This window comes from Rhizomicrobium palustre (assembly GCF_011761565.1).
GTDB classification, from domain to species: domain Bacteria; phylum Pseudomonadota; class Alphaproteobacteria; order Micropepsales; family Micropepsaceae; genus Rhizomicrobium; species Rhizomicrobium palustre.
In genome coordinates, this window is the sequence record NZ_JAASRM010000001.1 from 3,951,186 (window position 1) to 4,006,453 (window position 55,268).

Sequence of the window (55,268 nt, forward strand, 5' to 3'; positions counted from 1 at the left end):
CGCGCCATTGGCGTCCTTGACTTTGCCGCCTGCCGCAACCGACCATCTGAGCAAGACCAAAAGCGGCTCAAAACCGCCCCACGCCTGCCCAGAAAGCAAAACACCCAATGCCCAGTTCCAGCACCGGCTCCAATCAGATCAACACCCCCGACCAGCACGGCTTCTTCGGCGCCTATGGCGGCCGCTTTGTGCCGCCGCAATTGGAGGCGGTGATCAAGGAGGTGGAAGAGGCCTATCTTTCGATCCGCCAGGACCAAAGCTTCTGGGACGAATATCAGCGCCTGCTCACCCATTATGTCGGCCGCCCCTCGCCGCTCTGGCATGCGCGCAACCTCTCCACCAAGCTCGGCGGGGCGCAGATCTATTTGAAGCGCGAAGACCTCAACCACACCGGCGCGCACAAGATCAATCACTGCATCGGCGAAGTTCTGCTCGCCAAGCGCATGGGCAAGAAGCGCGTCATTGCCGAGACCGGGGCGGGACAGCATGGCGTGGCGCTGGCGACCGCCGCGGCGCTGCTGGGCCTTGAATGCGAAATCCATATGGGCGCGATCGATGTCGCCAAGCAGCACCCCAATGTGATCCGCATGAAGCTGCTCGGTTGCAAGGTGATCGAGGTCACCCAGGGCGGCGCCTGTTTGAAGGACGCGGTGGATTCAGCCTTCACCGATTTCGTCACCAATCACCGCGACACCTTCTTTGCCATCGGCTCGGTGGTGGGCCCGCATCCCTATCCGATGATGGTGCAGGATTTTCAGTCGGTAGTGGGCCGCGAAGCCCGGGCGCAGATTCAAGAACAAGCCGGGCGCCTGCCCGATTATCTCGTGGCCTGTGTCGGCGGCGGCTCCAATGCGATGGGCCTGTTCACGGCCTTTCTTCCCGATACGGAGGTTTCCATCATCGGGGTGGAGCCCGCAGGCAAGAGCGATCAGCGCGGCGAGCATGCCGCCACCCTCAGCTTCGGCACGCCCGGCATGCTGCATGGCATGAAGACCTATCTCTTGCAGGACGATGGCGGCGAGCCCTGGCCGGTGCATTCCATCGCCTCGGGGCTGGATTATCCCGGCGTCGGGCCGATCCATGCCTTCCTGAAGGATTCCAAGCGAGCCGAATATGTGGCGGTCGGCGATGCGGAGACGCTCGCGGCCTTCCGCCAGCTTTCGGAAGTGGAAGGCATCATTCCGGCGCTGGAAAGCTCCCACGCCGTCGCTTACGCCGCCAAGCTGGCGCCGCGCCTCTCCGCCGACAAGATCATCCTGGTCAACCTCTCCGGCCGCGGCGACAAGGATATCGATTACGTGGCCGAGGTGATGGGGATTTAGGACCGCGTTCCCCGGCAGGGTTGTGTAATTTTATTGCGCAACCTTTGCCGGGGCACATTTCGGCCCAGGCAGAAGCGTCGCGGGGCATCAAAACCCACGCAAAGCGCGGGCGAATCCGCTATCAGAGGCCGATGCGGATCATCGAAACCACCGCCGATCTCGAAGTCCTGGTTCAAGAACTCGCCTCGGCCCCCTATCTCGCCCTCGACACCGAATTCATGCGGGATTCGACCTATTGGCCGAAACTCTGCCTGCTTCAGATTGCTAGCCCCGACGTGGCCGCGATTGTCGATCCCCTCGCCCCCGGCTTGGACCTGACGCCCTTCTTCAAGCTGATTTCCGACCCCGCCATTGTCAAAGTGCTGCATGCGGGCCGTCAGGACATCGAGATTTTCTGGCACAAGGGCCGGGTCATTCCCGATCCCCTGTTCGACACCCAGATCGTCGCCATGGTTTGCGGCTTCGGCGAAGCGGCCTCTTACGAAACACTGGCGCGCAAGATCGCGCATGTAGAGATCGACAAGTCGGCCCGCTTCACCGATTGGGCACGCCGCCCGCTCACCAAACGCCAGCTCGAATATGCGCTGGCCGACGTCACGCATCTGCGCGTCGTTTATGAAAAGCTCTCTGCGGAGCTGAAGCGCACGGGCCGCGAAAGCTGGGTGGCTGAAGAGATCGATGCACTGAAATCGACCGAGCTTTATGCCCTCGATCCCGTGCAGGCCTGGAAGCGGCTAAAGCCCCGCACCGCCAATAAGCGTTTTCTGACGGCTCTTGCCGCTGCTGCCGAATGGCGCGAGCGGGAGGCGCAGAGTCGCGATGTGCCGCGTAACCGCGTCTTGAAAGACGAAGTGCTTTTGGAGATCGCCGCCAATCCGCCGGAAGATGGCGAAGCGCTGGAGCGTATCCGCGCCGTGCCGAAGGGCTTTGCCGCCTCGCGCCAGGGTAAGGCGCTGATGGAGGCTATTCTTGCTGGCAAGGATCGCCCGGTGCCGGAGCTGCCGGACCAAGGCCGCCGCCGTCATCGCGAGCCCTCGCCCGCTGCGGTGGATTTGTTGCGCACACTCTTGCGCCTGCGCGCCGAGGAAGCCCGTGTCGCTCCCCGCCTGATTGCCAATGCGGAAGATATCGAACGCTTAGCGGCGGGCGATGATGAAGGCGTGATGGCCCTCACCGGCTGGCGCAATGAAGTGTTCGGTAAGGACGCGCAGGCCCTGCGCAGCGGCAAGCTCTCCATCGCACTCGAGAATGGCGAAGCGGTGGTTGTGGAGCTTGAAGACTGAAGAAGCGGCATGCGGGGCTTTGAGAGCCCCGCTAGGCCTTATTTCTTCTCGGGTGGCTGAAAGCCATCCATGCGGGGCTGATCGTTGGGCACGAAATTGCCCAGCATGCAGGGGGTGCCCCGGCGCAGGACGTAGAAGACCTGCATGTTGGAGCAGACTTCTCCGCCCCAGATGTTCCAGGCGATGCCTTGCTCGAATTTAAGGCCCGGGCATTCGCGCTGAAGCTCATTGCGCCAGACCTTCACCGGCCCGCCACGCATCCGAAAAAGAATGGTGCGGTTATCGGGATAGGACATGCCTTCCACATCCTGGGTGTGGATGCAGACCTGGCGCGGTTTGGGTTGATCCGCGCGCGGTGGATCAGCGAGGGCGCTTGTGGCCAACGCCGCGAAGGCGCCAGCCGCGCATGCGAGTTTAAGGATCGAGGGTTTCATCATAGTACACTCCGACGGGCGCGACGCTCCGCCCGCCAGGGTGTCACTCTGCGGATGAACCTGGAATGAACGGGTCGGCCCCGCCGGTGGCGAGTTCGCCCTCTTCCGGTCCTTCGTAAGGATCTTCGTCCGCTGCCAACTGATCGCTCGGGCTCGGGATGTCGAGACCCGACGGCGGAATGGCTTCCAGGAAGCCCGCCGCCTTGAGTTCGTCCATACCCGGCAGATGGCTGATATTCTCCAGCCCGAAGTGCACCAGGAAGGCCTCCGTGGTGCCATAGGTCACCGGCCGGCCCGGCGTACGCTTGCGCCCGCGGATCTTGATCCAGCCTACTTCCATCAGCGTGTCGAGTGTGCCCTTGGACAGCATCACGCCGCGGATGTCTTCGACCTCCGCCCTCGTCACCGGCTGATGGTAAGCAATGATCGCCAACGTCTCGATGGCCGCCCGAGACAGCTTCTTCTGCTCCGGCTTCTCCTTGCGCAGCAGGAAGGCGAGATCGGGCGCCGTGCGGAACTGCCATTTCTCTGCGACAAGCACGAGGTTCACGCCGCGCTTTTCATAAATCGTCTGCAGCTCAGCAATGATGCCTTTGATGTTGGCGCGTTCGGGCAGCGAAGCCTTCAAGGCCTCCTCGGATAACGGTTCTGAGGCAGCAAACAGAAGCGCCTCAGCCATACGCAGATGCTCCACGTTGACTTCGGTGTCGACCACTTCCTCTGTGGCCGTCGCCTCGACGGGGGCTGGCGCAAGCTCCACCTCAGCGCCATCATCAGTGGATTCCGCCGCCAAATCGTCCGCAGCCGTACCAACCGCGACAACGTCCTCGCAAATTGCTTCGCCGCTTTGTTCGATCTCAGCTTCGCAAGAATTCTCTGCGGCGTTCTGGGGTTCTTCTGTCACGGTTTCTTCAGACACACTGGACTCGCTAGGCAATGCTGCTTCCATCACTTCACCAAGGGCTTCCTCTTTCAGGAGTGCGCGATTCATGTTGAGGCCTCCTTGGCAAGGTCACGAATATACAACGGCTCGAAATGGGTGATCTGGCGAAGCTCCACTCGGCCATCGCGCGCCGCTTCCAGGCACGCCATAAACATCGATGCCATTGCAGAACGACGGCGTGGGCCACCAGTCCAGCCCTCTGGCAACAGCTTATCAAGGCTGCTCCAATCGGAAATCTTGCCGAACATACGCTCCAAGCGCTCACGGGCCTGATCAATCAGCATCACCGGCGAAACCTTGAGCTGATAATTCTTGCCCCGCATCTTTTTTGCCCTGTCGGCAGCGTAGGCCGACAACAGGTCATACATGCTATCCGTATAGGTCTTGACCTTAATGACCGCGACCGGTTCAGGCATGCCTCTCACAAATATCTCACGCCCTAACCGGTCACCCGCCATGAGACGAGCAGCAGCCTCGCGAATAGCGTTGAGGCGGAGTAGACGCCAGCGCAACCGAGCAGCCATTTCATCTGCCGAAGGCTCCCCCTCTTTGGTCTCCGGCTTGGGCAGGATTAGGCGGGATTTTAAATAGGCCAGCCAGGCAGCCATGACGAGATAGTCCGCCGCCAATTCCAAATTCATCCGTTTGGCCTGCTCGATGAACTCGAGATACTGCTCAGCAAGCTTCAGGATCGAGATCTTGGCTATATCCACCTTTTGGCTACGAGCAAGCGTGAGCAAAAGGTCGAGAGGACCTTCGAAGCCATCGACCTGCACCACGAGCGTCTCATCCGGCGCCGCAGCCGTTTCGAAATTCTCAAAGCTCTCCGACAGCTCTTCGCTCATGTCGCAGCCAACAACTCTTTCAGGCGGGATTCCGCCGCTTGGCAGTCAAAGCCGCCGGGTCCCTTCAAATGCCCCAACGCCGCCTCCGCACGCTTCAGGGCCATCCCGTCCAGCGGCTTCATCTCGGCCATTACAGCTTCCATTTCGGCCGAAACGCCATTGCAATGAAGCACGACATCACAACCAGCAAATAGTGCCGCTTTGGTACGGGCGGCAATTGAGCCAGATAACGCCTGCATAGACAGATCATCTGTCATCAGGAGCCCTTCGAATCCAATCTCTTCACGGATAACTTTCAGGATTACGCGCGGGCTGATCGTCGCCGGTCGGCTTGGATCAATGGCGTCATAAACTACATGCGCGGTCATGGCCATCGGGCAGGTGTTCAGACTGCGAAAAGGAACAAAATCACCTGTGCTTAACTCATCGGCGCTGGCGGCGACATGAGGCAACTCCAGGTGGGTGTCTGCCCCTGCCCGGCCGTGGCCGGGGATATGTTTCATAACGGGAAGCACCCCTCCATCCAGGAGACCTTCCATCACGGCCCGCCCTAACTCTATGACGACACTCGGTTGGTTGCTGAAGGCGCGATCACCGATGATATCGTGAGCCCCCGCCGCGGGTACATCTAGAAGAGGCAAGCAGTCGACATTAACGCCTAATTCCGTAAGGTCAAAGGCAATCAACCTTGAATTGAGGTAGGCAGCTTCCCTGGCCGCATCAGGCACGCGCCCGTGAAGTGCTCCGAATACGCCCTGCGGTGGGCGAGAACTCCAGCCGGGAGCCTTCAGCCGCGCTACCCGCCCCCCCTCCTGGTCGATCAAGACAGGAGCTGGGTCGCCGCCAACCGCCTCCCGTAAATCGGCAACAAGCCGTCTGACCTGTTCGCGATCGCCGATATTGCGGCCAAATAATATGAACCCCCAAGGCTGCGCCTCGCGAAAAAAATCCCTTTCGCTTGGCAGAAGCGACAGCCCTGAACAGCCGAAAATCACGCGGTTGCGCATTCGACGTCCTTCAATGCGCCAGGAAACAGTTGGCGTTCTGGGCCTTCAACCTGTCGCAGAGCGCAGCCGCGGCATCCTTGTCCGCAAAAGATGCGATGCGCAGGCGGTACCAAGTACCTTTCTCCCCGAGATCCGCCTTTTGGACATCCGGTCCGAATCCCGAAAGCAGCGTTGCATGTTTGGATTGATATGTTTTCCAAGCAGACATGGCCTCGCCCTCGGATTTGTAGGCGCCGATCTGCAACAGATAGCTTCCAGAAGATGCTTTCGAAGACTGGACAGCGGGAGCTGTTTTCACCGCAGATGCAGGCGACGATGCAACGGCAGTTGTGGCGGTCGACGGGTGTGAAAGTCCTAATTGCGCAGGCGGATGGGTGGCAACTGCGGGAGGCGTGACAGCAGGTTGCGCTTGGGTAAGCGAAGCCGCCGCCTTACTCTGCTGTGCAGGGGACTGTGCGACCTTTACAGGCGCAGATGTGGGCGCACTCGCCACCGTCTCCCGGCTGGGCAACTGTGCGGGCTTGCTCGTCTGAGGCTGAACTACCGGTGCGGGAGCAGCGGCCATTTTGGTGGCGGAGACATCCGGCGCGGGAGCTGGTGCCGATGCTTGCTGCTGTGCAGGCGCGGCATTCAAAGCGGGTGGTGGCGGCGAGGGCTGGGCAGCAGCTTTAGCGACGTTTTCGTCTTCCTCGCCCGCGGCGGGCTGTTGGTAAACTTTTATGCCGCTGCTATCCCCGTGAAGGTGCGTCGTATCAGCGACGGCAGCAATGCGAGGCTCTCCGCGCCCGCGTGCCACCCCCTGGTTATAGGCTAGCCAAACAACACCCCCAAAAGCCGCGAGGACCAAAATAGCGATAATGATCACAACCGGAAGATGCGAGCCTTCGCCATCATCTTCGTCGTCGCCGCCGTCGAATACGCGCTCATTCCGATCGCGTTCGTAATTGGCCATAGCCGAGCCCTCGTCCGAATCTAGAGGCGGCTAAGCTAGCACCCTGGCGCAGTCGAATCACGGCAGGATGCCCCCAGTGCTTCCCCCTACAAGCTTACGTCTCTGTGGAAAATTCGGCTATACTCCTGCAATGCATAAGCATCCGTCATGCCAGCAATGTAGTCACGAATTACACCCGCAGTGACGGGCTCACCCGGACCGGTGCACACCCCAGACCAATCCGGGGGCAGAAGTCCTGGATTACCTAAAAATGCTGCAAATAATTCCCGTAGCACCGCGACTGCCTTTGCGCGCGTTGCGAGCACCTGCTCGTGCCGATACATGTGAACAAAAAGGAAACATTTTAACCCCTCAGCTTCGGCAGCCATTTTCGGCGAAAACTTCGCGATTGGCCGCCCAGCCGCACGGATATCAGCAGCGCTCGCCGGACGAAGGTCATCAAGGCCCCGCTTGGTCTCATCAATCAGGTCATAAACCAGCGTTCCAATCAGGGCACTGACGAGTTCGCCGATAAAGCGGCTTGGTTCCAGATCTCCGTACCGATCTTGAATTGCCAAAGCACGAGGGCCAGCTAACGGAGCATCATAGAGTTGCTCAACGTTAAACAGCCCAGCCCTAAGCCCATCGTCGATATCGTGGGTGAGATAGGCGATATCATCTGCAAGCGCGGCAACTTGAGCCTCAAGCCCGGGCCACGTGTCGAGATCGAGCTTCCAGCGCGCATCGAAATTCGCAATAGGTTCGGGTATCTTCTTGGTGCGCCCCGGACCAGAAAGCGGCCCGTTATGCTTGACCAGCCCCTCCAGGGTCTCCCAGGCCAAATTTAGCCCGTCAAAGGCCGCATAACGGTGCTCTAGCTTGGACACGATCCGTAATGCATGAGCGTTATGATCAAACCCGCCGATCGCGGAGGTCTCTTCTGAAAGCGCGTCCTCCCCTGCGTGGCCAAATGGCGTGTGGCCAAGGTCGTGGGCAAGCGCAACAGCCTCTGCAAGATCTTCGTCTAGAGCGAAGACGCGTGCCACAGAACGTGCAATCTGCGCGACTTCGAGCGAGTGAGTCATGCGGGTGCGATAATAGTCGCCCTCATGCTCCACGAAGACCTGCGTCTTGTGCTTCAGTCGCCGGAAGGCGCTGGAATGCAAGATCCTATCCCGGTCACGTTGATAGGCGGTACGTGTCGGGCTTTCCTTTTCCGGGAATAGCCTGCCCCGACTATCTTCCTGTCGGGTAGCATAGGGAGCCTTTGTAGGTTGAGGGCTATAAAGCTCGCCCAAAAGATGTCCGACTGGGCCAGGCTGGGTTGTATTCGCCATTCGCATTCTTACATTTGAATCGCTATATTATCGCATGTTGCTGTTGAACCTTGAAAGCCAATGTCGACTGAATCTGCTATTTCTCGCCCCGTGACTGTGACCCCTCGCGCGGCAAAGCAATTTGCCAAGATCATCGCGGCGGAAGGCAAACCCATGATGCTGCGCCTGTCTATATCAGGCGGGGGATGTTCGGGATTTCAATACAATTTCTCGTTGGACGACAAACAGCTCAGCGATGATCTTGTCATTGAGGAAGGTGGCATCAAGGTTTTGGTTGATTCAACTTCCATCAATTACGTGGAAGGATCAGAAATCGACTACGTTGACGATCTGATTGGTGCCGCCTTTAAGGTCAATAACCCAAATGCAACCGCCTCCTGTGGCTGTGGATCAAGCTTCTCCATCTAGTCTTCATGAAATAGCGGTAAGTCACGACAACAACTCATCAGTGATAAATGTGGCGGGACCTGAGGGCCGCCATGCGCAACGCCGTCCCGCCGTATGAAAGATTCTACGCGTTAGGTATCGCGTTGGCTCTGCAGGTCGCGGCGGTGGTTCTCCTCATGCACTCACTGCCGCGACAGCAGATAGAAAGCACCGCCAAAAAGGATGGAACGCAAATCGTGTTCCTTCCTGTCCTTCCTCCGCCGGTCCTAAAGAAGCGCGATAGGCGCCCCCAAAAGGGAAGATATCAAGCCCCTCCATTTGTGAACCCTTACACCTTCGATCAACGAGCCTTCCGTGGACAGCTGGCAAACACGCTCACTTTAGCTCTCTCGGCGTGTGATATTGACCATCTTGAAATGGAAACAGATGAAATCAAATCTGCGTGTCAACGCATCGGCTCATTCATCCACCATGACCCAGAGCATTTCGGGATGACTTCCGATGTAGCTGATCCCCGGCACTGGGCGACAGAACTCTTAAGGCGAGAATCTCCTGTCCTTATGCCCTGCATGTCTCCCAGCGGGGTGAAGGTCGATCTTATATGTGTCGGCCGACTGCTCTTCGAAGGGTATGATCCTGAAAAGCGTGCACGCTATAATAACTAGCACCTCAGATGAGAGCCTAATCAGCGCTTCGAATTCCTGGCGGCGTGTCTTACTGTGCCGCCGAATATGGAGACTCGTCGATGAAATTTGCCACCTGGAACGTGAATTCGGTTAAGGCCCGGATTGAAACCGTCACCAAGTGGCTGGCGGACTGCATGCCGGACGTGGTGGCATTGCAGGAAATCAAATGCACAGACGATACCTTCCCGCGCGGGGTATTTGAGGATTTAGGCTACAACTGCGCCGTCCACGGGCAAAAGACCTATAACGGCGTAGCGTTGCTCTCCCGACGACCGCTGGAGGATGTCTCCCGAGGCCTAGCGGGTGGAGATGGGGACGAGCAGTCCCGATACATTGAAGCCGTTGTCCCCTGCGAGAGCGGCACAATGCGCGTCGCATCCATATACCTGCCAAACGGCAACCCGCTCGGCTCCGAGAAGTTTTCCTACAAACTGGCTTGGATGGAACGCCTGCATGCGCGTGCGGGTGAAATCCTCACTTACGAAGAACCCGCCATTCTGATGGGCGATTTCAACGTCATTCCCACCGATGAGGATTGTCACGATCCGGCGGTGTGGGCATCAGACGCACTGTTCCAGCCTCAATCCAAGCAGGCTTTTCGCAAGCTCGAGCATATGGGCTATCAAGATGCATTCAGGGCGTGTGATGCGCGGCCACACCGCTATACGTTTTGGGATTACCAAGCCGGGTCCTGGCAGAAAGATCACGGCATCCGGATCGACTTTCAGCTTTTGTCACCTCAGGCCGCTGACCGCCTCAAGAGCTGCACTATCGACAAGCGTGTTCGCGGCTGGGACAAGCCATCGGATCACGTGCCCGTCATCACAGAGATAGATATTTAGGCGGCGTCGGCCACGACACGATTACGGCCCGTCCGCTTTGCGGAGTAAAGAGCCTGATCTGCGCGATGGAGCAATGCCTCGGCGGTATCATTCTTGCCGGCTGACTGCGCGATCCCGATGGAAATCGTAATCCCAAGCTTATGCGGATCACGGCTCACCATGACGGGTGTAGATTCCACCGTCTTGCGAAGGCGCTCTGCGATCGCATAGGCAAACGGTACGTCGGTATCTGGCATAACGACGACGAACTCTTCGCCACCATACCGGCAAGCCAGATCGCAACCACGCACATTGGCCGATATACGCCGCGCGAACTCCTGCAGGACTTCGTCACCAATATCGTGACCGTAGCTATCGTTGACCTTCTTGAAGTAGTCGATATCCATGATCAAAAAGGCCAACGGCTTGGCCGTGCGATGCGACTGCTCGATGAGATTATCGAGGTGGCGTGCCATGTAACGCCGGTTATGCAATCCGGTTAGCTGGTCCGTGATGGCAGCTTCCAAGCTGAGTTGAACGTTATGGCGCAGGCGATCAGCATAGCGCTTCTTGCGCAATTGCGTGCGCACACGCGCCACCAGCTCATTCGTATCCACTGGGCGCGTGAGATAATCATTCACGCCCATTTCGAGAGCCTGGTTCAGCTTGCGCCGATCTCCATCGGATACAACAACGAGGATCGGGACATGCCGTCCCTCGGGCAGAGAGCGCAATTGTGAACAGAGGCGCAAACCATCAAAGCCGCGCATACCAAGGCTGACGATGACGAGGTCAAAATCCCCACCCCGGACCCGAACAAGCGCCTCCTCAAAAGTATCAACACAGGCGACGTCATTTTCCTTGCGCAAGGCGGAGGAGAACCATGCCGCGGAGTCGGGACGGTCCTCAATCATCAAAATCCGGCCAGCCGAAATGGATTCACTGAAGGTCGTAGCTGGATCGACCAGCCCCATCCCCTGCCCCGTAGCTTCGCGCATCCGGAGCTCATCCGTCATCATCTTGAGCCGTACCAGCGAGCGCACGCGCGCAAACAGGGCCGCGTCATCGACTGGCTTCGTGAGAAAATCGTCCGCTCCTGCATCGAGGCCTGCCACGCGATCGGACGGCTGATCCAGCGCAGTGACCATGACCACGGGAATGTGGGCGGTTTTAGGATTGGCTTTAATCCGGCGACAGACTTCGAATCCGTCCATCCCTGGCATCATAACGTCCAAAAGGACGATATCGGGATCCGCCCCTTCGATCTTGTCCAGGCATTCCATTCCCGAAAACGCGGTGACGACTTCGAAATATTCGCTCGTCAGCTTGGCTTCGAGAAGTTTGACGTTGGACAGAATATCATCGACGACAAGAACACGCGCCGTCATGGCCGCTCCTTATCCAATGAAACGGCGGACGGTGTCCAAGAAACTCGTTACGGAAATCGGCTTAGATATATAGGCTTCACAGCCACCCTGCCGGATAACTTCTTCGTCACCCTTCATCGCGAAAGCCGTCACGGCGACGACCGGAATGGTTTTGAGAGTATCATCTTCCTTGAGCCATTTGGTGACTTCAAGGCCGGAGACTTCAGGAAGCTGGATGTCCATCAGGATGAGATCCGGACGGTGCTCGCGGGCGATGTCGAGCGCTTCCATGCCATCCTTGGTCTGCAAGATATTGTAGCCGTGCGCGTCCAGCAGATCGTGGAATAGCTTCATGTTCAGCTCGTTGTCCTCTACGATGAGGACTGTCTTTGGATTTGCTTCCATGATCGCCACTCCGGTCCGCCCCAGGGGCCGCCGCGCACCACCTCGTTGCGCGTAACTGCCCGACTCGAACGCTTTCGCTTTGCGTAGTATTAGTTGTCAAATATTAACGCTCCCTTGACGTTGACCCTCCCGCCTCGGTTGTTCCCTCAAATGTCTCCATTTTCTTCGCGACGCACAGATTTTACTGAGAGGAGAGCGGGATATGCTTCGTGACAACCGGAACGTCGAGCAGGCCGAAACCATCGCCTTGCAGGGCTTGGCTTACTTGGCCTCCGACCCCGAAATACTCGAGGTGTTCCTGCACAACTCAGGGTTAGGACTGGATGAGCTCAAGGCCAAAGCCGGAGAGCGCGACCTCCTCCGGGCCGTCATGGAGTTCATCCTGGCCAGTGACGAACACGTCACCACGCTCTGCCGGGACCTGGACCTCTCTCCGCGAGACTTACACCTTGCGAATCATACATTGGAAAAGCCGTGAAGACTGATACGCCAAGATTTGACCTGACCTCGGCGCTTGCGACCGTGGTACCCGGCCGCCCCCTGGTCGTCACCGATGCGGACGGCGTGCTCCTGTGTTTCACCGGCGGGCTGGAACGTTTTCTCGATGAGCGCGGGCTTTACCTCGACCTGACCACCTACCGGATCGAAGGCGCCATCAAGCGGAAGGACGACAAATCCCAGATTCTGAATATCGAAACCATGGCGCTGATCGAAGAATATCGCGCCGATCTGGACTGTCTCGAAGCCGTTGAGGGCGCTGTGGAGGCTTTGCACGCACTCGCGCAGGTGGCCAACATCGTCGTCCTTTCCAATGTGAACCAGCGCCAAGCGGTGGCGCGCGTGCGCAATTTCAAGACGCTGGGTCTGGATTACCCGCTCATCGCCAATGATAGCGGCGCGGGATACCTGGCGGATAAAGGTTACGCGGTGAGAGCGTTAGCAGCCAAAGCCAAGGCGCCGACGTTTTTCATCGACGATATCCCCCACAACCTCGCCTCGGTCGCCGCCGCCGCACCGGACGTCAAACTCATCCACATCGTGGAGAGCCCGTTTCTGCGCGACCTCTTAGGTCAGGACTTCCACGCCCACATCCATGCCGAAACCTGGCAGGAGGCACAGAGCTATATTCTCGGCTGTCTCAGATAGCCGAGCGCGCCCGCCTACCGCGTGCAGGAGAGCGCGTGAGCGATTACCGCCGCCACAATGATTGTCAGCGTGGCAGCACCGAAGAAGTGGCCGGATACCAAAAGCGCGGAGAGCCCAGCCCCGACGGCAAAAGCCACCGCCGACTCGACTTTGACATGCCAATGGAAGTGCGGGAGCGCAGGCAGAGACCGTTTGGTCGTCGTATGCAATGCGAGAAGTGCCATGGATAGTTCCTCCTTGGACACACTCACATCCTACCACTTTCAACACCGGCTGTAAGCGCCGCTGACAGTTTTGACGCTCCTTTAAGGTGCGACTTGTTTGCGCAAAAGCTTAATTTTCCGCCCTAAAGTGCCAGCCCAAGCGCTTGTAACTGAACGCAGGTTCTTTTTGATGAGCGCAAAGCGGGCCTGGATCACAAGCCCGCTTCGGTGGGTGCCCCCTAAGAGCTACGGCGACCAGCGAGCGCCGCTATCACCCAGCGCTCAACAGACACCTTCGCCTTACCACAGACCGGTCCGCTTGGCTCGTTTGGCGTCTCATGCGCCCTCGCCTCGACTAAGGGCACGATCCTTGGTCCTTAGGACAAACAAAGACGACGGCTTTTGAGCAGAAGCGAAAACGTGCGCGAGCACGTATCCTGGTCCTGTATCTGTCGCGTGCTCGCGTGTCACGGACCTCGCGAAGATCCGCCTCCCGCTGATGGGCTACACCTCTCCATGGTTCAAACAACGTGTGCTTGATGTGGGAAGCGAAGATACGACCTGCAAGGGTTCGGAACCGATTTAAGCTTTGAGACAGAGGACGGAAAGTATTGAGGGTGAGACTTAGCGAGCGAGGTTGGGTGTCCCATGCGCCTGACGTCAGGTTTTGCGCGGCGCCCCTAGTGACTTGAGAAACGAGATCATGGCCCTGTATAGGGCAATGGCGTGAAAACCCTTTGAAAACAGCGCCCCAAAGGCGATAACCTCCCCCCAACAGAGGATGTACAATGACTGGTCGTATCGAAGCCCGCTTGAAAGATCTTGGTATCGAATTGCCGGTGCCGCCCGCGCCTGTGGCAAGCTATGTGGCAGCCGTAAAAAGCGGCAGCACGGTTTTCCTGTCGGGTCAGATCCCGGTGACGACCGAAGGCCTGAAGTATGTGGGCATCGTGGGCCAGGACCTGTCGGTCGAAGACGGCAGAGCCGCCGCCCGGCTGTGCGCCATCAACCTGATCGCCCAAATCAAAGCCGCCTGTGATGGTGATCTTGATCGGGTCAAGCGCTGCGTGAAGTTGGGGGTCTTCGTGAACGCCATTCCTGGTTTCGGGCAGCACCCTGAAGTTGCCAATGGCGCCTCAGACCTCATGGTCGAAGTCTTCGGTGATGCTGGCAAGCACACCCGTGCAGCAGTGGGCGCCGGTTCCCTGCCCCGCAATGTCGCGGTGGAAGTGGAAGCCGTATTTGAAGTCGCGTGACAGGCGACGCGCCGCTCCTTCGCCTGACCGGCCCGGCCAAGCTGATTGGCCGGCAGGCATGGAACGCTTGCGCGAACCCATTGGGCATTGCCGATCCGCATCCTTTCACGCGCTATGAATTTTTTGAGGCGTTGGAAGAATCGCGTTCGGCAGTGCCGCGTCAGGGCTGGCAGCCACTGCACCTGACGCTCGAGCACAATGGAAATATAGACGGAATATTACCTCTCTATTTGAAAGCTCATTCCCAGGGCGAATATGTGTTCGACCACGCCTGGGCGGATGCCTTGGAGCGTGCAGGCGGGCGCTATTACCCGAAGCTGCAATCCGCCGTTCCCTTCACGCCAGTGACTGGACACCGACTACTTGTGGCGCAGACGGCGGACACCCATGCCACGCGTGCGGCACTCCTCAATGGTGGAGCCGCCGCGGTCGCTGAATCTGGCTGCTCTTCCCTGCATATTACCTTCCCGAAAGAAGACGAATGGCGAGCAGCTGAAACGCATGGCTATCTTCTGCGAACGGACCGCCAATTCCATTGGGAGAACAAAGGCTACGGCACGTTCGATCACTTCCTGGCCGAGCTTTCCTCCTCAAAGCGCAAAAACCTGCGAAAAGAACGCGCGGCGGTGCGGGACGCGGGCATCACCTTCGACTGGCTGACCGGCAGTGATATCACCGAAGCCCATTGGGACAAGTTTTTCGGATTCTATATGGATACGGGCAACCGAAAATGGGGGAAACCCTATCTCACCCGAGATTTCTTCAGCCGCATCGGCCAGAGCATGGCTGAGCAAATTTTGCTGATATTTGCTCGCCGCGGCCCAGAGGTGATCGCGGGCGCCCTGAATCTCTTCGGCGAAGGGGTCCTTTTCGGTCGCCATTGGGGGGCGAGTGAATACGTACCCTTCCTGCATTTCGAGACCTGTTATTATCAGGCCATCGATTTTGCTATCGCACAGAAGCTTTCAAAAGTGGAGGCAGGCGCCCAAGGCGAACATAAGCTGCTGCGTGGCTATGCCCCTGTGGCGACCTACTCCGCACATTTCATCGCGCATGAGGGCCTGCGCCGCGCCGTGGCGAACTATCTTGAGGCGGAACGGGAAGCCGTCGCAGACAACATTACGGAACTATCCGCCGCGGCGCCCTTCAAGAAGACGGACTGAAGCAGCACTTGCCTTAAGAGCTGACAGGCGGCAGTTTTACCAGGATTGATCTCTTTTTTGCGGAAAAGCCATGCCCTACGATCGTACTAATATTTTCGCCAAGATTCTGCGCGGCGATATTCCCTGCGTGAAGGTCTATGAAGACGATCACACCCTCGCCTTTATGGATGTGATGCCGCAAGCCGAGGGCCATACCTTGGTCGTTCCCAAAGAAGACGCCGAGAATATTTTCGAGCTATCACCAGATAGCGCCGCGCATGTGATGCGTACGGCCCAGAAAGTCGCCAAAGCGGTAAAGACAGCGACGGGCGCTTCAGGCGTAATGCTGATGCAGCTCAACGGCAAAGCAGCTGGGCAAAGCGTTTTTCACATTCACATGCATGTGATCCCGCGCCAGCACGGGCTGGAATTGGGATTTCATGAACGCGATATGGTGAGCGCGGACGTCCTTGAGCCCATCGCCGCGAGAATTCGCGCGGCCCTCAGCAGCTAGCGAAATAAATCCGGTTCGCCTTTCTCTCCTTTCGAGAGCGCCAAAGCGCGGAGTGCGCGCTTACGCGCAAAACCGTGTTCCACAATAGGTTTTGGGTAGTTTTTTCCAAGCACGATGCCGGCTTTGGCCAGGTCCGAAGCCGGTGCCGTCCAGGGCTGATGAAGGAACTTATCATCCAGCCGGGATAATTCCGGCACATAGCGGCGGACATAGGCGCCATCCGGATCAAATTTCTGGCCCTGCAGGATAGGATTGAAAATCCGAAAATATGGCGCCGCATCGGCCCCGCATCCGGCCACCCACTGCCAACTTGCGGCGTTGGCCCCGAGATCGGCATCCACCAGCGTATCCCAGAACCATGCCTCGCCTTTCTGCCATGAGATGAGCAGATGCTTGATCAGGAATGACGCGACGATCATGCGCACACGATTATGCATCCAGCCCGTCTGCCAAAGCTGACGCATACCGGCATCGACGATGGGATAACCAGTTTGGCCCTTCTGCCAGGCGAGCAGTGCTGCCTCGTCGTCCTCAAGCCAAGGAAAATTCGTGAAACTGGGGTTGAGCGGTTTTTCCGGAAGAAGCGGAAACTGGTGCAAGAGATGCCAGGAGAATTCGCGCCAAAGAACTTCCAGCTGGAAGCGGTGCAGCGAGTTCTGCGCGCCGGCCCCTGCAGCCTTATGCGCAAGAACGGCATGCCAAACCTGCCGGGGACTTATCTCGCCATAATGCAAATAAGGCGACAGCCTAGAGGTTCCCGCAAGATCGGGACGATCGCGGGCTTCGGCATAATCATCGAGGCCCTGCTTCAGAAAGTGGTCCAGTGTCTTGCGCGCGGACACTTCTCCAACAGACCAAGCAGAGGCTAGTTTCTCAGGCCAGACCGCGCGGGATGGCACCAGCTTCAATGCTTCTAGAGGGTCACTTGCGGGGCCTGAAACGCTTTCGAGCTTCTTAGGCGCGGCGATTGGCGGGGTGGGTGTGGGCGCGCTCAAGCAGGCGCGCGAAAACGGTGTGAAGACGCGAAACGGCGTGCCAGCGCCGGTGCGGATCGTGTCTGGCTCAAAGAGCAGATAGCCATCGCTGATCTCGGCTGCGATCCCAGCTTCCTTTAATGCCTCGACGAGTTCGGCGTCTTCCTTGGCCAAATCAGGTTCATAGCGGCGGTGCCAGACGACGGTCTTAGCACCGGTCTCGCGTGCGAGCATCAGGATGGTGTCGATGCGATTGCCCCGGCGCAGCAGCAATGGCGCACCGAGTGCGGCCAAGCGTTGCTGAAGGTCAAGCAGAGCCTCTCTCAGCCACCAACGCGATGCAGCCCCATGCGCCCAGGCACGTGCAGGGTCCTCGGCGACATAGAGAGGCACAACGCGCCCACGCGCAGCCGCATTCGCCAAGGGGCGATGATCAGCAATGCGAAGATCCCGGTAGAAAACGACGATGGTGGTGGGCATGGCGAATCCGTTTGCAAACAGCATACGTCCAGTGGGAGCGATTGGATCACCATTGGGGCCAAAAGATAAGGGCGGAGAGTATCCCCGCCCTTGGCTTAACGACCCGTCTTTGAACTTTTAGCTATACACTTGCGTGCTTCTCGGGCGGCGGGAGCTGCTTTGGCTTATCCGCGTCAGTGATGAACTCAAACACCAGCTTGTCCGCCTCGCGGTCCAGAAGCACACGCACCGTGCCGCCATTTTGCAGCTTGCCGAAGAGAATTTCATCCGCCAGCGGTTTCTTGATGTTCTCCTGGATGACGCGCGCGAGAGGCCTGGCCCCGAAGGAGTCGTCATAGCCCTTCTCGCCCAACCAGCGTGTGGCTTCCGGCGTCAGATCGAAGGTCACATCGCGATCGATCAACTGCGCTTCGAGTTCGAGCACGAACTTCTCGACCACGCGGTCGATGGTTTCGCGGCCCAGCGGCGCAAACGGGATCACGGCGTCCAGGCGGTTGCGGAATTCCGGCGTGAAGAGCCGCTTGATGGCTTCTTCGTCCTCGCCCGCCCGCTTACCGCGGCCAAAGCCAATCGATTCTTTCGCAGCATCAGACGCCCCCGCATTGGTGGTCATGATCAGCACCACATTGCGGAAATCGATCTTCTTGCCGTTGTGATCGGTGAGCTTACCGTGGTCCATCACCTGCAACAGGATATTGTAGAGATCCTGGTGCGCCTTTTCGATTTCGTCCAGCAACAGGACGCAATGAGGATGCTGGTCAACACCATCCGTCAAAAGCCCGCCCTGATCGAAACCGACATAGCCCGGCGGCGCGCCAATGAGGCGGCTGACGGTGTGACGCTCCATGTATTCCGACATATCGAAACGCAACAGCTCCATGCCCAGAACGGACGAAAGCTGCTTGGCGACTTCGGTCTTGCCGACACCCGTCGGGCCAGAGAAGAGATAGCAGCCGATGGGCTTTTCCGGGCTGCGCAGACCTGCGCGGGCCAGCTTGATCGCCGAGGACAGCGCTGCGATGGCACCATCCTGACCAAAAACCACGCGCCGAAGATCAGCTTCGAGGCTGCGGAGCTGCTCCGCATCCGTCTTGGATACCGATTTGGGAGGAATGCGCGCCATCTTGGCGATCACATCTTCCACTTCCTTCACACCAATCGTTTTCTTGCGTTTGGATTCGGGCAGCAGCATCTGCGAGGCGCCGACCTCGTCAATCACGTCGATGGCCTTGTCGGGCAGCTTGCGGTCATTGATATACTTGGCCGCGAGTTCTACCGCGGCCTTGATCGCATCGGAGGTATAGCGGACCTTGTGGAATTCCTCGAAATACGGCTTCAGCCCCTTCAGTATCTTGATAGTGTCGGGCACGGAGGGCTCGGCCACATCGATCTTCTGGAAGCGGCGCACCAGCGCGCGATCCTTCTCGAAATACTGGCGGTATTCCTTATAGGTCGTCGAGCCAATGCAGCGCAGAGACCCAGCCTGCAACGCGGGCTTCAGGAGATTGGAGGCATCCATTGCGCCGCCGGAGGTCGCACCAGCGCCAATCACGGTGTGGATTTCATCGATGAACAAAATTGCGTGAGGGAGGTTTTCAAGCTCCTTCACTACGGATTTCAGGCGTTCTTCGAAGTCGCCACGATAGCGTGTGCCGGCGATCAAAGCCCCCATGTCCAGCGAAAAGATGGTACACGGCTTCAAAACCTCAGGGACTTCGCCTTTGACGATGCGCCGCGCGAGACCTTCCGCGATTGCGGTTTTGCCCACGCCGGGATCACCCACATAAAGCGGATTGTTCTTAGACCGGCGGCACAAGATCTGGATGGTGCGGTCGACTTCCGAGTCGCGGCCGATCAGAGGATCGATGCGGCCCTGCTTGGCTTTTTCATTGAGATTGACGCAGTAATTCTCCAGCGCACCACCGCCATTCTTCTGCGACGGACGATCGGAATCTTCCTCCTCTTCAGCACCGCGCACATTTTTTTGCTGGCTCATGCCAGGACGCTTGGCGATGCCGTGGCTGATATAGCTCACCGCATCGAGCCTCGTCATATTCTGCTCTTGTAGGAAGTAGACAGCATGGCTCTCGCGCTCCGTAAACAGAGCAACCAGCACATTGGCACCCGTTACTTCTTCGCGACCCGAATTCTGGACATGCAACACGGCCCGCTGCACCACCCGCTGGAATCCGGTCGTCGGCTTGGCGTCTTCGCCGTCTTCGATCACCAGGGTGAGGAGTTCATCGTCTATATATTTGACGAGCTGGAGACGGAGCGCATCGATATCGACATTGCAGGCCTTCATGACCTGCGCGGCATCCGTGTCGTCCGTTAGGGCTAGGAGTAGATGCTCTAGAGTTGCGTATTCGTGATGCCGGTCACTGGCAAGTTTGATGGCGCGGTGCAAAGCTTGTTCGAGACTGCGCGAGAGTGACGGCATTCGCTACTCTTTCTCCATGGTACATTGCAAAGGATGCTCGTGACGTCTTGCGAATTCAATAACCTGGGCAACTTTTGTTTCAGCTACCTCGAAGGTAAAGACACCGCAAACACCAACCCCATGACGATGGACATGCAGCATGATCTGCACGGCTTCGTCGCGGTTCTTATTAAAAATCCGTTCCAGAATGTGCACGACGAACTCCATCGGAGTGTAATCGTCGTTCAACAGCAAGACTTTGTACAAGGACGGCTTCTTCGTCTTGGGGCGCGTTTTTGTGACAGCCCCGGTTCCAGGCCCAGAGCCGTTATCGCCGTTCTGCTGATCGTCGTCCCGTCCGTCCTTCATGTGCCCGGCTCATTCTTCGTTGCAATTATAAAGGGGCTAATCCGTCGTTTCGCAACAGGTGTAACCCCATAGAGTTTACCGCTAGACAAAAAAATGTCGCCTGCGCATTGGAGCCGCAGTGATGTTGCCGCTAGCAAAGGCAGTTCTTGCCCCTTCTGGCGGGAAAAACGTCGAAATCACCCCGGAAAACCCCATAAGGACAACACCGCCTATGGCAGAGGCTGCCTAAATGCGTATGCTGCGACGCAGAATCGGTCGGCCGCGAGGTCCAAAGCCCTTGCCGCCCGCATTAACGGTTGCTCGTAGACGTCCGTTAAGGCCCGGGAAGCAAACACCAAACGCCCGACCTGACTTGCGAAAGTTGCAACTATTTGTTCCTATTGTTGCAACGCGGGCGTTTAGACCCGAAGTTTTGGGGCTGCGTATGTTTATTCGAAACCGTCGCCAATCCGGCCGGAGCTTCAGAGCTTGGGCAGTCTTGGCACTTCTGGCTGTAACTGTGGTGGCGATGACGGCGCCCGCCGAGGCACGGCGCCATAAAGCCCGTCCGCAGAGCGCTGCCCGCGTCGCCTATCCGACCAACCCCACAGACCCTTCCAAGGACGCCGCCCTGATCATCGATGGGACCAACGGCAAAGTCCTTTATGCGCGCAATGAAAGCGAACTGCGTCACCCGGCGTCACTGACCAAGATGATGACGCTCTATCTGCTTTTCGATGCCCTGAAGAAGGGTCAGATCTCGCTTAACAGCTCGATTCCGATTTCGGCCCACGCCGCAGCCCAAAACCCCACCAAGCTCCGGGTCCGCCCGGGCGACTCAATCAATGTGGATTTGGCGATCAAGGCGACCGTCGTATGGTCGGCCAATGACGTGGCCGTCGCAATTGCAGAAGCCCTGGGCGGCACAGAAGGCCACTTTGCCGAGATGATGACCGCAAAAGCGCGGGCGCTCGGCATGCGCAATACCTTCTATCACAACGCCTCGGGCCTTCCCGATAACCTGCAGATTACCACCGCGAATGATCTTGCGATCCTCGCGCGCCACCTCTGCTACGACTTCCCGCAATATTATCACTATTTCTCGACCCCGGGCTTTAGTTATCGGGGCGGGGAATACGTCACGCATAATAATCTTCTAGGACATTACCGAGGGGCCGACGGCATCAAAACGGGGTACACGGGCGCTTCCGGGTTCAATCTCGTTACCTCCGTGGCGCGCGATAACGTCCATGTCATCGGCGTGGTGATGGGCGGAAGAACCGCATCCAAGCGCGATCGCGAGATGATGCGGCTTTTGGATGTGGCGTTTAACCAGATCGGGCAAAATCCCACTCTGGTTGCGCGTACGCAGACGCCCTGGCAAGTGGCGGCCAATTCCACACCTAATCCGGGTGGCGCGAATTCGGGGACTATTATCGCCCTGCCCGCATCCCCAGGGGGCGACGACGAAGATACCGCTGAACGCCGCGCGGATGCAGAAGATGTGGAGAACGGCGGTGCGCGTCAGGCGCCGACGGTGGCCTATAACAAGACACCCGCGCCTCAGCTCGCGCTGAACCAACCCAAGCCAGCGCAACGCCCGCTCGTTGCAACCGTCTTGCCACAGCCTAAGCCCGCGCTGGATCAGAAAAAGCCGGATGTCGTTGTGGCCACCCAAACGCAACATCCCATTCCTACCGCCCGACCGTCCGCCCCTCCGCCCGTGGCAGTCGCCGCAGCTCAGCTTGGTAAGACGGCCCCAGCAACCGCGGTTCTGAAGCCGGTGGCGCGCCCCGTGATCATTGGAGAAGGCGATGCCGGGGATGTTGGCGGCGCACGTACCGCCTCCATCAGCCACAACGATTGGACCATCCAAATCGGTGCCTATGCCGATCTAGCACTCGCCAGATCGCAGCTCGCGGCTTACGCCGAAAAGGCCATGGACGTGCTTGGACAAGCGCAGCGCATCGTGGTGCCCTTCCAAGCTGTGGACGGCCACACCCTCTATCGCGCCCGCTTTGGCCCCTTTGCCGAGCGGGAAGCCCGGCAGATTTGTGCCCGCCTCACCGAGCGCGGCCAGACTTGCTTTGCCGCCATCGCCACGCGGTAATGGCGGCCTAGCGCTCTTCTCAGCTTGAACTCAGCAGTGCCACGTTGCCGCCAGAGGCCGTGGTGTTGACGGTATAGGTCCGCTCCAACGCCAAGCGATGAAGATATTGCGGCCCACCCGCTTTGGGGCCTGTCCCTGAAAGTCCCTCGCCGCCAAACGGCTGTACACCGACCACGGCACCAATTTGATTGCGGTTGACGTAGATGTTGCCCGCGCGAACCCGTTCACGAACGAAAGCAGCCGTAGCTTCAATCCGGCTATGAACACCTAAGGTAAGGCCAAAGCCAGTGCTGTTCACAGCCTCACAGACTTTGTCCAACTGCCCGGCCCCATAGCGCACCACATGCATCACAGGACCGAAAACTTCGCCCTCGAGATCTGAAATCGCACCGATTTCGAAGATGTGAGGCGCAAAGAAGAAGCCATTCTCGTGCTGCGGTCCCAATGGCAGAGCCTTCAAGAGTTTGGCCCGACGCGTCATCTTCTCGGCGTGATTTGAGAGGTTTTGGCGCGCCGTCTCATTGATCACCGGACCGATGTCCGTCGCCGGATCGAAGGGATCGCCAATGGCGAGTTCCTCTGAAAAGCCGATGATCATATCGAGCATTTTGTCGGCGACATCCTCTTGCACAAAAAGGACACGCAACGCCGAGCAGCGCTGCCCGGCGCTGTCGAAGGCCGACATCACCGCATCGCGCGCGACCTGCTCAGGCAAAGCCGTCGAGTCCACGATCATGGCGTTCTGGCCGCCCGTCTCGGCGATCACGGTGGCGATAGGCCCGTCGCGCATGGCAAGAGCCCGGTTGATGGCGGTCGCGGTTCTTGTTGAACCGGTAAATATCGCACCAGCTAAACGGGGATCGGCGAACATTACCTTCCCAATCACAGGGCCACTGCCGGGAAGTAGATGCAGCACGTCGCCCGGCACCCCAGCTTCGAGAAGAAGCTTGGTTCCCGCCATCGCCACCAACGGAGTCGTTTCCGCAGGCTTGGCGAGCACGGCATTACCAGCGGCCAGCGCGCCCGCGATCTGACCCGTGAAAATAGCCAAAGGGAAATTCCACGGGCTGATGCAGGCGAACACGCCTTTGCCATGCAGCGTCAGCTCATTGGATTCACCTGTGGGCCCAGGAAGGCGAACCGGGCCGGAGAAATGAGCCCGCGCCTCCGCCGCGTAATAGCGCAGGAAGTCCACCGCCTCGCGCACTTCGCCCACGGCGGTCGGCAAGGTTTTACCCGCCTCGCGCACGATCAAGGCCATCAATTCCGACCGGTTCTTCTCGAACAGGTCTGCAGCTTTCTCAAGAATCTCCGCGCGGCCCTCTCCGCCAAGACGGTCCCATTTGGCTTGGGCCTTCACCGCAATCTCAAGCGCCTCTTCAGTCTCCGCCTCGCCTGCCACACTGACACGACCAATGGCGCGGCTGCGGTCAGACGGATCAAACGCGACCTCCACCGCCCCTTCGCGCGGCGCGCCGCCAATCAACGGCATGGCCTCCGCCGGAGACTGCAACGCACGCTCCATGGTGGCGCGAACCGGATCGGCGCTCACCGGATCACTCCAAAGGAAGCCCGACGAGTTCCTACGGGCGCCCAGAATATCCGCCGGCAGAGGAATGCGCACATTTCTGAGCGGGGTTTCCTGGGCAAGCTGGGTGACGGGATCTGCGATCAGAGCATCAACCGAGGCCTCGTCATCCGCCAAGCGGTTCACGAAAGAAGTGTTCGCGCCATTCTCCAGAAGGCGGCGGACGAGATAGGCGAGCAAATCCTCATGGCTACCGACAGGTGCGTAGATGCGGGTCGCCACGCCTTTGCGCTCCTGATGATAGAAGGCGTGTAAATCGTCGCCCATTCCATGCAACCGCTGAAATTCGAAATCCCGACTCCCGCCTGACAAAATCTCAATCGCAGAAATGGTGTGCGCATTATGGGTGGCGAACATCGGATAGATGGCATCCGGCACCGCAAAGAGCGCCCGCGCGCAGGCGATGTAGGAGGTATCGGTCGCCGTTTTGCGCGTGAAGACGGGATATTCGCGAAGTCCGGCCTCCTGCGCGCGTTTGATCTCCGTATCCCAATAAGCGCCTTTCACGAGCCGCACCGAAAGCCGTGTGCCGTGCGTGCGTGCGAGCTCCGTCAGCCAATGGATGGTTGGTAAGGCCCGCTTTTGATAGGCCTGAACAGCGAGGCCAAGCCCATTCCAGCCCTTCATCTCGACATTTTTGACCAAGGCTTCGAAGAGATCGAGGAACAGCTCGTGGCGATCCGCCTCCTCCGCATCAATGGTCAAGCCAACATTGGCGAGACGGGCACGTTTCGCTAGACCGACAAGGCGGGGCATCAGCTCGGCGAAGACGCGTTCTCGCTTGACCCATTCGTAGCGCGGATGCAGCGCAGATAGTTTCACCGACACCGAGGGGCGGTGGAAAATGGAAGCGGTATCGTCCTTATAGCCGCGAGCCACCTCGTCAATGGCTTCCTCATACTTCGCCAGATAGCGCGCAGCGTCGGCTTTAGTGTAGGCGGCCTCTCCGAGCATATCGAAGGAATAGCGGTATCCATCATTGCGCCACTTCTGCCCATTACGCAGCGCCTCCTTGATGGAGCGGCCCAGCACGAACTGGCCACCGAGCATTCGCATCGCAGTCCCAATGGCTTGACGAATGACTGGCTCGCCGGAGCGCGCGACGATCTTCTTGAACTTATCCTGCAGGTTCCAGTCGCTTGTCTTCCAGCCCGCTTCCTGGCCCATACGCACGATACGGCCGGTCAGCATCAGCCCCCAAGTGGACGCGTTAACAAACAAGGAGTCGGACTTCCCGATGTGGCTCTCCCAATCTCCCGGCGCGATTTTGTCCCGGATCAGCATGTCGGCCGTCTCCGCATCGGGCACGCGCAGGAGCGCTTCGGCCAGGCACATCAGCGCAATACCCTCTTCGGTCGAGAGCGCATATTCCTGGGTGAAAGCGTCGACGCCCCCCTTGCGGCCCCCCTCCTTGCGGATGCGATCCACCAAGCCGCGCGCCAGGAGCTGAATGGAGGTGAGCTCTGCCGGCGAGAACCTAGCCTGGGCGATACGCTCCGCCGAAATCAAATCCTCATCGGCGTGGTAGGCTGCGGCAATGGCTGCTCGGGATGTATCGCGCATAGGAAACTTCGCTGTAGTGACAATTCGATTGTAGCGCAGAGTCGGCGCCTCGCGCTAATGTCACGGCATGAGCAATGCCCCCCAAATCGTGACGACCGTCGCCGAATTACGCCATCGTATCAAAGCATTGCGCCAAGACGGCGCAAAAATCGGGCTGGTGCCTACAATGGGGGCACTGCATGCGGGTCATCTTTCGCTCACGCGGCAGATCACCAATCACGCCGATGTGGTGGTGGTGAGTATTTTCGTAAACCCAACACAATTCGCGCCGCACGAAGATTTCGACCGTTATCCCCGGACTTTGATGGCAGATGCCGAAAAGCTGGGAGCGAGCGGAGAAACCGATCTGATCTTCGCACCCCAGGTCACCGAATTGTATCCTAACGGCTTTGCAACCCGGGTTGAGGTGAAGGGGCCAGCGCTGGGTCTTGAGGCCGATGTCAGGCCGCATTTTTTCAGCGGCGTGACCACGGTGGTTTCAAAACTTCTGATCGCCGCCATGCCGGATGTCGCCATGTTTGGTGAGAAAGACTACCAGCAACTCCTGGTGGTCCGGCGCATGGTAGAAGATCTCGGACTCAACATCCGCATCCTCGGCGCACCGATCGTGCGCGAGCGCGATGGTTTGGCGATGTCCTCCCGCAACGCGTATCTCTCCGAGAACGAGCGCAAGATCGCGGGCCAGCTCAATGTGATCCTGCAAAACCTGATCGCCAAGGTGCGCGATGGGATGCCGATCGCGGATGCGGAAGAAAGCGGCAAAGCGGCAGTGCTGGAAGCCGGGTTCAACTCCGTCGACTATCTCACCCTGCGCGATGCCGAGACCCTCGCCCCGCTCTCAAGCCTGGAGCGCCCTGCCCGCGTGCTGGTCGCGGCCACCGTCGGCTCAACAAGACTGCTCGACAATATGGCGGTGTGATCAAAGCAGGCCGAGTTCGGCCAACTCGATCTTCAAGGCTTCCGGCAAATCGTCTCCGCCTTTTATCTGCCGGGCGTCCGGCGGAACATCCTTGGCTTCAAGATACCGCCAGCCCTGAAAGGGACTGCGGAAGCGGCGCTCGGTAGTGGTCAATTCAGGATCATAGACGATCGCGCAATGCGGCGTGCCGTTCTTGGTGACTTGGCGGATATCAATCAGGCGATGCCGCGCCGCGATATAGCCCTTGATCACCCAATAGAGCGAACCACCGTCCAGAAGCTCGTCGATGCGCTTGGGCATCATGCGGGTCACGTGGACGAGCTCGAGCGGCTGCTTCTTCTTTTTGCGCTCCGCGAGGCATTCCTGCTGCCAATCCAAGAGGTCCTGGATCGATTCCACACCAACACATAGTTTTACGAGGTGAACGGTCACGCGATGCTCCTTGGTGCTTGCGGTTTTCCGCGAGCCCGCCATGCCAGGTCAAGCGACATCTGGAACGCTTCTGTGGAAAATACCTAAGCCGATCGCCTATGGGGCAGAAAATCCTTGTGAATCGAAGGGTTCTCTCGCGAGCCCACATCCGAGGAAGGCGTTTACGCTGAAAACCACGGCACTATTTTAGAAGCTCTTAAGGGCACCTCGCCAAGGCTTCCATATCTTTGGAGGCGCCATGTTCCAGCTCGTCTACGTCTCTACCGCTGCCTGGCCGATGAGCAACAGCGATATCGACAGGATCTTGAACCTCTCGCGATGCAATAACGGGCGTTTGGAGATAACCGGCGTCCTCGTACGCATGGACCAGGGTTTCCTGCAAATTCTCGAGGGCCCGAAAGATTCTGTCCTGTCGGTGTTTGCAAAAGTCCAACGGGACCTGCGCCACATTGGCTTGCGCGTACTCGTGCAGCAGGAAACAGCCGACCGCCTATTCGCCGACTGGGCGATGGGCTTTGAAAAGCTCGATCCCAGCGCGCCACAATCGGCTGCCCTCTATGAGGTTACGCAAGAGGCCATTACGACATCGCTGCCCACCCACAAGGCGCGAGGCCTTGCGGTACTGCTGCACGACTATTTCCGTCTCAACAAGCGCGTGGCCGCCTAGTCAATCAAGCGCAGGATCGCCTTTTTGACGGCGAACACGACACTATCCGCGATCAGAAAAACGACATAAGCCGCCACCAAACCGCGCAGCAGCATGACGTCGAAAGCCGGAATGCTGAGTGGCGCATGCCCGATCAGGTTGGGCACGAAAACGCTGAGCGTGGTGAAAACAATCGCGGCCACAGCCGGCACCAAAACCAGCCCGGCCCGAGAGACGGTGACCAATCCGAAAAACACTGCCACCACGGCCCCGCAAAATACGAGCGGCATCGACAGAAGCGCAGCAACAAAGCCGACAAAATAAGCCGGAAAGCCTGAAATCAAGGCCATCTTATACCCCCCAACTACCCCGAATAGCATACTCCATGACGCGAAAAAGACTATCGCGCAATGCTGGCATCGTTTTGTCAGTTCGCCTAATGGTGCGCTACAACGGGCTTCAACAGGCGCGTGCGGAGGAAAAAGAAAACCGCGATCAGAATGATATAACCCACGTAAATCGCCAACCAATTGCGCAACACCCCCGGATCGAGGATCGCAGGCATCCGCAACGGGGCCCCGTGATCAACCACGGGCGCCAGCGCCAAAGCGAGAATGTGAAAAATCAGTGCCGCCAGCGCCGCCTCCCATAGCTTTCTCCAATTGGAAAGCTGAAAGGACGCGATCAGTGCGATGATCAGGCCAAGATATGCATTTACTTGATTAAAGCCGGTGCGAAAAAACAGCATCAAGCCGTCGAGAAACTGAGATAGCTCGTTCATTGCGTTGCCCCATGGATTAACCAACCATGACCGAAGGAGACAACAGCTTGCGACGGTAATCAATTCTCCCAAGACGGGTTACCCATGGGGAAAGCGCTCAATACCCCAGAAGGGTGCGCCAGCCGAACAACAATACCCCGAAAAGACCGCCGAGCACGAAAGCCCCAATCAACACAGCTCCGCAACCCAAGCCGCAGCCGCCACAGCCGATGGCCCGAAAAAAGGGAGGCGCATTCAAATAGATGCGGGTTTGGGCCGGGGGGAAGGGATCGGACATTCGGGAAAACTCGCGGACTGCCCTTCGCTATGGCGCAACTGCGCTGCGATGGCAATGCGCCGGGGCTTAGCCCTGGCCTCTGAAATCATCACTCATCCTTCAAAAATAAAAGATGGTGCGGTCAAAATTGTGTCAGTATTCTTGAATGTCAAAGGCTTAGGTATACTTACCCTGGCTCGGATAGCTCTCCTCGGGCTTGGTTTTTCATAACTGAATCCCGCTCCTGGCTCCCGATGGCAATCACGCCGCCATCGTTGGCCCTTGCTTATCCCGCGAGAACAAGACCTCCTCGCAGCGAAGAGCCAAGCCTTCGCTGACCTGCAAAAATCAGGTTCCGCAAAAAGTCTGCTCGACAATTTGATCAGGCCGCGGCGGATCGGCATAGTTTTCGAACCCAGGCTGATCGCTATAGGGATTAGAGAGCACCATCAGCAGTGTCCGAAACGGCGCAAAATCGCCCCGGCCAACAGCGGCCGTAATAGCCTCCTCAATGCGATGATTGCGCGGGATAAACGCGGGATTGGCAGCGCGCATCATACCGGACCGGGTTGCCTGGTCGATCGCTTCCTCTGCCAACCGCTGCCGCCATCGTACGGCCCATTCGTCAAAAGACTCTGGATTGCCAAACAAGGCGCGCACGGCGGTCCCCGAACCGTCCACCGCATCGCATAATCGGCGGAAGGTCAGCGTGAAATCAGCATGGTTCTCTGACATGCGCGCCAGCAGATCCTTTGCCAGATCGACATCTCCTGCACGCGTCTGTTGCAGGCCGATTTTACGGCAGAGACCGGCGGTGTAGACCGAGTTGAATTTCGGCGCAAAACCGTCGAGGGCCTCTTGGGCTGCAGCAACAGCGTCTTCTTCGCTCTCGGCAAAGAAAGGCAGCAAAGTCTCGGCCAATCGTGACAAGTTCCAATGCGCGATCCTCGGCTGATTGCCATAAGCGTAACGACCACGAACGTCGATAGAGCTGAACGTCTTTGCCGGATCATAGGCGTCCAGGAACGCACAGGGGCCGTAGTCTATGGTCTCGCCCGAAATCGCCATATTGTCCGTGTTCATCACGCCGTGGATGAAGCCGACCAGCAGCCAGCGCGCCACAAGCTCGGCTTGGCGTTCGATGACGGCCTCAAAAAACGCCCGATAGGGATTGGGCGCCTTCGCACAAGCCGGATAATGCCGCGCGATGACATAGTCTGCGAGCAGACGAATGCCGTCCCGATCACCCCACGCCGCAAAATATTGGAAGGTACCGATGCGAATATGGCTTGCGGCAACGCGGGTCAAAATCGCGCCCGGCAGCGCCGTGTCGCGGACAACAACATCTCCCGTCGTAACCGCAGCCAGGCTGCGTGTCGTCGGAATGCCCAGCGACGCCATGGCTTCGCTGACAATATATTCGCGCAGCACCGGCCCAAGCGCAGCACGCCCATCGCCATTGCGCGAAAAGGGCGTTCTTCCAGCCCCCTTGAGCTGAATGTCGTAACGAAGGCCATCGCAGCCAACGATCTCACCCAGCATAATCGCCCGGCCGTCGCCCAGTTGCGGAACGAACTGCCCGAACTGATGACCGGCATATGCCATCGCGATCGGCACGCTACCGCTGGGCAGCTCATTGCCTGAAAGCCACGCCACGCCTTGCGGGCTCGAGAGAAGTTCAGCATTCAGCCCCAAATCGGCAGTCAAGACCTCGTTCAGCTGGATGAGCTTAGGCGCGACCACCGGCGTGGGGGAGACGCGCGCGAAAAACCGATCCGGCAACCGCGCATAACTGTTGTCAAAAGCAAAAATGCTAGGCTCCCCGTTTTGGTCGATCCTAAATTCGCTGGCACATACTACCGTGGTCAAGCATTAGCCACTCGTATCATACCGCGAAAGCCAAGGTTCGCCACTCCTCCTGGAATTTCAACACCAAACAGAAGTTAGCGAACACCCGTGAATTAAGCTGCGGCCCAGGAAACACCCGGAATATCGACGAATTCGGACGAACTCCAGCGAACCGATCGTTTCTTGCCTTGAAGAGACCCGCCCACCGGGAAAATCGCGCTAATCTCACGCGACCTTCCCTCCCGTTTCAGCTTTCCGGCCCTTGTCAGCGAACTGTCGCGAGACCACGACGAAGAACATCGGCACGTAGAAGATCGCGAGGATGGTGGCCGTCAACATGCCGCCGACCACCGCGGTGCCGAGCGCGATACGGCTCTGATCGCCCCCTTTCGGCCACTTGATACCAGACACCATGGCGGTCACTAGCGCTCTCCAAAAATCCTCGCACTGGGCCGTTGCTAAGATCAAGGTTCTATTTTCGCGATACCCATCTGACTGAGCAGTGTCAGGTTATCCTCGATATGCCAGTTATCGGTGATGCGGCCATCGGTGACCTTCACTAAATCGGTAGCGATGAAATCAATCGCCTGCCCTTTGCCTTTATGGCTACCAAAGCTGCCGGTGAAGTGGCCGTGAAACTGCATATGCACCGTGACATACTCGCCCGCGATGATCATCTTCTCGATGGTCAAAGATAAATCCGGAACCGCCGCGCGGAATTTGTGTGAGGCAAAAGCAGGGCCCTCCGGCCCCTGCGGCCTGCCAGCAGGCAGCGTATGATCGGTGAAGCTGGGCGCAATCGCTCTAGGCAGCAAGCTTTCGTCTCCACTTGCCCAGAATTGATAGAATGCCTGCACGGCGGGTGGCGGCTCTTGGCTTTGCGCGAAGGTGGGCGAAAGCAGCATGACGGCCGAAAGAGCAAGACTCGGTTTGAAGGCCATGGCGGATACTCCTAAATGGTTTCGGGATCACGCAAGGTAATGGCACTTGTCGCGGCAAAGCGTGCGATCTCGTCTTTGCGCATAAAGGCGACCCCTCGGTGTTTCTTGGCGTAGGTAAGAAAGCGATCCCACGCCTCCACCATTTGCGGCGTTCCACTGATGCGGTCATGCGCGCTGATTGACATCAGCCGCCGCCGCGTTGCGCCTTCGCGATAGAGAACGTCAAAATCCATCTTGATCTGTTCGAGGAATTTCTCAGGCGAGTAATTCCGCCCTTCGATCAGAAGAATGTCGTTGTTGCGCAAGGTATATGGCACCACCGCGAAATCCTTGCCGTTGACCTTTTCCAGGAATGGCTCGTCCCGGCTGAGATCATCGATGTGATAAAGAAAACCAAGCTCTTGCAGCAGCGAGAGCGTATTGGGGCCCCGCCGCAGCCAATTGGCATTATATCCGACCGGTGTCTGGCCCGTGACCTCGGCCACCATTTCACGCGCCTCGATCAGGAAGCGGCGTTCTTCCTCGCGTCTCATTTGATATTGCGAGCTCCAGCGCGGGCCGTGTGCGGCGGCTTCATGGCCGCGTTTGACAATCTCGCGCGCCAGATCGGGATTGTGACGCACCGCTTCGCCGATCATATGGGAGGTGACTTTCACGCCGTGGCGGTCCCACAGATCAAGCATGCGCGGAATGCCTTCGCGATAGCCATAGGCGAACCAGGTGTTGGTCGCCGGGTCCGAGGGCATGCTTTCGGGGAACTCCACTTTCGGGAATGGGCTGTCGGTTCCTTTAGGCGGCTGACCGCCAGCCTCAAATTGCATGGAAATGGAGATCACCAGCCTTTCACCGTGGGGCCAGAACGGGCCTTTGGTAGCTGCCGCTCTGGCGGTAGCGCTGGTCAAGGCTGCTGCGGCCGCAAGACTGGTTCCAGCAAGAAAATGACGTCGGGATGCTTGAGAGAAAGCCATAGTGATGTCCTCGATCGGCTGCGACGATGGAAATTGAGGCCGATGCGGAGAAAATAGGAGCTTTCGTATTTGGCGATAATTGGCGTAGCATTCGAGAGTCTCTACACTTTTTGGAAATAATTGATATGCTCGACGACATTCCCGAACTGCGCACCTTTGTTCGCATTGTTGCGACGGGCAGCTTGTCCGCTGCGGGGCGGGAGATGGGGCTCGCCTTAAGCGTGGTCAGCAAGCGCTTGGCAAATCTGGAACACCGGTTAGATACAAGGCTGCTCGCTCGCAGCACGCGCCGCAGTGCCCTGACTGCGGAGGGGCGTGAGCTATATGAGCGGGCGTTGCGCATCCTTGCAGAAATCGATGAGGCCGAAGCCTCCCTCAGCCATGGGCGCATCGAGGCGCGCGGTCTCCTCCGGGTCGGGACAACGGTTTCCTTCGGCCGCAGTCATGTCAGCCCAGTTTGCGCTGAGATGGTGGAGGCTAATCCCTTGCTATCAGTAGATCTCGTTTTTAGCGATCAGATCTCCAATCTGATCAATGAATCCCTAGATATCGTGGTGCGCATTGGCGAGCCAAAAGTGCCCGGCCTTATCATGCGCAAGCTTGCCGATAATCATCGTGTTCTGGTCGCCGCCCCAAGCTACCTAGCACGCCGTGGCAAGCCCACTCGCCCGCAAGGCCTCGCCGGTCATGACTGCCTTTTGTTCGGCACCGGCTCCACCATGTGGCGGCTTATTGGGCCTAAGGGAGAAATCGTCGAGGTCCCGGTAAGCACGAGGCTTTTGAGCAATAGCGGGGACGTCGCGTATGATTGGGCCTTGAGCGGTCATGGGCTGATCCTCAAATCCATCATCGATGTCGAAAGAGATTTGCGCGATGGGCGGCTGGTGCGCGTGCTGCCCAAATGGCAAAGCGAACCGGCTCCGATCTGTGCGCTCTTCCCCACCAGCCGGCATATGCCGACGCGGGTGCGCCTTTTCCTCGACGCTATGGCCGAACGGCTAAAGCGGGCAAGTGCAAAGGGCTGAATTGCATCAAGCTGGGCAGAGCGCCGGTGCAATGATGAGTTAATGGCGCTCTTCGGTTAGCTCGCTCGGCGTGGCAGAGCTCTACACCCGCAAAGCCAACCTCAGGCGCTTAGCGCGCGCTGCCGATGATCGCATTTTTTAGAACGTCCCCTGAACACACTATCCCCGCACCTGGTCAAAAGGTGCGGGGCTGAGTTGGTAAAACTCAGCAAATCCAATCTCTTAAAAAGAGAATGGTGCGGTCGAGAAGATTCGAACTTCCACGGGTTGCCCCGCTAGCACCTCAAGCTAGTGCGTCTACCATTCCGCCACGACCGCAGCTCAGGGGCGCGGTGTGTAGCAAACCGCCAAGCGCTTGTGAAGAGAAATAAACCGTTGAAATGCCGTCTGAATGCGGAATCTGCCCACTTCTTCTGCCGATAATGCGCGGCAGTTTCGCGCGGGAGGGGTTTTCGGCGGGCCGAGGCCACTTTTTGCTCTTTAGCGGAGGAGACTTGCTAGCCGGAACCGAAACACCGATTCCCCGGACCGGGCCTAGGCCTCATTTTCCGCAATAAAGCTCGTAGAGCAGACGGACCAGCTTCAGCACTTTGGGGTCGGCCACAGAATAGTAAATGGTCTGCGCCTCCCGGCGAGTGGCCACCAGATTCTCTTCCCTGAGACGAGCCAAATGCTGAGACAACGCCGACTGGCTGAGCCCGGACAGTTCCACGAGCTCGCCGACGCTCTTTTCGCCTGCTGAAAGCTCGCAGAGAACCTTTAGACGTGCGCCGTGAGACAGGGATCGCATCAAGGCGGCTGCTTCGTCCGCCTTTTTCGCCATGACTTTCAGGTTTCGTGAATCCGACGCGGCCAATGCAATATCCTTCACCCCAATATTAGCACTGACTAATGTGAAAAGCATCGCCCATGACGACGGAGCAGCGGAAATCAACGCCCCCGGCCCCATCAAGATGGATATTTCCGCTAGATGCCTTCGCCGTCCACGCCGTGGATGCCACATTCATCCTTATCGAGCCCGGCCCAGCGACCAGCACGATAGTCTTCGCCGGATTTGACGCGCCGCGTGCAGGGCATGCAGCCGATGGACGGGTAGCCATCTTCCACTAAGGGATGTCGCGGTAGGTTGTGCTTGGATATATAGGCTTCGAGTTCAGTCTGGGACCAGTTGGCGAGCGGATTGAAGCGGAACCTGCCCTCGAAAAATTCCACGGCCTGCATGGCTGCGCGTTCGCGGGTTTGAAAGCGCTTGCGGCCCGTCAGCTGGGCCTCAAATCCTTCAAGGGCGCGGCGCAGCGGGATGACTTTGCGAAAATCGCAGCAGGCATCGACATCCTTGGACCAGAGCGTGCCTTCCGGATCCTTCTGCGCCCGATCACGCGGGTCTGGACCCAGGGCGCGCAAATCGCCGAGACCTAAAAGGTCCTGCAGACGGTCGCGATAGCGCAAGGTTTCGCCAAAGAGCTTGCCGGTATTGAGGAACAGCACCGGCGTGTTGGGATCGACCGCGGCCATCATGTGCAAAAGCACGGCCGATTCCGCGCCGAAAGACGACACCACCGTGGCTTTACCGGGAAATTCCTTGAGCGCGAGCGCGACAATCTCCTGCGGCTCAAGACCTTCCGCAGCCGTTTGCAGCTTCGCAAGACGCGTCGCGATAGCCGCCGGCAAAGTCTCCTGACGCGCACGCGGAGCCCCACTGATCACCGTGACCGCACTCACTTCAGCCAACCTTTCTCTTCAATAACGCCGCGAACGCTGCCTGCGAGCGCCTCGCCGTGAACGCCATCCGCGCGCAGCGTTTCGCGCAACACGGCTAATTCTTCCAAGCGGGTTTCCCATTCGGGGCCGAACTGGCTTTCCAGCCATTCGCGCAGACGCCGCGCTAAGGCGGGCGAACGGCCTTTGGTCGAGACGCTGAAAACAAGATCGCCCCGGCGCACAATCGCGGGGACATGAAAATCGCAGAGATGCGGAACGTCTTCGACATTCACGAGAATGCCAAGCGCCCGGGCACGGCGCGCCAAATCTTCCGAAAGGTCCGCACCGAGACCAGCGACAAAAAGAACGGATAACCCTTCCAGCGCCGCGTCGGAACCAAGCACGACCGCTTTCACCCCAGCGCCTTCCAAGAGCGCAGCACGGCGTGCAAAGGCGTCACCGGTCCCGATAAGGCCGATTCGAGCAAGTTCAGGGTTGAGAACAATTGGAAGCACGGGTTCCGCCTCTTGATGTACAAAGAGGTAGGAGGCTTCGCATAAAAATGCAATACGTAACTGTGTTATACGTTATATAACACAGTTTACAGTGTGATTAGTTATAGCCGCGGAGCAATTCCAGCACGGAAACACCGATTTTGTCGCCTTGGATGACGATTTCACCCCTAGCAATCGGCTTGTCATTAGCCAGGATCAGGACGGGGTCATCCTGGTTGGTATCCAATTCGATCACCGCACCGCGGCCCATGCGCAGGAGCTGGTGCATCGGAATGACCGACCGGCCCAGAACCACCGAAATTTCTACTTTGACATTAGAGATGTTGCCGAGCATGGACCATATCCGAAAGCGTACAGAGCATCCTTAGGGCGACATGGTTTCGGACTCGTTAATTTCAAAGCCAGAGTGGGTCATCCGCGAAGGATACCTACCCTATCCCGAGGCAGTAGACTTCATGGAGGCGCGCGCGGCCGCCATCGCTGAAGGCTCTGCGCCCGAACGGGTTTGGCTGGTCGAGCACCCCTCGATCTACACCGCGGGCACCAGCGCCAAGGAAGCCGACCTGATCGACGCGCGCTTTCCGGTCTATCACACTGGCCGCGGCGGACAGTTCACCTACCACGGCCCAGGCCAGCGCGTCGGCTATGTCATGCTGAACCTGAAACCCCGCGGCAGCGATGTACGCAAATTCGTGCGCGATCTTGAAGAATGGCTGATCCGCACCCTCGACCACTTCAGTGTCAAAGGCGAACGGCGCGAAGGCCGCGTCGGCATTTGGGTGGCGCGCGGATCGCGCGAGGACAAGATCGCGGCCCTTGGCGTGCGCGTGCGCCGTTGGGTGACGTTTCACGGTGTGGCGCTCAATGTCGAGCCCGACCTGACCCATTTCGAGGGCATTGTGCCTTGCGGAATACGCGCCCATGGCGTGACGAGCTTGGCCGATCTCGGCATCGTCTGCACCATGGCTGACGTGGACGTCGCGATGCGTGCGGCCTTTGAAGAGGTTTTCGGCCCCACCCAAGAAACGTGACGCTTGCCCGCGCAAGATAAAGTTGCGATACGCCGTATTACTTACCATTCCACTTCGGCCATTCCACTTTGGCCATTCCGCATTGGAGGGGTGACATGCCACGCGTATCCGCAGCTTTCTTTGTCACGGGTGCTTTGTTTGTCATGGCCGGCATGGGGCTGGGGGCGTTCATGGGGGCGCAGCAGGACTTTCGCCTGACGCCCGTGCACGCCCATATAAATCTGGTGGGCTGGGTGACGATGGCCCTTTACGGGACCTTCTACGCCCTCACCGCCAAGACCATGCTGAAATGGCTGGCCTGGACAAACTATGCGCTCGCCACCTTAGCGGTGGTGATCATGATCCCGTCCCTCGGGGCTTATCTCATCACGCAAAAGGGCACCTATCTCGCCCCGCTGATCACCGGCGAATTGCTGGCGATGGCGGGCATGATCACCTTTCTGATCTCCGCCATACGGGAGCTGGTGCGCAAACGCGATCAAGACGACGGTCAAAACCGCCTTACTGATCATATGCGAATGGCGGCGGAGTAATTCAAGGCCAGAGCTTCATCACCAGCGGCGCGAGAATGGAGGTCAGCACCCCATTCAGCGCCAAGGCGAGGCCTGAAAACGTGCCCGCGATGTGGCCATCCTGGAAGGCGCGCGCGGTGCCGATGCCGTGACCGGTGAGCCCCGTTGCAAAACCGCTGGCGGCGTGATCCTTCATGCGGATGAGCTTGAATACTGGCCCCGCGATGATCGCGGTGAGAATGCCGGTGATCACCACAAAAGTTGCGGTCAGCGACGGCAAGCCGCCGATGATGGACGAGATGCCCATCGCGATAGGCGTGGTCACGGATTTCGGCGCCAGCGAAGCGAGAACCGTGTGCGGGGCGCCGAGCAACGCAGCAATACCGATTGCACTGAGAATGGCCGTCAACGAACCAGCCAAAAGCGCAACGGTAATCGGAATAGCCAGCCGCTTCACGCGGCGCCATTCCTTTGCCAGCGGAACCGCCAGCGCCACGGTGGCCGGTCCAAGCATGAAGTGCACAAACTGCGCGCCCGCAAAATAGGTCGTGTAAGGCGTGCGAGTGACTTCGAGCAGCAAGGCCAGAATGATCGTCGCCACCAGCACGGGATTGGCGGCGGGATGGCGCTTGAAAGACGCAGAGAGACGATCGGCGAGCGCGAAAGCGGCAAGAGTCGCAAACAGCCATAACAGCGGCGTGGCCGAGAGATAGACCCAGAGCTGGGTCACGTCAGGCATCTTCACGTCAGGCATTATTCGCGGTCCTCCAATTTGAGATGGTGGACCACGAAGCGAAAGACCAGCGCGGTGACGGCGAGCGCCAAGACAGTCGAAAGCAGGATCGACAGACCAATCGCCCAACCCTGCTTTTGAAGCACCGGCAGAAACTGCACCACGCCCACAGCCGCGGGCAGGAAAAGCAGCGACAGCGTTCCGATCAGCGGGCGAGCGGCGCGCTCGGTGAAGGCGCGCAGTGGCTCGTTGATCATGCAGGCGATGGCGAGAAGGCAAAGCCCGATCACGGGCCCCGGGATGCCAAGGTGAAATGCCCGGGCGATAACCTCGCCAATGAGCTGAAAGCCGAGCAGAACGGCAAAGGCGGAAAGCATCAGAGTGACGGCCGGCGGCGGAAGCCTTTATCGGCCGGAGGCTCGGCCTGGTGAAGCTCGACATTGGTGACGCGCGCACTCGAAGGCCCGCGCATGGCAAGGCCCACAAACGTCTCCACGGCCGCATTGGGCCCAGAAATCAGGATCTCCACAGTTCCATCGGAGCGATTGCGCACCCAGCCGTCGAGCTCGAGGCGGCGCGCTTCCATCATGGCAAAATTGCGATAACCGACCGATTGGACATAGCCCTCGATCTTCACCCGCAATGTAGTCAGATCGCCTTCTTCGGCCATCTAAAGCATCCTTCTTAGGGCACCATTACACAGCGCCACGGGCCGCGGCAACGAGCCCAAACGTCACGCAAATTCAAGAATTGTATCGTTCAATGCCAGATTGTCGCCTGCTCGCACTTTTACCGCCGCGATTTTGCCGTCATGTTCGGCAATCAGCACGTTTTCCATCTTCATCGCTTCGACAACCGCAAGTGTGTCACCAGCTTTCACCTCTTGGCCGGTTTCGACCTTGATCGCAACCACCAATCCGGGCATCGGGCATAAGAGTTTTTTCGCGGAGCCATTTTGCGCGCGCTTCGGCATGAAGCTCGCAAGTTCCGCCGCACGCGGCGAACGCACCGAGACCCGCACGCCAAACCCGCCTTGATCCAAATGATAGCCACCGGGCAAACGCGTGAGGCGGATGGCATAGGTGATGCCTTCGTGTGTCATGCGCAGGGACGGCCTGCCGGGACGCCAGTCAATGGCAGCACTGAACGGCGCGCCATCGATCAGCGCCGCGAACATGTTTTCCAGCATGAAGGCGTGGCTGACGGAGAAGGTTTGCTCTCCTATCGCCACACCGAAATCACTGCCCGCCAAATGCGGCCCGTTGAGGGTTCCAGAGATCCCCGCGGCACGTTCGGTACGCATCAGCTTGGCCGCCACCGCAGCGGCCACAAAGCGACGGGCAGAAACGGCATCAAGCGGGCGACTCTTGAAGCCTTGCGGATATTCCTCCGCAATGAAACCCGTGGACAGACGCCCCTCGCGGAAACGCGGATGATGGGTGAGCCCCGTGAGGAAACCGAGATTGTGGGTGATGCCTTCAATGACGAATTCATCCAGTGCGCAGCCCATTGCATCAATCGCTTCCAGCCGCGTCGGCGCATGCACCGAGACTTTGGCGATCATGGGATCGTAATGGATGGAGACCTCATCGCCTTCGCGCACGCCACTATCGAGGCGCAGCACGGCGTTGCCGATCTCCCCCTCCTCCGGCATGCGATAGCGCACCAGCCGCCCTGAGGATGGGAAGAAACCGCGTGCGGGGTCCTCGGCGTAGACGCGGGCTTCCAGCGCCGCGCCTTCATGCTTCACATCGGCTTGGGTGAGCGGAAGTTCTTCGCCTGAAGCGACCCGGATCATGAGCTCGACAAGATCCAGGCCCGTCACCATCTCGGTGATGCTGTGCTCCACCTGCAGGCGGGCGTTCATCTCCAGAAAATAGAAATTCTTATTGCTATCGACCGCGAACTCAACCGTGCCCGCGCTGTCATAGCCAGCGGCCATGGCGAGCGCGACGGCTTGCCCCCCCATGCGCGCGCGCATCTCGGGATCGACGAAGGGGGATGGGGTCTCTTCCATCACCTTTTGGTAACGGCGCTGGAGTGAACATTCGCGCTCACCCAGGTGAATCACATTGCCATGCTTATCGCCCAAGACCTGCACTTCGATATGGCGCAAGGGTGCGATGTATTTCTCGATGAAGAGCCGGTCGTCACCGAAGCTGGAGCGGGCCTCGTTATGGGAGGAGAGCAGCGCTTGTTTCAAATCCGTCTCGGAACGAACGATGCGCAGCCCCTTGCCGCCCCCACCAGCGGAGGATTTCACCATCACCGGATAGCCGATCTCGGCGGCGATGCGGGCGGCGTGGTCCAGATCGATCACCTCCCCGACATAGCCGGGGATGGTGGAGACCTTGGCCTCTTTGGCGAGCTTCTTGGAATAGATCTTGTCGCCCAGCTGGGCGATGGCCTCCGGCGAGGGGCCGATGAAGGCGAGCCCGGCAACCTTGGTGACGGCCTCGGCGAAGGCCTGACGCTCCGAGAGGAAGCCATAGCCGGGGTGGATGGCCTCTGCTCCGGTCGCCGCGGCCGCGTCGAGGATGGCGGCGGTACTGAGATAGGACTGGGCGGCGGGGGCCGGGCCGATGCGGACGGCCTCGTCGGCGAGTTCCGTATGCAACGCCCCCTGATCGGCGTCGGAATAGACCGCCACCGTTCTTATGCCCATCCGGCGGGCGGTGCGAATAATGCGGCAGGCGATTTCGCCTCGGTTGGCGATCAGGATTTTCTTAAACACAGACTGCTCCGGCCTCAGGCGTGGCGGGCAATTCCCCAGTTGCTTTTAGGAGTTCAACAGGCTCAGGTAAACCCATGTCCGGCCTACGATTGATTCCCCCGCACCTTCTGGCGGTTCCCCGCCGCCTGGGCCTTGCCTTGTTTCGCCTGCATATCGAAAACGGCGCCTTCGTCTCCCTCGGCATGGGCATTGTGGGTGGGCTCTTCGCCCTCGCTTACGGCCAGACGGTGGCGATCCTGGCTGCATCGGGCGCCCTCTGTGCCTCTGTTGTAGATAAGCCGGGTCCAGCGCCCGTCAAGCTGCGCATGTATGCTTTGGCGGTTTCAGGGGCCACATTCGTCGCCCTCTTCGCGATGCTGTTCGAGCACCATCATATCTGGATGGGAATCCTGGTCGCCGCGATGAGCTTTGTCTCGAGCCTCGCCTCGGCTTATGGACGCCGCGCCATCGGACTTTCGGTCGCCGCCGTGCTGGCGCTGCTCTTTGGTATGGCAGCCAACCGCGCCAGCTTGATGCCGATCTCGGATTACATCGGTATCTTCTTCGCGGGCGGAGTTTCTTACGCCTTGATCTCGATCGGCCTCTCAGCTCTGTTCGATATCCGCAACCGGCGCATGTTCCTGGGCGAAGCCGTGCATGCCTTCAGTTCTTATCTGGAGGCCAAGGCTACGCTTTATGATCCCGCTTGCGATGCGCGCCTAGCCCTGGAAAAGCTGGTGGAGGCGCATGCAGCTTTTACCGAGAAGCTGCAGGCGGCGCGGGACTTCGTTTTCCTGGGCCGCCGGACGGCTTCGCGCCAGCGCTGGATGGCCGCGCTTTTGGCCCTGCTCGACTGTTTCGACAGCGTAGTCTCCAGCGATGCCGATATCGAGACCATGCGCCAATCGGGGCATAACGATCTTTTGCTGCGGCTGAAGGCGCTGACGGCCCGTTTCGCCGCCGATACCGAAGAGCTTGCTTTGGCACTGACGACCCCGGGCGCCCATTTCAGCTTCAATCCGCATACGGCGGAAATCCTGGAGCTGCAGGCCGAGGTGGAACAGCTTGCGGCGACCGCTTGGGGCCGGGAGTCGCTTGCCATCTCCGCCTTCCGCTCCGCGGGCCATAAGCTTGCCCTGGGCATTGCCCGTATGGAACGCCTGGCCCAGGCGACCGATACCAGCGCCGATGCCAACACCATCCTGCCCAAGGTGGAACTGGAAGCCTTTGTCCACCGCGACCGCATGGACCCGCGCGTCTTGCAGAGCCTCTTCAGCCTCTCCTCGCCGGTGATGCGCTATGCCATCCGCGTGACCGGTGCGATGACCGCAGGCTATATGCTCACCCTGCTCCTGCCCAACATGATGCATGGTGGCTGGGTGCTGCTCACCACCTCGCTGATCATGCGCGCATCATACTCCATCACACGCCAGCGCCGCAACGATCGCATCATCGGAACCGCTGCAGGTTCGATCATTGCAGCCGTTCTGGTGCACTACATTTCGCGCGACTTCCTGTTTCTGCCGGTGATTTTCTCGGTTGGCGCAGCGCACGCCTTTGCCGATGTCGCCTTCAAGGTCACCGCGACCTGCGCCTCCATCACCGCGCTGTTGCAGCTGCACTTCTTAGGCCCCGATGTCGAGCCAAGCTCGGTCTTGGTGCTGGAACGGCTTGGCGACACCATGATCGGCGCTGCGCTTTCCTGGGTGTTCAGCTTCGTCTTACCAAGCTGGGAATGGAAGAACGTGCCCAATCTGGTGCGCGCCGTGGTCGATGCCGATAAATCCTATGCGGCGCTTGCTTTATCGCGGCGGCGCAACGACCAAGATTTCCGCCTTGCCCGCAAGCGCGCCCATGACGCGGCCGCGAACCTGACCATGACGGTGCGCCGCCTTGCCGATGAGCCAAGGATCGACAAGACCAAGCTGGCGGCGCTGCACGATCTTGTGGCGGCCAATTACCTGATGGCCTCCGACCTTGCCTCGATGCGGGTATTGTTCCGTACGCGGAAACAGGAACTCAATCCCGACGATGCCGAACGCGTTCTGGATCTGGCGCGGCAGAATGTGGAACAGGCGCTCAATCCTGCCGAAGCCAAAGACAAAGGCCCCACGCGCTTGTCGCGGCGGAGCCTGGGGGAGAGTATCGGCGGGCATAATGCGATGGTCTCGCTGACCCGCCGCCTCATTCACATCGAGCGGATGGCGGGGCGGGTATCCGCCCTCGCTGCCAAGGTGCTGAAAGCCTAGAACATCGGCTCCTCAGATGGAAGCTATTGAACCCTCCCTTTGAGGGAGGGTCGAAAAGCGCGGTAGCGCTTTTCGGGGAGGGGTAAGTCGCAGCCAATTCAGCATATGAGGATAATTGATCCGGTTCGTTGTCTCTGCTTCTGCTCTCATTCAAGCACCACGACTGACCCCTCCCCGAAATTTCCGCTCGCTACCGCTCGCAATAAATTTCGACCCTCCCTCAAGGGGAGGGTTATTGATACCCCTTACTTTCGTTATTTCTTGCCCGCCATCACCTTGTCGCGCGGGGCGCGGAACTCGCTATCGGCATGCCAATTCGGCCAGGCCGCGGAGTTCGCCAAATCGGTGCCAAGGGCGTGCAGCACTTCGGTATCCTCGACCAGCCCGGTCATATCCCAATTCGGATTAAACTCATCCGAGGGCTGATGATAGCGGTGCGCCACATAATCATCGCGCAGCTTCTTGGAAGCTTCCTTGCCGCCCACCACGAGATCGGAGCCGGTACCCGGGGTGATCGCCGGAACGCCTGCTTTGGCCAGCGGGAAATGATCCGAGCGATAGGCATGGCCCTTCTCCGGCTCCGGATCGGGCAAGATGTAGCGGTTCTCGGCCTTCATCACCTTGGCAAGCTCGTCTTCCAGCTCGCTCTGGCCTCCGCCGGAGACATCCATATCGCGCGTCCGGCCTTGCGGTGAGCCAGCGTCCTGGTTGATGACCCCAACGATGTGATTGAGCGGCCATACGGGATGCTCGGCGAAATAGGCCGAGCCCAACAACCCCTGCTCTTCCAGCGTCCAGAAGGCAAAGCCGATGGAGCGCTGGGGTTTCGGATCGTGGACAAACTTCTCGGCCAATTCCAACACCATCGAGACGCCCATGCCGTTATCGATAGCGCCGTTATAAATCTTATCCGGCCCCGGCAGGTTCGGCTTGATGCCGAGATGATCCCAATGGGCGCTGAACATCACCACATCCTTGGCCGCCTTGCCGCCGGGGATGACGCCCACGACATTGCGAGTCTTCAGGAGGCTGATGTTGGAGACGGCGTGCACGGAGAGGGTTTCGCCTTCCATCGGCACCGCCTTGAAGCCCTTCTTGTTGGCGGCTTCCTTCAGCTTGGCGAAATCGAGACCAGCGCGGGTGAAGAGTTCCTTGGCGGTGTCGAGCGACATCCAGCCTTCGATCTTGGCGCGGTCGGCATTCTTGTTCTTGGTGGCGAGCCAGGATTTGTTGCCGGTGTTGGAGGTCTTCACCACGTTCCAGCCATAAGCGGCTGGGCCGGTCTCATGAATGATGATCGCCGCCGCAGCGCCTTGGCGCGCCGCTTCCTCGAACTTATAGGTCCAGCGGCCGTAATAGGTCATCGCCTTGCCCTTGAAGAATTTCGGATCGGGGTTGGCGTCTTCATTGCCCGGATCGTTGATGAGAATGACAACCGTCTTGCCCTTCACATCCACGCCCGCGTAATCGTTCCAGCCATATTCCGGCGCCACGACGCCATAACCGACGAAGACCAGCGGGGCATCCTTCACATCCACCGTGTTCGAGGCGAAGTGCGCCGTCCAATAGGCCACTGCATCGGCATAGGCGGGGGTGACGGCCCCCTGTTTGGTGGCGAAGGAGAAGCTGGACTTGGCGCCGTCCAGCGCGATCACCGCGGTCGGCACGGTCTGGAAATAGCTGCCCTTATTGGCGGGCTTGACCCCGATCCGCTTCAGCTCGTCTGCGATCCACTGCGCCGAAGCCTCGCCCGCTGCCGTGCCGGGGCCCCGCCCCTCGAACGCATCATCGGAAATCGCCTTGTCGCGGGCCAGAATATCGGCACCGTTGATATCCGGCGTGGTGGCGGGATGCCCCGGATAAGGGGCTGCGCCCATCAGCAAGGCGGCAGCAAAAAGCGCAGAAGCCGAACGCACAATTCTCATGCGGAAAATCTCCAATTCAATGCGAATATGTTAGGGTTGGAGCCGCAAAGCGCAATGGCGTTATTGCCGCTCGCACAACCGGCTTTGAGGAGGGCCTTATGGAATATCATCGTTCACGGCATTTCTTCGAGGCCGGGCTGCCTTTCTCGGAATCGGTGCGGGTGGGCGATGTGCTCTATCTCTCCGGGCAACTTGGCAACGTGCCGGGCAAGAAGGAACTGGTGCCCGGCGGCATGCAGGCCGAAGCGCATCAAACCATGCTCAACATTGCCCATGTCTTGAGCAAACACGGCCTCACCCTTGATCATGTTTTCCGCGTGCAGGTGATGCTGGCCGATATGAGCGAATGGGACGAGTTCAACAAAATTTATGTGCCCTATTTCAGGCCTGAGCGGCTTCCCGCACGGTCGGCATGGGGCTGCGATGGCCTTGCCCTTGGCGCGCGCTGCGAGGTCGAAGCCTGGGCCCTCTTCACGCAACTGTGACAGGCTTTCCGTGCGGTGCGCGGCGCATCACCTTGGTGGGATGGCCGCCATGCTCGCATATGTACCAGGGCGCAAAACCACATTTCTCGGCGACGCGAATGGAACCCTGATTTTCCGGGTTCATGATGCAGAAGATTTCCGGGCCGTTGAGGGCTTCATCGGCCCAAGCGAAGACCGCCTGCATACATTCGGTGCCATAGCCCTTGCCGTGAAAGGCTCTGGCGAGCACCCAGCCCGCTTCCGGCATACCTTCGGGAACCGGCGGATCAAGTTCGCGCTTGGTATCGAAGACGCCCGCGACGCCCGCGAAAGCGCCAGAGGCTTTGTCCTCCACCACAAAGAAGCCGAAACCCATTACAGCCCACATCCCAAAGATACGCAGATAGCGGCCCCAAACGTCCTCGCGCGAAAAACCGGTGCTGTGGAAATAGGTCAGCACCTCCGGGTCCTGCCACATGGCGAGCATGGGCGCGAAATCTTCGGGGCGGGGTCCACGCAAGATCAGACGCGGGGTTTCTATATGCGGGATTTTCACCTCAGAAATCGGCATTACACCTCCGCTGCGCCAGAAAATACGCCGCGAGCTTAAGGGTAAATGCAGCGCAAGCAAATGCGGCACGCCGTAAAAAGCTTGCAGATGCGGAGCATCCAATGGCAGACCAGCATGAGGTTTCGGGACGTCGCGGGGGCGATTGAGGTTGGTATGGGTCTGTTTACCCGCGTGAAAACATCCCCCGGCGAAGCGCGCCGCCACAAGATACTGGTTTTCGCAGGCCTGCTGCTGGTGGCGATGATCCTGCGCAGCCCTTTGACCGCGATCGCCCCGATTGTGGGCGAGCTTCGGCGCGATCTCCACATCGATTCCGCCACCATCGGCCTTCTGACCGGCATTCCGGTTCTGTGTTTCGGCCTCCTCACACCTTTCGCCTCTTATCTGATCGCCAAGCTCTCCATCGAACGCGCCATCTTCGCCATGCTGGGCGGCACGTTTCTGGGGATTGTGCTGCGCTCTTTGGATGGCGCGGGTGCGGCGCTGGCCGGAACCTTTGTGCTGGGCACCTCGCTGACGGTGGGCAATATCGTCAGCCTGATGGTGATCGCGCGCGACTTTCCGCGGGCGAGCCGTATCGTTACCGGCACCTATGCCTCCTTCATCAATGTCGGCACCATGGCCTCTATGGCGGTGACGGCGCCGCTCGCATCGCTGATTGGCTGGCGCCTGGCGCTGGGCGCAACTGCCTTGCTGGTTGTTCCCGCACTTCTCGTCTGGAGCCTTGCCGCCAAGCACGCCCCCGCTGAGGCCCCAGCGCAGAAAGCCCGTCAAACACACGCACCTACGCAGTGGAAGCGCCCGCTGGTATGGCTGCTGACAGCGGTGTTCGCCACCCATCAAGCGCTCTATTACTGCCTCACTGCCTGGCTGCCCGATTACTTCATCCAGGATACCGGCATGAGCGCCACCAAAGCCGGGTTGATCGCGGCGGTGTTCCAGATCCTGGCGTTGCTCGGCTCTTTCGGTGTGCCTGTTGTGGCGCGGCATATGTCCTTGAGCTGGGTGCTTGTGGTGGTTGGCGCCTGCTGGACCATCACGCCCTTGGGATTGCTCTTCGCGCCGCAGTGGTGGTTTCTGTGGATGCTGTTCGGCGGCTTTGCCATGGGCGGCGGCTTTACCGCTGTTTTCGCGCTGATCATGAGCCGGGCGCGCGATCTTTCCGAGAACCGTACCATCGCGGCCTTTGTGCAAGGCGGCGGCTATACCATCGCCGCAACAACACCGATCCTGATGGGCCATCTGCATCAAAGCCTGAACAGTTGGAGCCTCGCCTTCATCCTCCTCGCCGCGGCGGGGGTGGTGATGACGCTAAGCGGGATCGGCGTGACCAAAGCAAAGTGAGCGTGCGGAAATAGCTCCGCCGGTTTGTTGGCAGAGGGGTGGTGCGGGGCGCCGGTGGCGGCGTGCAGCACAGTGTTGGTGCTTCAAGCATGGTGACTTGAAGCCATCGCGTAGATCCGCCTTCCGGCGTCCCGCACCCGGCGTTCTATGACGTGACATCGGCCGCGCTATCACCCGAAAGATTTTAGATCTTCCGACCAGCGACGTCTCGCGCGCATCTGCTCTCTGGAGCGTCTCCATTGGTGAGCAGGCGGGGCGACCGAGCACACCCCCTACTCCGCGTGGTTCGTTAGTCCAAGCTTCGCAGGGCGCCGATCACAGCTCGCAAATCGGACGACCGGTTCGCCCCCTCTATCGAGCTGCAACAGGCGAAGTGTAAGGCCGGTTTGAACAAGGGGGATAGATTTTGGGAAGTTTTTTTGCACGCGCGGAGATTGGCATGGCGCGTGAAGAGCTTAGCGCGATTTTGGAAATGGTTGATGAGGGGGATAGAGGGGATCAGCCGGAAGCGTGCAGCCAATATGGCGTGGGGCCGTGTATTATTTTAACCTCCCCCTTGCGGGGAGGTCGAAATTTGCTTGCAAATTTCGGGTGGGGGTATGGCGGAGAAGTTTGCCCGGTGGCTTCGGCAAAATCTCACGGATGCGGAACGCATCCTCTGGTCGCGGCTGCGCGATCTGAAGCAGATTGGGCTGCACTTTCGCCGCCAAGTTCCCTTTGATCGTTATGTCGCCGACTTTTGTTGTCACTCGGCGAAACTGATTGTCGAACTGGACGGCGACCAACATGGGAGCGATGCGTCGCTATCCTATGACGCGCATCGCACCGCGTATTTGAATTCCCGCGGATATCGCGTGCTGCGCTTCGCCAATTTGGAAGTAATGTGTGAACTTAATCGCGTGATCGACGCCATTGTACTGGCGTCAAGAGACCCCCACCCGGATCGCTTCGCTCTCCGACCTCCCCGCAAGGGGGAGGTTAAATAACACTTACAACGGCTCGTTGCCGTGTTTTTTCCAGGGTTGCGTCACCTGTTTGCCGCGCAACATGCGCAGCGCGCCGGCGAGGCGTTTTCTTGTGTTGTGGGGGCGGATGATTTCGTCCACGAAGCCGCGGCTGGCGGCGACGAAGGGGTTGAGGAATTTCTCTTCATATTCCTTGGTGCGCGCGGCCAAAGCTTCGGGATCGTTCGCGTCTTTCCTGAAGATGATCTCCACCGCGCCTTTGGCGCCCATCACCGCGATTTCGGCGAAGGGCCAGGCGTAATTCACATCGCCGCGCAAATGTTTCGAATTCATCACCACATAAGCGCCGCCATACGCCTTGCGCGTGATGACGGTGATCTTGGGCACCGTTGCTTCGGTATAGGCATATAACAGCTTGGCGCCGTGCTTGATGATGCCGCCATGCTCTTGCGCGGTGCCGGGCAGAAAGCCGGGCACATCGACAAAGGTGACGATGGGAATGTTGAAGCAATCGCAGAAGCGCACGAACCGCGCCGCCTTGCGGCTGGCATCGCTATCGAGCACGCCTGCGAGGACCAGCGGCTGATTGGCGACAAAGCCGACCGTGGTGCCTTCGATGCGGCCAAAGCCGGTGAGAATATTACGCGCGAAAGCCTCGCCAATTTCGAAAAACTCGCCCTCATCCGCCACCTTCAGGATTAGCTCGCGCATATCATAGGGCTTGTTGGGATTATCGGGCACCAGCGTGTCGAGCGAGGGTTCGATGCGGGCGGTTTCATCCGTGGTCGGATAATGCGGCGACTTTTCGCGGTTGTTGAGCGGCAGGAAATCATAAAGGCGGCGGATTTCCTCCAGACACACCACATCGTTTTCATAAGCCCCATCGGCGACCGAGGATTTGGTGGTGTGGACGGACGCGCCGCCAAGCTGTTCCGGCGTCACCTCTTCATGGGTGACGGTGCGCGTTACCTCTGGCCCGGTGATAAACATGTAGCTCGAGCCTTCGACCATGAAGATGAAATCGGTCAGCGCGGGCGAATAGACATCGCCGCCCGCACATGGCCCCATGATCACCGAAATCTGCGGGATGACGCCGGAGGCCAGCACATTGCGCTTGAAGACCTCGCCAAAGCCCGCCAGCGACGCGACGCCTTCCTGAATGCGTGCGCCGCCTGCATCATAAAGTCCGATGATGGGGGCGCCATTCTGCAACGCCATATCCTGGATCTTGCAGATCTTCTGGGCATGGGTTTCGGACAGCGAACCGCCGAAGACGGTGAAATCCTTGGCGAAGACATAGGCCAGGCGCCCATTGATGGTGCCCCAGCCGGTGACCACGCCATCGCCGGGGATGCGGCTTTTATGGGAGTCGAATTCGCTGTTCCTGTGCTCCACGAACATGTCGAATTCTTCGAAACTGCCGGGATCCAGCAGAAGCTCGATGCGTTCGCGCGCCGTCAGCTTGCCCTTTTTGTGCTGTGCCTCGATGCGCGCCTCGCCACCGCCAAGCCGCGCCCGCGCACGGCGCGCTTCCAATTCCTGGATGACATGCTTCATGGCGAGCCTCCGTGCGATGGACAGAGGGTAGAGCGATTTGGCGAGGGTGTCATCCCGGGCGAAGTGCGGGGAGCGTAAGTACACCCATCTCGTCATGGCCGGGCTTGACCCGGCCATCCAGTCTTTCTGGCCCAAGCACTTCTGGATGACCGGCTCGGAGGCCGGCCATGACGGTTGGGGGTAAAGCGGGTGAGGCTAAAGTTTCGCCAGCCGCAGAAACGTCTCCGCCGCAATCAGTTCCGTGCGGAGGGCTTCGGTGCGTTGGGCGGCTTCTTCGTCTTCGCCCCATTGCTCGGCTTGATAGCGTTCTTCCAATTGGGAAAGCGCGAAAGCCTCTTCGGCGCTGAGCCGCTGTTCCGCCAGGGCCAGGGTCAACACCAGCGAAGCAAGGATGGTGGCGGCGTTGTGCAAAGCGGCGAGCGCGAAATCATCATAACCGGTAAGCGCGGCATATAACGCCTCGACCGTCTCGAAGCTTTGCGAGAAATGGGTCACGCCGCTGCGGATTTCGAAGCTGACGCCATAGCGTTTTTCCGCCCATTTCAGCAGCGGGTCCCATTCGGCTTTCTGGCGCGCGGCGAGATCGGCGGGGGCATCGGCGCGGTAGCAGAGATTGTCGTTGGCGTAAGCGGCGATCTGATGGATCACCTCCTCGCGCAATTCCGAAACGCGATCGAGCGCGGTATTGGCGAGCTTGGTGAGCGGCATCGTATCCGGTTTGATCTCCTCGCCCTGCCCGCGCCATTCCTCTGCAACCGCTTCGGCCAGCGCTTGCGACGGCAGTGTCAACGCCAAACGCATCGGCGTTTTCACAGCCTTGCCATCGAGCAGAATTTGATAGGGGGCGGCGGAGACAGAGACTGCTTTGTAAAAACGCTTCAACGCTTCTTGCTCCGGGGTTTTTGGGCGCCAACGGTTTTCTTCTTACCGGGGGCTTTCTTGGGCGCGTCCTTCTTGAACTTGCCGAACACTTTGGGATCGCCTTTTTTCCCGTCGGGGCGGGGGAAGAATTTCTTTTTCTTCTCGCCGTCTTCCTTGCGCGGGGCTTTCTTGAAGGAGAAGGCTTTGGGTTCCTGATCGGGATCAAAGCCCAACGTCTCGAAGCTCGCCCGCATATGCGGCGGCAAGGGCGCGGTCACTTGCAGGCGGCCGCCATCGGGATGGGCGATGTCGATGCTGCGAGCATGCAGATGCAAGCGGTCGGCTATGGCGCCGGTGCCTTTGACCTCTGCCCCGCCATATTTGAAATCACCGACAATGGGCGTGCCCAAGAACGCCATATGGACGCGAATTTGATGGGTGCGGCCGGTGACCGGCTTGGCGGCGACAAACGCAAACTCCTCACCCGCCTCGCCCATCACCATGTAATCGGTCATGGCGTGTTTGGAATCCTCGCCATCGCGCACAGTCATTTTCTCGTCTTTGCCATGCGGGCCGAAGCCGCCTTCCTTCACCAGCGCGGCCTTCACCGTGCCTTTCTTCTTCTCCGGCACGCCTTTGGTCAGCGCCCAGTAGATTTTGGAGGCGTCGCGGTCGGCCAGGGATTTGGCCAGCGCGGCGGCGGCGGGCACGGTGCGGGCGATGACGAGCACGCCGGAGGTGTCGCGGTCGAGGCGATGCACCAGACGCGGGCGCTGCTTCTTCTCGAACATCAGCGAATCCAGCATGCCATCGACGTGTTTGGTGAGGCCGGACCCACCCTGAGTGGCAAGCCCCGAGGGCTTGTTAATGACGATGACCGAGGAATCCATGTGGAGGACATAATCCTCCAGGCTGCCCTTCATCACCGCTTCCGGGCTGCGGGGCTTCTCGGTGAGGTCGCCTTCGGTCACCAGCGGCGGCAGGCGCAGCATCTGGCCCTCGGAAAGCCGATCAGAGCCTTTCACCCGGGAGCCATCCAGGCGGATCTGGCCGGTGCGCAGGAGTTTCTCCAGCCGGCCATGGGTTAGGGCCGGGAAATGCCGCTTAAACCAGCGGTCGAGCCTGATGCCGTTGTCGTCGCGGCTGATGCGGTGCTGGCGGTCCATAAATCTTGCCGTGGGATTGCAAAGGGGGTTCTAGTAGCCCCCTGACGATTCTACCAGTCCCCGGAGCCTGCCTATGCCGCCGCTGCCCTTGATGCTGCTTGTCATGCTGGGCGGGGCGCTGGGAACCGGGGCGCGCTATGCCGTTTCCGGGCTGGTGGCGGGCGCGATCGGCGAGACCTTTCCCTGGGGGACGCTGATCATCAACATCACCGGCTCTTTCATCATCGGCTTTGTCTTCACCCTCACCGCCCCGGACGGGCGGCTGATGGTTTCCGGCGGCACGCGGCAATTCATCATGACCGGCTTTTGCGGCGGCTACACCACCTTCTCCTCCTTCTCGCTGCAGACGCTGAATCTGATCCGCAGCGGGGAATGGGGCGCGGCGGGGGCCAATATCGGCGGCTCGGTGGTGCTGTGCATGATCGGCGTCTGGCTCGGCTCGATGACTGCGAGTATGATAAACCAACTCAAAGGGGCGTGAGTTTCCGGCGCCCCAGCAAGGGAGCGTGACATGCAGCTTCCCAAAGAGGCCACCCTCTTACGTGTTTTCTTCGGCGAGGCCGATCAGCATCACGGCAAACCGCTTTACGAGGCCATTGTGCTGAAAGCGCGCGAGCTGGGGCTGGCGGGCGCCACCGTGATCCGCTGCCCGATGGGCTTCGGCCAATCCAGCCGCCTGCACACCACAAAAATCCTCCGCCTCTCCGAAGATTTGCCGCTGGTGGTGGAGATCGTCGATAGCGAAGAAAAGATCGAAGCGTTTCTGCCCGTGCTGGACACGATGATGGGATCGGGCCTGGTCACCATCGAAAAGGTGAAGGTGCTGCGCTATGGGGTGAAGGTGAATTAGGGGGAGGAATGAGGCTGCTGGGACGACCCAACCAGTGCTGCACCTAGATCAGCAATGGGTTCTCCTATGCGAAGAGCCAGGACGCCAGAACCAAGGCGGAACATCAGAAGCCACCGGCCGCGTGTCGAGCAGGTTGGGATTGTGGTCGGGAAATTCTCTCACTGCGATGCAAGAAAAGGCGCCGTATTTCTCCTCCGTCGGGAAAGTGACGATATTGCCACTATCCCAAAAATACACCTATGGTAGATTGATGATGAAGTTATTCTTTTGGTTGCTTTTCGATCGTGTCGTTGTTTCGCAAGGAAGCTGTTTCCCACTCCACTAACCGCTTGACCGGCGAAGTGGTTTTGGCCGTCCCCCTATCGCTCAGAGCATATGCGTACCTAGCCATCGCCGGCGTTTTCTCCTGCCTCCTCTTTCTGAGCCTCGCAACCTATTCTCGCCACGAGGAAGTTACCGGCTGGGTGGTTCCTCGCGGAGGTATCATCCGGGTTACGGCCAGATCCGGGGGAACAGTCGAACGCCTATTGGTCAAGGAAGGCGACCTCGTCATCGCCGGCCAGCCAATAGCCCAAATCCGTCTGTCATCCGCTATAGCGAGTGGCATGGATGCTGGCGAGGCAGCAAATTCAGCACTTTTATCGGAAGCAAGTGCGGTGACAGAGGCCGCTGCCGCGGCGCGAGCAAAACTGCTCGCGGAACAGCAGTTTCTTGCACTCAAGATAAAGGGGATGAAAGAGCAGCTTGCTCAAGCCCGTTCCCAGATCAGGTATCAGCAAGAGCAAGTAGAAATAGCCGAAACAGATTTGAAGCGATTTCAGATTATGGCCGCCGATCATAATGTGGCTGAACGCTTAGTCGGCGATCGGCGCTCCGCAGTTCTTTCGGCACAACAAAGTCTCGCGGGGAAGTATTCTGATGCCGCGGCGGTCCAGCAGCAAATCGCGGATGCTCTTAATCGCCAGGAAGCGATCAAATCAGAGCTGAAAGCCAACGATGCCAGCGCGCAATCTACGGGTGCGCAAGTTACGCAGAAGATTATTCAGAATAGCGCCCAGAGCTCTGACTTGGTTGTCGCCAGCGTCGGTGGCCGGGTCCAAGCTATACCTGTCGAACAAGGACAGAACTTGGCGGCAGGAGCAACTCTCGCCGTTATAACCCCGAAGGGCGCGCGCCTGGAAGCGGAACTTTATGCGCCGTCGAAGGCCATTGGGTTTGTCCGCCCAGGGCAGCAGGTTCACCTCATGTACCAGGCATTTCCTCATGAAAAATTTGGAGTGCAGCTCGGTAGGATCGTTTCGCTGTCCCATACGATACTCTCGCCTTCCGAGCTTCAAATCCCTGGCATCAATGTGAATCAGCCAGTGTTTCGCATACGGGTGGTTTTGGCGAACCAGAGCATTCATGCCTATGGCGAGAATGTTCCGCTTCAGCCAGGCATGCTCCTTAGCGCCAATATCGTTTTTGATCATCGAACGCTGCTGCAGTGGTTGTTTGATCCAATCTACGCGGCCCAAAAATGACGATAGCCCTTCTCGACCAGATCCATGTTTACGGGGGGCGTCGCACACCCGTTGTTGAAGCAGCCGAAGCTGCTGAGTGTGGCCTCGCATGTCTTGTCATGGTGGCCCGCTATTATGGCCATAATGTAGATTTGAATGGCTTGCGTCAGCGTATGACAGTCTCGATGCAGGGCCTGACCTTGCGTGGCCTCATGACGATGGCGGGCCAGATGTGTCTTGCGCCGCGGGCCCTTAAAGTAGAGATGGAGGATCTAAGCAAACTAAAGCTGCCCGCAATTCTCCATTGGAATTTGAACCATTTTGTCGTGCTCACCAAGCTCAGCAATGCTGGCGCCGTCATTCACGATCCTGCCTGCGGACGCCGGATCATGCAGACGACAGAACTGTCCAAATATTTCACGGGGGTCGCCCTGGAGCTGTCTCCCACCCAAGATTTCAAGCCTTGGGAAGCGCGTTCTCCGGTGCGCATTCAACAGCTTTGGTCGGGCATGTCGGGGTTCCAGCGCACCTTGTTCGAGATGTTTGTCCTCTCGATCACCCTGCAAATCGTAACTTTCGCTGCACCATTCCAAATGCAGTTGGTAGTTGATCAGGCAATTTCTCATTCCGATCAGGACTTGCTGGCGGTGATCGCCCTGGGTTTCGGTGGCTTGGTCGCCTTACAATGCGGAATCCAGTTTCTGCGCGACCGCGTTATTCTGATCGCCGGGAGCCTTTTAGGGTTTCAGGTCGTCGGAAACCTTGTCCGGCACTTGATAAGGCTGCCGAGCGATTTCTTCGAAAAACGCCATCTGGGTGACATCCTCTCTCGAATCCATTCATCTGAACCGATCCGAAGTGCGATCACTCAAGGGCTTGTCGGCGCGATTATAGACGGCGTCATGTCGCTCGTCGCCGTGATCATAATGTTCCTCTACTCCGGCATACTCACCGGCGTCGTACTTTTTTCCATAGTCCTTTATTTGGGTGTGATTGCGGCCGTCTACCCCACCATGCGATCCCGTTCGCTTGAGCAAATTCTCGCTTCGGCGAAAGAGCAAACCAATCTTATGGAGACGTTGCGGGCAGCAGTGACGATCAAGATCATGGGGAGGGAAATCGAGAGAGAGGCCGTTTGGCGGAACATGTACGCCGGTGTGATCAATAGCAGCCTCTCCGTGGGAAATCTTCAAATCACAACAGCGGCCATTCAGAATATTATTGGCGGACTGCAGACAGTAATCGTGATCTACCTCGGTGCAACGTATGTGGTCCAGGGGGG

At 58.9% G+C, this 55,268-nt stretch carries 56 protein-coding genes, 1 tRNA gene and 1 pseudogene (1 of these 58 only partly in view); 24 read left to right on the forward strand and 34 right to left on the reverse strand.

Going from position 1 to position 55,268, the window contains the following annotated elements:
- Positions 1 to 107: 107 nt before the first annotated feature.
- Together trpB and rnd are read left to right on the forward strand one after the other, a co-directional pair.
- Positions 108 to 1,322 carry a tryptophan synthase subunit beta gene (trpB, locus tag FHS83_RS17630; protein ID WP_167084554.1) on the forward strand — a complete coding sequence of 405 codons (1,215 nt, stop codon included), beginning with the start codon at positions 108 to 110 and terminating at the stop codon, positions 1,320 to 1,322.
- Positions 1,323 to 1,453: 131 nt separating this feature from the next.
- A complete protein-coding gene (gene rnd / locus FHS83_RS17635; protein ID WP_208414936.1) occupies positions 1,454 to 2,605 on the forward strand; it encodes a ribonuclease D in 1,152 nt (383 codons plus the stop codon).
- A 38-nt stretch (positions 2,606 to 2,643) separates the two neighbouring features.
- Here the strand turns inward: rnd and FHS83_RS17640 are convergent, their stop codons facing one another.
- The 6 genes from FHS83_RS17640 to FHS83_RS17665 form a co-directional block, all read right to left on the reverse strand.
- Complete coding sequence (locus FHS83_RS17640) at positions 2,644 to 3,042, reverse strand: hypothetical protein (RefSeq protein WP_167084556.1); 399 nt, start codon at positions 3,040 to 3,042, stop codon at positions 2,644 to 2,646.
- Between the two features lie 40 nt (positions 3,043 to 3,082).
- The gene (gene scpB, locus FHS83_RS17645) at positions 3,083 to 3,718 is read right to left on the reverse strand and encodes an SMC-Scp complex subunit ScpB (RefSeq protein WP_344100944.1); all 636 of its coding nucleotides are present in this window, start codon (positions 3,716 to 3,718) and stop codon (positions 3,083 to 3,085) included.
- A 308-nt stretch (positions 3,719 to 4,026) separates the two neighbouring features.
- A complete protein-coding gene (locus FHS83_RS17650) occupies positions 4,027 to 4,827 on the reverse strand; it encodes a segregation and condensation protein A (RefSeq protein WP_167084558.1) in 801 nt (266 codons plus the stop codon).
- Entirely contained in the window at positions 4,824 to 5,834 is a 1,011-nt protein-coding gene (nagZ, locus tag FHS83_RS17655) for a beta-N-acetylhexosaminidase (protein WP_167084560.1), read from the reverse strand. Before nagZ ends, FHS83_RS17650 begins: the two co-directional genes overlap by 4 nt.
- 10 nt (positions 5,835 to 5,844) lie before the next feature.
- Positions 5,845 to 6,786, reverse strand: coding sequence for an SPOR domain-containing protein (locus FHS83_RS17660; RefSeq protein WP_167084562.1), 942 nt, complete (start codon positions 6,784 to 6,786; stop codon positions 5,845 to 5,847).
- 86 nt (positions 6,787 to 6,872) lie between these two features.
- Complete coding sequence (locus tag FHS83_RS17665; protein WP_167084564.1) at positions 6,873 to 8,102, reverse strand: deoxyguanosinetriphosphate triphosphohydrolase; 1,230 nt, start codon at positions 8,100 to 8,102, stop codon at positions 6,873 to 6,875.
- Between the two features lie 60 nt (positions 8,103 to 8,162).
- Here FHS83_RS17665 and erpA point away from each other — a divergent pair, with 60 nt between their 5' ends.
- From erpA to xth, 3 genes are all read left to right on the forward strand, one after another.
- Complete coding sequence (gene erpA / locus FHS83_RS17670; RefSeq protein ID WP_208414938.1) at positions 8,163 to 8,510, forward strand: iron-sulfur cluster insertion protein ErpA; 348 nt, start codon at positions 8,163 to 8,165, stop codon at positions 8,508 to 8,510.
- 71 nt (positions 8,511 to 8,581) lie between these two features.
- A complete protein-coding gene (locus tag FHS83_RS17675; RefSeq protein ID WP_167084566.1) occupies positions 8,582 to 9,154 on the forward strand; it encodes a hypothetical protein in 573 nt (190 codons plus the stop codon).
- 80 nt (positions 9,155 to 9,234) lie between these two features.
- A complete protein-coding gene (xth, locus tag FHS83_RS17680; protein ID WP_167084568.1) occupies positions 9,235 to 10,017 on the forward strand; it encodes an exodeoxyribonuclease III in 783 nt (260 codons plus the stop codon).
- On the opposite strand, the gene FHS83_RS17685 is transcribed toward xth, so the two are convergent.
- Complete coding sequence (locus FHS83_RS17685; protein ID WP_167084570.1) at positions 10,014 to 11,384, reverse strand: PleD family two-component system response regulator; 1,371 nt, start codon at positions 11,382 to 11,384, stop codon at positions 10,014 to 10,016. The two genes, xth and FHS83_RS17685, sit on opposite strands and share 4 nt — an antisense overlap.
- Positions 11,385 to 11,393: 9 nt before the next feature.
- Positions 11,394 to 11,768, reverse strand: coding sequence for a response regulator (locus FHS83_RS17690; RefSeq protein ID WP_167084572.1), 375 nt, complete (start codon positions 11,766 to 11,768; stop codon positions 11,394 to 11,396).
- 202 nt (positions 11,769 to 11,970) lie between these two features.
- Here FHS83_RS17690 and FHS83_RS17695 point away from each other — a divergent pair, with 202 nt between their 5' ends.
- Both FHS83_RS17695 and FHS83_RS17700 read left to right on the forward strand, forming a co-directional pair.
- Positions 11,971 to 12,246 carry a DUF3572 family protein gene (locus tag FHS83_RS17695; protein ID WP_167084574.1) on the forward strand — a complete coding sequence of 92 codons (276 nt, stop codon included), beginning with the start codon at positions 11,971 to 11,973 and terminating at the stop codon, positions 12,244 to 12,246.
- Entirely contained in the window at positions 12,243 to 12,914 is a 672-nt protein-coding gene (locus tag FHS83_RS17700; protein WP_167084576.1) for a hypothetical protein, read from the forward strand. Before FHS83_RS17695 ends, FHS83_RS17700 begins: the two co-directional genes overlap by 4 nt.
- 14 nt (positions 12,915 to 12,928) lie before the next feature.
- Here the strand turns inward: FHS83_RS17700 and FHS83_RS17705 are convergent, their stop codons facing one another.
- Entirely contained in the window at positions 12,929 to 13,138 is a 210-nt protein-coding gene (locus FHS83_RS17705; RefSeq protein WP_167084578.1) for a hypothetical protein, read from the reverse strand.
- A gap of 767 nt (positions 13,139 to 13,905) precedes the next feature.
- Here FHS83_RS17705 and FHS83_RS17710 point away from each other — a divergent pair.
- The 3 genes from FHS83_RS17710 (at position 13,906) to FHS83_RS17720 (ending at position 16,029) form a co-directional block, all read left to right on the forward strand.
- Positions 13,906 to 14,373 (forward strand): RidA family protein, encoded by a 468-nt coding sequence (locus tag FHS83_RS17710; RefSeq protein ID WP_167084580.1) that lies wholly within the window; start codon positions 13,906 to 13,908, stop codon positions 14,371 to 14,373.
- On the forward strand, positions 14,370 to 15,536 hold the full coding sequence (locus FHS83_RS17715; protein WP_167084582.1) for a GNAT family N-acetyltransferase: 1,167 nt from the start codon (positions 14,370 to 14,372) through the stop codon (positions 15,534 to 15,536). The genes FHS83_RS17710 and FHS83_RS17715 overlap by 4 nt, the downstream gene beginning before the upstream one ends.
- A gap of 70 nt (positions 15,537 to 15,606) precedes the next feature.
- On the forward strand, positions 15,607 to 16,029 hold the full coding sequence (locus tag FHS83_RS17720) for an HIT family protein (RefSeq protein ID WP_167084584.1): 423 nt from the start codon (positions 15,607 to 15,609) through the stop codon (positions 16,027 to 16,029).
- On the opposite strand, the gene FHS83_RS17725 is transcribed toward FHS83_RS17720, so the two are convergent.
- The 3 genes from FHS83_RS17725 to clpS form a co-directional block, all read right to left on the reverse strand.
- Complete coding sequence (locus FHS83_RS17725; RefSeq protein ID WP_167084586.1) at positions 16,026 to 17,483, reverse strand: cryptochrome/photolyase family protein; 1,458 nt, start codon at positions 17,481 to 17,483, stop codon at positions 16,026 to 16,028. The genes FHS83_RS17720 and FHS83_RS17725 overlap by 4 nt on opposite strands.
- Before the next feature lie 121 nt (positions 17,484 to 17,604).
- Complete coding sequence (gene clpA / locus FHS83_RS17730) at positions 17,605 to 19,923, reverse strand: ATP-dependent Clp protease ATP-binding subunit ClpA (RefSeq protein WP_167084588.1); 2,319 nt, start codon at positions 19,921 to 19,923, stop codon at positions 17,605 to 17,607.
- Between the two features lie 3 nt (positions 19,924 to 19,926).
- Positions 19,927 to 20,271 carry an ATP-dependent Clp protease adapter ClpS gene (gene clpS, locus FHS83_RS17735; protein ID WP_167084590.1) on the reverse strand — a complete coding sequence of 115 codons (345 nt, stop codon included), beginning with the start codon at positions 20,269 to 20,271 and terminating at the stop codon, positions 19,927 to 19,929.
- 478 nt (positions 20,272 to 20,749) lie between these two features.
- On the opposite strand from clpS, the gene FHS83_RS17740 reads away from it, so the two are divergent.
- Positions 20,750 to 22,360 (forward strand): D-alanyl-D-alanine carboxypeptidase, encoded by a 1,611-nt coding sequence (locus FHS83_RS17740; RefSeq protein ID WP_208414940.1) that lies wholly within the window; start codon positions 20,750 to 20,752, stop codon positions 22,358 to 22,360.
- A 19-nt stretch (positions 22,361 to 22,379) separates the two neighbouring features.
- Here FHS83_RS17740 and putA read toward each other — a convergent pair whose 3' ends face one another.
- Positions 22,380 to 25,511: a bifunctional proline dehydrogenase/L-glutamate gamma-semialdehyde dehydrogenase PutA gene (gene putA, locus FHS83_RS17745; protein WP_167084594.1), complete on the reverse strand. Its 3,132-nt coding sequence runs from the start codon at positions 25,509 to 25,511 to the stop codon at positions 22,380 to 22,382.
- Between the two features lie 67 nt (positions 25,512 to 25,578).
- Between putA and panC the strand changes: the two genes are divergently transcribed.
- Positions 25,579 to 26,430, forward strand: coding sequence for a pantoate--beta-alanine ligase (gene panC / locus FHS83_RS17750; protein WP_167084596.1), 852 nt, complete (start codon positions 25,579 to 25,581; stop codon positions 26,428 to 26,430).
- On the opposite strand, the gene FHS83_RS17755 is transcribed toward panC, so the two are convergent.
- Positions 26,431 to 26,862 carry a DUF1489 family protein gene (locus tag FHS83_RS17755; protein ID WP_167084598.1) on the reverse strand — a complete coding sequence of 144 codons (432 nt, stop codon included), beginning with the start codon at positions 26,860 to 26,862 and terminating at the stop codon, positions 26,431 to 26,433.
- A 238-nt stretch (positions 26,863 to 27,100) separates the two neighbouring features.
- Here FHS83_RS17755 and FHS83_RS17760 point away from each other — a divergent pair, with 238 nt between their 5' ends.
- Entirely contained in the window at positions 27,101 to 27,529 is a 429-nt protein-coding gene (locus FHS83_RS17760; protein WP_167084600.1) for a BLUF domain-containing protein, read from the forward strand.
- On the opposite strand, the gene FHS83_RS17765 is transcribed toward FHS83_RS17760, so the two are convergent.
- The 6 genes and pseudogenes from FHS83_RS17765 to FHS83_RS17790 form a co-directional block, all read right to left on the reverse strand.
- The gene (locus tag FHS83_RS17765; protein ID WP_167084602.1) at positions 27,526 to 27,858 is read right to left on the reverse strand and encodes a hypothetical protein; all 333 of its coding nucleotides are present in this window, start codon (positions 27,856 to 27,858) and stop codon (positions 27,526 to 27,528) included. The genes FHS83_RS17760 and FHS83_RS17765 overlap by 4 nt on opposite strands.
- Before the next feature lie 86 nt (positions 27,859 to 27,944).
- Positions 27,945 to 28,289 (reverse strand): hypothetical protein, encoded by a 345-nt coding sequence (locus FHS83_RS17770; protein ID WP_167084604.1) that lies wholly within the window; start codon positions 28,287 to 28,289, stop codon positions 27,945 to 27,947.
- Positions 28,290 to 28,893: 604 nt separating this feature from the next.
- A complete protein-coding gene (locus FHS83_RS17775) occupies positions 28,894 to 30,381 on the reverse strand; it encodes a protein adenylyltransferase SelO family protein (protein WP_167085614.1) in 1,488 nt (495 codons plus the stop codon).
- A gap of 237 nt (positions 30,382 to 30,618) precedes the next feature.
- Positions 30,619 to 30,777, reverse strand: a pseudogene (locus FHS83_RS17780) (efflux RND transporter permease subunit); the annotation flags it as partial.
- Positions 30,778 to 30,857: 80 nt separating this feature from the next.
- On the reverse strand, positions 30,858 to 31,334 hold the full coding sequence (locus FHS83_RS17785) for an ester cyclase (protein WP_167084606.1): 477 nt from the start codon (positions 31,332 to 31,334) through the stop codon (positions 30,858 to 30,860).
- 11 nt (positions 31,335 to 31,345) lie between these two features.
- Complete coding sequence (locus FHS83_RS17790; protein ID WP_167084608.1) at positions 31,346 to 32,302, reverse strand: polysaccharide deacetylase family protein; 957 nt, start codon at positions 32,300 to 32,302, stop codon at positions 31,346 to 31,348.
- A 125-nt stretch (positions 32,303 to 32,427) separates the two neighbouring features.
- Between FHS83_RS17790 and FHS83_RS17795 the strand changes: the two genes are divergently transcribed.
- Entirely contained in the window at positions 32,428 to 33,327 is a 900-nt protein-coding gene (locus tag FHS83_RS17795; protein ID WP_167084610.1) for a LysR family transcriptional regulator, read from the forward strand.
- A gap of 234 nt (positions 33,328 to 33,561) precedes the next feature.
- Here the strand turns inward: FHS83_RS17795 and FHS83_RS17800 are convergent.
- The 5 genes from FHS83_RS17800 to FHS83_RS17820 form a co-directional block, all read right to left on the reverse strand.
- Positions 33,562 to 33,645: transfer RNA gene (locus tag FHS83_RS17800), tRNA-Leu, on the reverse strand.
- 223 nt (positions 33,646 to 33,868) lie between these two features.
- Positions 33,869 to 34,276, reverse strand: coding sequence for an ArsR/SmtB family transcription factor (locus FHS83_RS17805; RefSeq protein ID WP_243846453.1), 408 nt, complete (start codon positions 34,274 to 34,276; stop codon positions 33,869 to 33,871).
- Positions 34,277 to 34,293: 17 nt separating this feature from the next.
- Positions 34,294 to 35,058 (reverse strand): phosphoadenylyl-sulfate reductase, encoded by a 765-nt coding sequence (locus FHS83_RS17810; protein WP_208414944.1) that lies wholly within the window; start codon positions 35,056 to 35,058, stop codon positions 34,294 to 34,296.
- Complete coding sequence (locus FHS83_RS17815; RefSeq protein WP_208414945.1) at positions 35,046 to 35,543, reverse strand: NAD(P)-dependent oxidoreductase; 498 nt, start codon at positions 35,541 to 35,543, stop codon at positions 35,046 to 35,048. Before FHS83_RS17815 ends, FHS83_RS17810 begins: the two co-directional genes overlap by 13 nt.
- 97 nt (positions 35,544 to 35,640) lie before the next feature.
- A complete protein-coding gene (locus FHS83_RS17820; protein WP_167084612.1) occupies positions 35,641 to 35,877 on the reverse strand; it encodes a FliM/FliN family flagellar motor switch protein in 237 nt (78 codons plus the stop codon).
- A gap of 40 nt (positions 35,878 to 35,917) precedes the next feature.
- Here FHS83_RS17820 and lipB point away from each other — a divergent pair, with 40 nt between their 5' ends.
- Together lipB and FHS83_RS17830 are read left to right on the forward strand one after the other, a co-directional pair.
- Positions 35,918 to 36,574, forward strand: a complete 657-nt coding sequence (gene lipB, locus FHS83_RS17825) for a lipoyl(octanoyl) transferase LipB (protein ID WP_167084614.1) — start codon at positions 35,918 to 35,920, stop codon at positions 36,572 to 36,574.
- 95 nt (positions 36,575 to 36,669) lie between these two features.
- On the forward strand, positions 36,670 to 37,107 hold the full coding sequence (locus FHS83_RS17830) for a cbb3-type cytochrome c oxidase subunit I (RefSeq protein WP_167084616.1): 438 nt from the start codon (positions 36,670 to 36,672) through the stop codon (positions 37,105 to 37,107).
- 1 nt (position 37,108) lies between these two features.
- On the opposite strand, the gene FHS83_RS17835 is transcribed toward FHS83_RS17830, so the two are convergent.
- The 4 genes from FHS83_RS17835 to FHS83_RS17850 all read right to left on the reverse strand — a co-directional run bounded on the left by FHS83_RS17835 (position 37,109) and on the right by FHS83_RS17850 (position 40,553).
- A complete protein-coding gene (locus tag FHS83_RS17835) occupies positions 37,109 to 37,840 on the reverse strand; it encodes an LrgB family protein (protein ID WP_208414946.1) in 732 nt (243 codons plus the stop codon).
- Positions 37,840 to 38,196 (reverse strand): CidA/LrgA family protein, encoded by a 357-nt coding sequence (locus FHS83_RS17840; protein WP_167084618.1) that lies wholly within the window; start codon positions 38,194 to 38,196, stop codon positions 37,840 to 37,842. The genes FHS83_RS17835 and FHS83_RS17840 overlap by 1 nt, the downstream gene beginning before the upstream one ends.
- Entirely contained in the window at positions 38,196 to 38,489 is a 294-nt protein-coding gene (locus FHS83_RS17845; RefSeq protein WP_167084620.1) for an acylphosphatase, read from the reverse strand. The genes FHS83_RS17840 and FHS83_RS17845 overlap by 1 nt, the downstream gene beginning before the upstream one ends.
- A gap of 63 nt (positions 38,490 to 38,552) precedes the next feature.
- Positions 38,553 to 40,553, reverse strand: coding sequence for an ATP-binding protein (locus FHS83_RS17850; RefSeq protein ID WP_167084622.1), 2,001 nt, complete (start codon positions 40,551 to 40,553; stop codon positions 38,553 to 38,555).
- Between the two features lie 74 nt (positions 40,554 to 40,627).
- Between FHS83_RS17850 and FHS83_RS17855 the strand changes: the two genes are divergently transcribed.
- Positions 40,628 to 42,781, forward strand: coding sequence for an FUSC family protein (locus FHS83_RS17855; RefSeq protein WP_167084624.1), 2,154 nt, complete (start codon positions 40,628 to 40,630; stop codon positions 42,779 to 42,781).
- Between the two features lie 254 nt (positions 42,782 to 43,035).
- Here the strand turns inward: FHS83_RS17855 and FHS83_RS17860 are convergent, their stop codons facing one another.
- A complete protein-coding gene (locus FHS83_RS17860) occupies positions 43,036 to 44,706 on the reverse strand; it encodes a M28 family peptidase (protein ID WP_208414947.1) in 1,671 nt (556 codons plus the stop codon).
- A gap of 98 nt (positions 44,707 to 44,804) precedes the next feature.
- Between FHS83_RS17860 and FHS83_RS17865 the strand changes: the two genes are divergently transcribed.
- The gene (locus FHS83_RS17865) at positions 44,805 to 45,191 is read left to right on the forward strand and encodes a RidA family protein (protein ID WP_167084626.1); all 387 of its coding nucleotides are present in this window, start codon (positions 44,805 to 44,807) and stop codon (positions 45,189 to 45,191) included.
- Here FHS83_RS17865 and FHS83_RS17870 read toward each other — a convergent pair.
- Positions 45,178 to 45,741: a GNAT family N-acetyltransferase gene (locus tag FHS83_RS17870; RefSeq protein WP_167084629.1), complete on the reverse strand. Its 564-nt coding sequence runs from the start codon at positions 45,739 to 45,741 to the stop codon at positions 45,178 to 45,180. The two genes, FHS83_RS17865 and FHS83_RS17870, sit on opposite strands and share 14 nt — an antisense overlap.
- Positions 45,742 to 45,855: 114 nt before the next feature.
- Between FHS83_RS17870 and FHS83_RS17875 the strand changes: the two genes are divergently transcribed.
- Entirely contained in the window at positions 45,856 to 47,085 is a 1,230-nt protein-coding gene (locus FHS83_RS17875; RefSeq protein ID WP_167084631.1) for an MFS transporter, read from the forward strand.
- A 599-nt stretch (positions 47,086 to 47,684) separates the two neighbouring features.
- On the forward strand, positions 47,685 to 48,071 hold the full coding sequence (locus FHS83_RS17880; protein ID WP_167084633.1) for an endonuclease domain-containing protein: 387 nt from the start codon (positions 47,685 to 47,687) through the stop codon (positions 48,069 to 48,071).
- A 3-nt stretch (positions 48,072 to 48,074) separates the two neighbouring features.
- Here FHS83_RS17880 and FHS83_RS17885 read toward each other — a convergent pair whose 3' ends face one another.
- From FHS83_RS17885 to FHS83_RS17895, 3 genes are all read right to left on the reverse strand, one after another.
- Positions 48,075 to 49,607, reverse strand: a complete 1,533-nt coding sequence (locus FHS83_RS17885) for an acyl-CoA carboxylase subunit beta (RefSeq protein ID WP_167084635.1) — start codon at positions 49,605 to 49,607, stop codon at positions 48,075 to 48,077.
- A gap of 195 nt (positions 49,608 to 49,802) precedes the next feature.
- The gene (locus FHS83_RS17890; RefSeq protein WP_167084636.1) at positions 49,803 to 50,489 is read right to left on the reverse strand and encodes an ATP12 family chaperone protein; all 687 of its coding nucleotides are present in this window, start codon (positions 50,487 to 50,489) and stop codon (positions 49,803 to 49,805) included.
- Positions 50,486 to 51,634, reverse strand: a complete 1,149-nt coding sequence (locus tag FHS83_RS17895) for an RluA family pseudouridine synthase (protein ID WP_167084638.1) — start codon at positions 51,632 to 51,634, stop codon at positions 50,486 to 50,488. Before FHS83_RS17895 ends, FHS83_RS17890 begins: the two co-directional genes overlap by 4 nt.
- 73 nt (positions 51,635 to 51,707) lie before the next feature.
- On the opposite strand from FHS83_RS17895, the gene crcB reads away from it, so the two are divergent.
- From crcB to FHS83_RS17915, 4 genes are all read left to right on the forward strand, one after another.
- Positions 51,708 to 52,115 (forward strand): fluoride efflux transporter CrcB, encoded by a 408-nt coding sequence (crcB, locus tag FHS83_RS17900; protein ID WP_208414948.1) that lies wholly within the window; start codon positions 51,708 to 51,710, stop codon positions 52,113 to 52,115.
- Between the two features lie 30 nt (positions 52,116 to 52,145).
- The gene (locus FHS83_RS17905) at positions 52,146 to 52,484 is read left to right on the forward strand and encodes a DUF190 domain-containing protein (RefSeq protein ID WP_167084640.1); all 339 of its coding nucleotides are present in this window, start codon (positions 52,146 to 52,148) and stop codon (positions 52,482 to 52,484) included.
- A gap of 464 nt (positions 52,485 to 52,948) precedes the next feature.
- Complete coding sequence (locus FHS83_RS17910; RefSeq protein ID WP_481886502.1) at positions 52,949 to 54,007, forward strand: HlyD family secretion protein; 1,059 nt, start codon at positions 52,949 to 52,951, stop codon at positions 54,005 to 54,007.
- Positions 54,004 to 55,268 carry the 5' portion of a peptidase domain-containing ABC transporter gene (locus FHS83_RS17915; protein ID WP_167084644.1) on the forward strand. Its footprint extends 856 nt past the window's final position, so the window shows 1,265 of its 2,121 coding nt (coding positions 1-1,265); the start codon lies at positions 54,004 to 54,006; its stop codon lies beyond the right edge, outside the window. The genes FHS83_RS17910 and FHS83_RS17915 overlap by 4 nt, the downstream gene beginning before the upstream one ends.

What these genes read in the sequence shown, in the direction of transcription:
- FHS83_RS17695 (WP_167084574.1), top strand. Translation starts at nt 11,971, where the DNA reads ATGCTTCGTGACAACCGGAACGTCGAGCAGGCCGAAACCATCGCCTTG.
- crcB (WP_208414948.1), top strand. Translation starts at nt 51,708, where the DNA reads ATGCCGCCGCTGCCCTTGATGCTGCTTGTCATGCTGGGCGGGGCGCTG.
- FHS83_RS17650 (WP_167084558.1), bottom strand. Translation starts at nt 4,827, where the DNA reads ATGAGCGAAGAGCTGTCGGAGAGCTTTGAGAATTTCGAAACGGCTGCG.
- FHS83_RS17705 (WP_167084578.1), bottom strand. Translation starts at nt 13,138, where the DNA reads ATGGCACTTCTCGCATTGCATACGACGACCAAACGGTCTCTGCCTGCG.
- FHS83_RS17725 (WP_167084586.1), bottom strand. Translation starts at nt 17,483, where the DNA reads ATGCCCACCACCATCGTCGTTTTCTACCGGGATCTTCGCATTGCTGAT.
- FHS83_RS17675 (WP_167084566.1), top strand. Translation starts at nt 8,582, where the DNA reads ATGCGCAACGCCGTCCCGCCGTATGAAAGATTCTACGCGTTAGGTATC.
- FHS83_RS17685 (WP_167084570.1), bottom strand. Translation starts at nt 11,384, where the DNA reads ATGACGGCGCGTGTTCTTGTCGTCGATGATATTCTGTCCAACGTCAAA.
- putA (WP_167084594.1), bottom strand. Translation starts at nt 25,511, where the DNA reads ATGCGCGATACATCCCGAGCAGCCATTGCCGCAGCCTACCACGCCGAT.
- FHS83_RS17760 (WP_167084600.1), top strand. Translation starts at nt 27,101, where the DNA reads ATGTTCCAGCTCGTCTACGTCTCTACCGCTGCCTGGCCGATGAGCAAC.
- FHS83_RS17880 (WP_167084633.1), top strand. Translation starts at nt 47,685, where the DNA reads ATGGCGGAGAAGTTTGCCCGGTGGCTTCGGCAAAATCTCACGGATGCG.
- erpA (WP_208414938.1), top strand. Translation starts at nt 8,163, where the DNA reads ATGTCGACTGAATCTGCTATTTCTCGCCCCGTGACTGTGACCCCTCGC.
- FHS83_RS17840 (WP_167084618.1), bottom strand. Translation starts at nt 38,196, where the DNA reads ATGCTTTCCGCCTTTGCCGTTCTGCTCGGCTTTCAGCTCATTGGCGAG.
- trpB (WP_167084554.1), top strand. Translation starts at nt 108, where the DNA reads ATGCCCAGTTCCAGCACCGGCTCCAATCAGATCAACACCCCCGACCAG.
- FHS83_RS17710 (WP_167084580.1), top strand. Translation starts at nt 13,906, where the DNA reads ATGACTGGTCGTATCGAAGCCCGCTTGAAAGATCTTGGTATCGAATTG.
- xth (WP_167084568.1), top strand. Translation starts at nt 9,235, where the DNA reads ATGAAATTTGCCACCTGGAACGTGAATTCGGTTAAGGCCCGGATTGAA.
- FHS83_RS17875 (WP_167084631.1), top strand. Translation starts at nt 45,856, where the DNA reads ATGAGGTTTCGGGACGTCGCGGGGGCGATTGAGGTTGGTATGGGTCTG.
- FHS83_RS17785 (WP_167084606.1), bottom strand. Translation starts at nt 31,334, where the DNA reads ATGGCCTTCAAACCGAGTCTTGCTCTTTCGGCCGTCATGCTGCTTTCG.
- FHS83_RS17845 (WP_167084620.1), bottom strand. Translation starts at nt 38,489, where the DNA reads ATGGCCGAAGAAGGCGATCTGACTACATTGCGGGTGAAGATCGAGGGC.
- FHS83_RS17895 (WP_167084638.1), bottom strand. Translation starts at nt 51,634, where the DNA reads ATGGACCGCCAGCACCGCATCAGCCGCGACGACAACGGCATCAGGCTC.
- FHS83_RS17865 (WP_167084626.1), top strand. Translation starts at nt 44,805, where the DNA reads ATGGAATATCATCGTTCACGGCATTTCTTCGAGGCCGGGCTGCCTTTC.
- panC (WP_167084596.1), top strand. Translation starts at nt 25,579, where the DNA reads ATGAGCAATGCCCCCCAAATCGTGACGACCGTCGCCGAATTACGCCAT.
- FHS83_RS17885 (WP_167084635.1), bottom strand. Translation starts at nt 49,607, where the DNA reads ATGAAGCATGTCATCCAGGAATTGGAAGCGCGCCGTGCGCGGGCGCGG.
- FHS83_RS17905 (WP_167084640.1), top strand. Translation starts at nt 52,146, where the DNA reads ATGCAGCTTCCCAAAGAGGCCACCCTCTTACGTGTTTTCTTCGGCGAG.
- lipB (WP_167084614.1), top strand. Translation starts at nt 35,918, where the DNA reads ATGGTTTCGGACTCGTTAATTTCAAAGCCAGAGTGGGTCATCCGCGAA.
- scpB (WP_344100944.1), bottom strand. Translation starts at nt 3,718, where the DNA reads ATGGCTGAGGCGCTTCTGTTTGCTGCCTCAGAACCGTTATCCGAGGAG.
- FHS83_RS17790 (WP_167084608.1), bottom strand. Translation starts at nt 32,302, where the DNA reads ATGGCTTTCTCTCAAGCATCCCGACGTCATTTTCTTGCTGGAACCAGT.
- FHS83_RS17665 (WP_167084564.1), bottom strand. Translation starts at nt 8,102, where the DNA reads ATGGCGAATACAACCCAGCCTGGCCCAGTCGGACATCTTTTGGGCGAG.
- FHS83_RS17720 (WP_167084584.1), top strand. Translation starts at nt 15,607, where the DNA reads ATGCCCTACGATCGTACTAATATTTTCGCCAAGATTCTGCGCGGCGAT.
- FHS83_RS17830 (WP_167084616.1), top strand. Translation starts at nt 36,670, where the DNA reads ATGCCACGCGTATCCGCAGCTTTCTTTGTCACGGGTGCTTTGTTTGTC.
- FHS83_RS17640 (WP_167084556.1), bottom strand. Translation starts at nt 3,042, where the DNA reads ATGATGAAACCCTCGATCCTTAAACTCGCATGCGCGGCTGGCGCCTTC.
- clpA (WP_167084588.1), bottom strand. Translation starts at nt 19,923, where the DNA reads ATGCCGTCACTCTCGCGCAGTCTCGAACAAGCTTTGCACCGCGCCATC.
- clpS (WP_167084590.1), bottom strand. Translation starts at nt 20,271, where the DNA reads ATGAAGGACGGACGGGACGACGATCAGCAGAACGGCGATAACGGCTCT.
- nagZ (WP_167084560.1), bottom strand. Translation starts at nt 5,834, where the DNA reads ATGCGCAACCGCGTGATTTTCGGCTGTTCAGGGCTGTCGCTTCTGCCA.
- FHS83_RS17835 (WP_208414946.1), bottom strand. Translation starts at nt 37,840, where the DNA reads ATGCCTGACGTGAAGATGCCTGACGTGACCCAGCTCTGGGTCTATCTC.
- FHS83_RS17820 (WP_167084612.1), bottom strand. Translation starts at nt 35,877, where the DNA reads ATGCTCGGCAACATCTCTAATGTCAAAGTAGAAATTTCGGTGGTTCTG.
- FHS83_RS17660 (WP_167084562.1), bottom strand. Translation starts at nt 6,786, where the DNA reads ATGGCCAATTACGAACGCGATCGGAATGAGCGCGTATTCGACGGCGGC.
- FHS83_RS17770 (WP_167084604.1), bottom strand. Translation starts at nt 28,289, where the DNA reads ATGAACGAGCTATCTCAGTTTCTCGACGGCTTGATGCTGTTTTTTCGC.
- rnd (WP_208414936.1), top strand. Translation starts at nt 1,454, where the DNA reads ATGCGGATCATCGAAACCACCGCCGATCTCGAAGTCCTGGTTCAAGAA.
- FHS83_RS17765 (WP_167084602.1), bottom strand. Translation starts at nt 27,858, where the DNA reads ATGGCCTTGATTTCAGGCTTTCCGGCTTATTTTGTCGGCTTTGTTGCT.
- FHS83_RS17860 (WP_208414947.1), bottom strand. Translation starts at nt 44,706, where the DNA reads ATGAGAATTGTGCGTTCGGCTTCTGCGCTTTTTGCTGCCGCCTTGCTG.
- FHS83_RS17805 (WP_243846453.1), bottom strand. Translation starts at nt 34,276, where the DNA reads ATGGGGCCGGGGGCGTTGATTTCCGCTGCTCCGTCGTCATGGGCGATG.
- FHS83_RS17855 (WP_167084624.1), top strand. Translation starts at nt 40,628, where the DNA reads ATGTCCGGCCTACGATTGATTCCCCCGCACCTTCTGGCGGTTCCCCGC.
- FHS83_RS17795 (WP_167084610.1), top strand. Translation starts at nt 32,428, where the DNA reads ATGCTCGACGACATTCCCGAACTGCGCACCTTTGTTCGCATTGTTGCG.
- FHS83_RS17870 (WP_167084629.1), bottom strand. Translation starts at nt 45,741, where the DNA reads ATGCCGATTTCTGAGGTGAAAATCCCGCATATAGAAACCCCGCGTCTG.
- FHS83_RS17690 (WP_167084572.1), bottom strand. Translation starts at nt 11,768, where the DNA reads ATGGAAGCAAATCCAAAGACAGTCCTCATCGTAGAGGACAACGAGCTG.